Here is a 55631-nt window from a genome sequence, read left to right on the forward strand (position 1 = left end):
GAAACAGGCGAGCAAAATGGTGGCGCAATCGGTGCGGATCTATAACCAGGAACGGCCGCATACGGCGCTGAAATACAAAACGCCCGATGCGGTGCATCGGGCGTTTTTACAGCAATAAATACTGTCAACCTATTTTAGGACTGGACACCCGATTTTACTTGGCGCTTAGTCCAGGTAGTCCGAGTATTCGCGCTGCGCGTAATTCTGCAAGTTCGCCCACGGCTGCGCCTTGCTGACGGTCGGCTGCGGCTTGACGTCGACCCGGCGATAGAAGGTATTCGCGCGGTCGCCGCTTTCGATGATCAGGGGAATCTGCTTTTGTTCATCCCACAGGATGCGCTGGAACACGCCATTTTTTTCCACTTCGCGCCAGCGCGCGCCCGTCACGCTCGATGCCTGTTTCGACAGCGGCATGGCGGCCACCAGTTTCGGGTCCAGCAGGTAAAAACTGTTTTCCCAGGAACCGTCGAAATTGACGTTGTCGTATTCGGCTTTGGGAATCGAGACGACGATCTTGTCATGCGCATCGATGTATTCCACGCGCACCGTGTTCTTTTCCAGCATCACGTGGCGCGGGATCAGCACGGGATTGAAGTGCTTGTGTTCATGCTGCGTGGCTTTCAGGGCCACCTTGGTGTTTTCGCCATGCTTGTGACCGGCATGCGCGTCCGTCGATGGCGCCAGCACGCGCTCGACCCACACGTGGCCGGGGCGGCGCAGCATCTTTTCTTCGTAGCGGCTTTCGCGCGTCACGCCTTCCGGCGTCAGGACGCGGCTGTAATAGGTGATGCCCAGGTCCAGGTCGGCAGGGGCGGAATGCGTGGCGGGAGCGGCTTGGGCGCTGGCGGCAAAGCCGGCGGCCAGCAGGACGGCGATCAGGGACGATTTCATGGTGTTGCCTTTACGTGCAGAGGGGCGGAGGGCCTACGCCATCCGCCCCGGTGGGGTTACCGTGTTGATGTGGATCAGAAGCCGAAGGCCGCCTTCAGCAAGTCGAACACCTTGGTGTTGTCCAGGGTGCCCTTGAAGGACTTCGCGCCGGCGCCCGTGGCCAGCAGCTTGACGTCGCCGCCGCCGTGGGTTTCGCTGGCCAGGCGCACGCCTGTTTCTTGCAGGTAGTTGTCTTTCAGGGCCGTGGCGCTGTCGACGTTGCTGCGCAGGTCAGGGCGGTTCGGGCCATTGCCGAACACCAGGGTGGTGTAGGTATTGCCGTCCGCATCCTTGCTTGGCTGGTTATCCTTGTAGCCGCGGTTGATGTCGAGGATATGGTTGCCGCGCTTGCCATAGCCGTTGAACGCCAGGGTGTGGTCATGGTCGGCCGTGACGACGATCAGGGTATTTTCCAGCTTCGGATCGGTTTCCTTGATCTTGGCGATGGCCACTTTGATGGCGTCGTCGAAGGCGATGGTGTCCGTCAGCGCGCGCTTGGCGTTGATGCCGTGCAAGGCGTGGTCGATGCGGCCGCCTTCGACCATCAGGAAGTAGCCGTTCGCGTTTTTCGACAGCAAGTCGATGGCTTTCAGCGTCATTTCCGACAGGCTAGGCTGGGTCGCGCCTTCGCCCAGCGGCGGTGTGGCGGTGCGGTCCAGTTCATATTCCAGGTGGCTGCGGGTGCTGTACAGGCCGATGAATTTCTTGCCGCTCTGCGCCGCGGCCATTTCCGCTTTCGTCGCGGCCACGGTATAGCCCTTGGCGGCAAATTCCGTCAACAGGTTGCGGCCATCGGCGCGGCCATACTTGTTGCTGGCCGACCAAGGCGTAAAGTGGTTGCGGCCGCCGCCCATCAGCACGTCGACGCCGTCGCCCAGGGCCGCGTTGTAGCCCGTGCCGCCCGGCACCGTTTGTGCAGCGATCGCGTATTGCGCATTGCGGTTGCAGATGTGCGAGAACGTCGTCGCCGGCGTGGCGTGCGTCAGTTCCGTGGTGGTGATGGCGCCCACGGCCTTGCCCTTGGCTTTCGCCAGTTCCAGGATGGTCGGCACGCTCTTGCCGCCGGCCGGGCAATTGTCCACGCCCAGGTTGCCGTTGGCGTCGCGGCTCGGTTCCTTGGCAATGGTGTCCTGCGCCATCGAGATGACTTCATTGTTCATCTTGACGCCGGTCATGTAGGCGGCCATCGAGGGCGCGCTGTCGGTCGTTTGCGCATCGTTCGAGAACGTCTTGATGCGCGCCGTGCGCTCCAGCGTGTCCATCGTCAGGCTGCCGTCTTCCTTGTACTGGTAGATGCGCGCCGCCGTCACGACGGACGGGCCCATGCCGTCGCCGAGGAAGAAGATGACGTTCTTGGCGTCGGCGGCGTAGGCGCCGTTGGCGACGCTGGCGGCCACGAGCGTGGTCAGCAAGGAGAGTTTCAGGGCGGGTTTCAATGCGAGTTTCATGTGCTTGTCCAATTCTTGTCTCTTGGGGATTACAGACCGCCGGCGGTCTTGACCAGGCCGAATACTTTGGTGTTTTCGATGGTGCCAAGGAAGGTTTCCGAACCCTTGCCGATGGCGCCCAGGAAGACGTCGGTGCCGCCGTGGGTTTCATTGCCGGCCGTGGTGCGGATCACCGCTTCCTGGTGGTAATTATTGGCGCTGGTGACGGTTTCATCGAGGCTGGCCATGGCGGCGCGGCTCGATTGAGTGCGGTTTTCGCCATTGCCGAAGCCGATGATCGAATACGGTGCGCCATCGAGGTCTTTCTCGACCGCGCCGGTCACGTAGTTCTTCACCACGCCCAGCACGCCAGGGTTGCCTGCAGCCGTCTTGCCCGTGCGCTTGGCGTAGCCGTTCAGCACCAGCGTGTGGTCATGGTCGGCCGTGACGACGATCAGGGTATTGGCCAGGCTCGGATCGGTCAGCTTGGCTTTTTCGATGGCGGCCTTGATGGCGTTGTCGAAGGCGACCGTGTCTTGCAGCGCTTTCTTGGCCGTCGTTTCGTGCAGCGCATGGTCGATGCGGCCGCCTTCGACCATCAGGAAATAACCCTTCTTGTTCTTGGCCAGCACGTCCATGGCCTTGGTGGTCATTTCCGCCAGGCTAGGTTCCTTCGCTGCGTCGCGGTCCAGGTCGTAGCTCATGTGGCTGGACGTGAACACGCCGAACAAACGGTCCGTCTTGGCCGCATCGACGGCCTTGAAGTCGGTGGCGTTGTTGGCGACCGTGTAGCTTTTGGCTTTCAATTCGGCGATCAGGTCGCGGCCGTCGGAACGCTTGCCGCCATCCTTGAATTGCGTGAAGAATTGCGCGCCGCCGCCGAGGACCACTTCCAGGCCCGTGGTACCCAGGGCGCTGTTGTAGCCCGTGCCGCCTGGCACCAGGGCCGCGGCGATATCGTTTTCCAGGTCGCGGTGGCAGATGTGCGAGTAGGTTGCGGCCGGCGTGGCGTGCGTCACGCGCGCCGTGCTGACGACGCCGGCGGCAAAGCCCTTGGCCTTGGCCAATTCCAGCAGGGTGGTGGCGGGCGTGCCGTTGCCGGTGCCGCATTTGTTGACCAGCTTGTTGCCGTTCGCATCCGTGCCCGGATCGATGGCGACCGTGTTGGCCGACATCGAGATGACTTCATTGTTCATCTTGACGCCGGTCATGTAGGCGGCCATCGATGGCGCGCTGTCCGTCACTTGCGCGTCGTTCGAGTACGTTTTCACGAAGGCCGTTTCCGGCAGGGTGTCCATGGTCAGCGAGCCGTCTTCGCCCACCGAATAGATGCGCGCGGCCGTCATGGTGGTCAGGCCCATGCCATCGCCGAGGAAGAAAATGACGTTTTTCGGTGGCGCTTCAGCCACTACCTCTTCTTTTTTTGCATCGCTGCCGCAGGCGGCCAGCATCAGGGTGATGGCGACGCTGCAGCCAGCGACGGAAATTTTTCTGCGTGTCATGTGGTTCATCCGGCTAGGTTTGAAAGAGCTGGCAAGATAGCAATTCAATGTGACACCCTCATGACGCTGTGGCCCATTTGGTCTTCGACGGTCGGAGATTGAATCGAAATATGCAACAAACAATTGCGTTTTAACGGGTTTTTCTACCGAATAAAGCAACGTAAGATGCCGTCATCCCAATCATCTTGTGAAGGCAGATCATGTTCTCCAAATCCATCAGCAGCGTTCTTGTTTCCACCCTGTTTGCCGCCGGCGCCGCCTCGGCCGCCGCTCCGGCCCCCCTGACCCTGGACGTGTTCAATCCGGGCGAAGCGGCGATTTTCCCCGTCGCTTCCGTGCTGGTGGCGGGCAAGCATGACGCCGTGCTGATCGATGCGCAGTTTTCGCGCGCCGAAGCGCAAAAGCTGGTGGAAAAGATCCGCGCCAGCGGCAAGAAACTGACGACCGTGTACATCAGCCATAGCGACCCTGATTTTTACTTTGGCCTCGATGTGATCAAGGCCGCCTTCCCGCAGGCAAAGATCGTCGCCACGCCGGAAACGGTGGCCGAGATCCGCCGCAAGGCCGATGCCAAGGTCGCCTACTGGGGCCCGATCCTGAAGGACAATGCGCCGCACGGCATCGTCATTCCCGAAGCATTGAAAGGCAAGCGCATCAGCCTGGAAGGCCAGTCGCTCGATATCGCCGGCCCGACGCCAGCGCGCACCTATGTGTGGATTCCATCGATCAAGGCGGTGGTCGGCGGCGTGGTGCTGTTTGGCAACTTGCACGTGTGGACGGCCGATACGCAAAGCGCACAATCGCGCCAGGACTGGCTCAAGACGCTCGATGGCATCGCGGCGCTGAAACCCGTCACCGTCGTGCCCGGCCACTTCAAGGTCGGTTCGTCCATGACGCCCGACAGCATCGCTTTTACGCGCGACTACCTGGTGACGTTTGAAGGGGAAACGGCCAAGGCCGCCAATTCCGCCGCCCTGATCGCCGCCATGAAACAGCACTATCCGCAACTTGGCCTTGATGGCGCGCTGGAAACGAGCGCCAAAGTGGCCAAAGGCGAAATGAAATGGTAAAAACCTACTGCGCGACGCGATTTCCGGCCTGCGATGCTCACTGTGCTCTAGCACAGTTGCGCTTCTCTGCCAGAACTAGCGCCGCTCGCTACGGTTTTTGCAAGTCATCTGTTTCAGTTTTATAAAGGATAGAGTCATGCCCACCCTGCATTACATTTTCGACCCGCTGTGCGGCTGGTGCTACGGCGCCGCGCCGCTGGTCGAGGCGGCGCGCGCCGTGCCCGGCCTGACGGTGGCCTTCCACGGCGGCGGCATGATGACGGGCAGCAATCGCCGCCAGATCACGCCCGCATGGCGCGGCTATGTGCTGCCGCATGACCGGCGCATCGAGCAAATGTCGGGCCAGCCCTTCGGCGACGCTTATATCAACGGTTTGCTGAACGATACGACGGCCATGATGGATTCCGAACCGCCGATCACGGCCATCCTGGCGGCCGAAGCGCTGGCCGGCAAGGGCCTGGACATGCTGCAGCGCGTGCAGCGCGCCCATTACGTGGACGGCTTGCGCATCGCCGATGTGACCGTGTTGGTGTCCTTGGCGCAAGAGCTGGGCATGGATGGGACAGCATTCCAGACCGCGTATGCACGGCAAGCGGGCGCCGTCACGCAAGGGCACATCGACGCCAGCCGTGCCTTGCTGGCGCAGGTGGGCGGGCAGGGCTTTCCCACGTTCGTGCTCGACGATGGCAGTGGCAAGCTGTCCGTGATCGATATCGGAGCGTTCCTGGGCCAGCCGGCGAAGCTGCAGGCGCAACTGGGCGGCGTGTGTGATGCCCACGGCTGTGCATTGTAAATAGCTATCGGTTCGATAAAATCAATTAGCTTTTCCTTTATTGTTGACCTCGTTACACTGGTTCCATTAGTCAACAACGAAGGAAAAGCAGTCATGAGCCAACAGCCGCCATTCAGTACCGCCTCGGGCATCCCCGTCGCCGACAACCAGAATTCCCTCAGCGCGGGTCCCCGCGGCCCCCTGCTGCTGCAAGACTTCCACCTGATCGAAAAACTCCAGCATTTCAACCGCGAGCGCATCCCCGAGCGCGTGGTGCACGCCAAAGGCTCGGGCGCCTACGGCACCTTTACCGTCACGCACGACATCTCGCGCTACACCAAGGCCAGGCTGTTCAGCGAAGTGGGCAAGCAGACGGCCACCTTCGCCCGCTTTTCCACCGTCGGCGGCGAACGCGGCAGTGCAGACACGGAACGCGACCCGCGCGGCTTTGCCGTGCGTTTTTATACGGAAGAGGGCAACTGGGATTTGGTCGGCAACAACACGCCGATGTTCTTCATCAAGGACCCGATCAAGTTTCCCGACTTTGTCCATACGCAAAAGCGCGATCCGCAAAGCAATCTGAAATTGGCCGAGATGATGTTCGATTTCTGGAGCCATGCGCCGGAAAGCCTGCACCAGGTCACCATGCTGTTCTCGGACCGCGGCACTCCGGACGGCTACCGCCACATGGATGGCTTCGGCAGCCACACGTATAGCCTGATCAATGCCGACGGCCAGCGCGTGTACGTGAAATGGCACTTCAAGACGCGCCAGGGCATCAAGAATTTGCCTGCGGCGGAGGCGGGCCGCCTGGCGGGTAGCGACCCGGACTACGCCCAGCGCGACCTGTTCGGCGCCATCGCGCGCGGCGACTTTCCCCAGTGGGAAGTCAAGCTGCAGGTGGCGACGCAGGAGCAGCTCGATGCATGGGAGCAGCGTACGGGCTGGAACCCGTTCGACCTGACGAAAGTGTGGCCGCACGCGGACTTCCCGCTGTTGCCCGTCGGTATTTTCGAGCTGAACCGCAATCCGGACAATTACCACGCGGAAGTCGAGCAAGCGGCCTTTTCGCCGGCCAACGCCGTGCCCGGCATGGGCTACTCGCCGGACAAGATGCTGCAAGGCCGCTTGTTCGCCTACCACGACGCCCAGCTGTACCGGGTCGGCACGAACCACCAGCATCTGCCCGTGAATGCGGCCCGCTGCCCCTTCCATAACCAGCAGCGCGATGGCGGCATGGCGATCCACAATGGCAGCGCGGCGCAGAATTACGCGAACGTGACGGCGGCAGGCACGCAGCCGCAAGGGCTGGGCCATGGCGAACCGCCGCTGGCGCTGGCTGGCGGTGCGGCCCGCTACGATGGACGCGGCGTGGAAGACGATTACACGCAGGCCGGCAATCTGTTCCGCCTGATGTCGGCCCAGGCCAGGCAAAACCTGTTCGACAACCTGGCAGGACCGTTGAGTCAGGTGCGGCCGGAAACCTTGCAGCGCCAGCTCGCTCACTTCGACCAGGCCGATCCCGCCTATGGCGCCGGCGTGCGGGCCGCCTTGCAGGCACGCGGCGCGGTACTGTAAGCGTGTGTGGCAGGCGGAATAAGCTCGTTCCGCCTGTTTGATGCAGCACAAATGAGAGCTTATTAGAGCTTGATGCAAAATATTGCCGTATGGACATATTTGCCTTCCATGCGTAGACTTGTCGGTCTGATGATCGCGCCGCCTTCCTGGCGGCGTCCTGACTAGAAAGTCTTGCAATATGAATATGGCAAAGCTGTGCGTGCATGGGGATGACCCCACGCTCAAATCCATCCTCGAAGTCTTGCCTACCGATCCGGAGCGGCAATGGCGCAAGGGCGAGGCGAAGGGCGCGAATCGCGTGCATCTCGATTCCGGCTTCGACGTGCTCATCGCGCAAGCGCCGAAATCGCAAGTGTTGCCCTCGCGCATACGCAGCTACCTGGCCGAATGCCGTTCGCGCGGCGTGACGTTCACCATGCCGCGCATCGTGGCCGAGCTGCAACTGGAGCTGAATGGCGACGATACGGTCGACGCGCCGCTCGACTTGAGCCTGGCCGACATGCAGCACCTGACGGAAATGGGCATCAGCCTGAGCCTGGTGACGCGCTGCGTCGCAGCCTGATTCCCATGTGACACGCAAAAAAATGGCCGCCCATCATTGAAACGGGTGGCCATTTTTCGTCACGGTTCGTCGAGCTCGACGGTGACCATATTGTCATCGGGCTTGCGGTCGATCAGCTTGTTGTCCGGATCGATGCCCGCCTTGCCGGGCCGGCTGCCGACGATGACGGTGTAGCGCGCCTCGCGGGCTGTCATGCGCAGGCGTTCGCGCAGCAGCGGATGGCCATTCGCGTCATCGACGCCGATCTCGATCCAGTCATGCAGCGGTGCGTCGTGTTCCTCGCCCTGTTCGCCGGCCGTCAATTTGCTGGCCTGCACCTTGATGGTGACGGCGTATTTGCCATCGCTGCGTTTCGTGGCCGTGGCCGACAGGGCGCGGTTGTCGAACAGCACGATTTTCTCGAACAGGTCGTCGATCAGGTAAGCCTGCTCGGGCGGCGTGACCTGGCGCAAACCCTGGACCAGCGCCGTCACGCTCGCATACGGCGGGCCTTTCTGGCCGTAGGTCTTGAGCAGCTCGCGCAGCACGCCGTTGACCTTGTCTTCGCCGATGATGTCCTGCAGCAAGTACATGGCCAGGCTGCCCTTGTGATAGTGGATGTAGGCCTGGTTTTCATTCTCGGCCAGCGGCAATTCCTTCTTGCGTTCCTCGCTGCGCCCCATCAGGTATTGATTCAGGTCATAGCGCAGGAACCTGCGCATCTTCGCCGGTCCTGCGGTTTTCTTCATGACCATCAGGGCCGAATATTCAGCCAGGGTTTCGCTGAGCACGGTGGCGCCCCGCGTATTGCCGCCCACCAGTTGATGCGCCCACCACTGGTGCGCCACTTCATGCGCCGTGATGTAGAAAGGATAGTCGATGTCCTTCGGGTTCTTGTCGTCCACCTTGGCAATAAAACCCAGGCCTTCCGAGTACGGTATCGTGTTCGGGAACGATTGCGCAAACGTGGCGTAGCGGGGGAATTCGACGATGCGCAGGATCTTGTGCTGGTAGGGGCCGAAGTTCTTCGTGTAGTACTCCAGCGCTTCCTTGCTGCCGCGCACGAAACGCTCGAGGTTGTATTCATGGCCAGGATGGTAGTACACGTCGATGGCCACGTCTTGCCAGCGCTCGTGCCTGACGGCGTAGCGGGCCGACTGGAACGCGTAGAAATTCAAAATCGGCTGGTCCATCGTGTAATGGAAGTAATGGCGGCCCTTGGCGATCCAGTCGTTGTCCAGCATGCCCGGCGCGATGGCCGTCTGGCCGTCGACGGTGCTGACGGTGGCGTCGAAGTTGATGCGGTCGGCGTCGTTGCTGACATAGTTGTCGGCCAATCCCTTTGCATCGTCGCGCGGCAAGGCCCGTTCGCGCGCGGGCAAGCCGTGTTTCTTGCGGTCGCGCGGGTCCGTCAATTCCAGCTGCGGCTGGTAACCGATGTGCGGCAGCACGGCATTCGTGAAGAAAGTGCCGTTGGCCACCACGGGCGTATCCTGGCCCAGGCCGAAGATGCCGCGCGGCGCGTAGCGGATGTCGAAATCGAGGCCCAGGGTGGCGCCCGGCGCCAGCGGCGCGGCCAGGCGGTAGCTGTAAAAGCCCAGCTTGCCGTCATCGAGGCCGGGATGCACGCGCGTATCAAAACGCAGGCGCATGGTGGCGGTCGGGTCTTGCTGCACAAAAATGTGGCTGATCGGCTGGCTGGTCTTGTTTTGCAGCAGATAGCGGCCCGTGACGGCCAGGGTGCGCTGCGCCGGGTAGATGGCCACGTCGAGTTTCACGTCGGTGATTCTCGGCTGTGGCGTGGCGGCAAACTTGCGGTACTGGCGCTCGATGCTGGCGCGGTCCGCATCGCGCGAAAATTCGGACTGATAATCGTTGGCCACGTGGAAAACGTAGAACAGCACGCCGCCGGCGCCGACGAAGATCAGGGCGCCGCCGGCAAAGCTGGCCAGCACGCCATGCGTGAGGCCGTGGCGCGCCAGGCGCAGGCGGATGCGCCAGCTGTCCTGCGCGCCGCGGGGCCAGAACAGCAGCGACAGCACCGTCAGCATGACGGCCGCGCCGCTCCAGTACAGCAAGTACCAGCGCTCGCGCAACACAAAGTGGCCGGCGCCGTTCATGGCCGAATACACGACCTCCGGCGTGCTGCCATACAGCAGCAGCGGGTCGCCCAGGCCCAGCGAGGAAAAGCTGATGCTGGCGATGTGGTACAGAATCATGGCGAAATACGCCAGGTATTTCTGATTGATCAGCACCTGCACGAAGATGGCCAGCACGGCGACCAGCGCATAGTAGGGCAGGTGCGACAGGAACAGCGATTCCACGTACAGGCCGGGGTCGAGGCGGTAATAGCCCTTGAAGACCTGAATCGACATGCCGCACAGCATGATGACCAGGCTCAGCAAGGCTTGCAGGCCGACCAGCGCACACAGTTTCGACAGCAGGGGCAGCCAGTTCGGCACGGGCAGGGCGTCAAGCATCAGATGCGTGCCCGCTTCCCGTTCGCGCCATACCAGCTCGCCCGCGTAGAAGGTGGTAATGATCAGCATGAACAGGGCGAACGAGGCGCTGACCATGTCCAGCACCTTTTCCGTCACGGGATAGGTATTCGTGCCGTACATGGAACCCATGTCCAGCGCGCCTGCATACATGGTCAGTACGCCGGCCAGCACGATGACGACGAAATAGATGTTCTTGATGGTTTCGCGCAGGTTCAGCCAGCTCATCTTGAGGAGCAGGACGGCCAGGTTGCGTTGCGCGAAGTCCGGTGTTTCCTGCGTGGATAGGGAGGCGTTCGACAGGCGCTGCGGCGCCTCGCCCTCGCTGCGGCGCCGGGTGGCGCCCGCGTCCGTCGTCGCGTGGAAGTGGAAGCGCCAGTAGCCGAGCAGCAAGGCCACAAGGGCGAAGCCGGACCAGATGGCGCGGTTCAGCAGGTACACGCCCTCCAGGCTCACCAGGCGCGTGTTGCGTTCCGCGTTCGGCCAGTATTCCGTCAGGCGTATCAGCGCCGTGGTGCCGAAGGGATCGATCAGGGCGGCCAGGGTCTTGTAGTCGAGATCGCGCGCCAGCGACGGCGCCACCAGGTAGCCGATCAGCATGACTACCGAGCTGATGTACACGGGCAGCATGCGCCGCGTCAGGGCCGCGATGACGAAGAAGATGGCGCCGAAGATGAACAGATTGGGCAGCAGGGTAAACACATACGGCATCAGGTAGGCCAGCGCCCGTTGCGGCCCCAGCCGTTCCGGGTCGATGCCGGGCAGCCAGGCGCCCAGCCAGGCGCCGATCACGATACTGGAAAACACCACGGCCAGCACCAGGTAGGCGCCAAGGAAGCGGCCGAAGACGTACTGGTACTTTTTGATCGGCGCGCTGAAGAAGAAATGCTGCATGCCGTATTCGAAGTCCTGCTGCACCGAACGGCCCATCATGGCGGCCACCACCACGGCACCGAAGCAGCCCAGCACGCTGCACGTGAACGCCAGCGAACGGGGGGCGTTGATCAGGAACTTGCCGCCGAAACTGATGCTCGCTTCCTTGAAGACGCCGCCGGCGGCCGCCATCCACAGCATGGCCAGCGCCAGGAACATGGCGAAATACACCCAGGTCGACAGCAGCTTGAGCCGCTGTCGCGCTTCAAAGCGGGCGATGGCAAACATGGCCGTCCCCTCAGTCGCACTGCGGGGCGACGCGGTGGCGCCCGGCAATGGTGGCGAAATACAGGTCTTCCAGGTCGCCGATGGCTTCCTCGAAGCCATCGCCCGGGTCGTCGTCGCTGTAGACGTGGATCAGGGTGCGGCCCGACAGCAGGCGCGTGGAAATGACGGCGTGGCGCTGCTGGAAGCTGGCCAGTTCTTTCTTGTCGACGAAGCGCGCCCAGATCTTGCAGCTGACTTCGTCGATCAGTTCCTGGGTCTTGCCGCACAGCAGTAAATGGCCCTTGTTGATGATGGCCATGTTGGCGCACAGGTCGGCCACGTCGGATACGATATGCGTCGACAGGATCACCGTCTTGTCTTCGCCGATGTCGGACAGCAGATTATGGAAGCGGACTCTCTCCTGCGGGTCGAGGCCGGCCGTCGGCTCGTCGACGATGATCAGTTTCGGGTCGCCCAGCAGGGCTTGCGCGATGCCGAAGCGCTGGCGCATGCCGCCCGAAAAGCCGCCCAGACGCTGGTGGCGCACGTCGAACAGATTGGTTTGCTGCAAGAGTCCATCGACGACTTCGCGCCGGCGCGCCCGCTGCGACAGCCCTTTTAACATGGCGAAGTGGTCGAGCAGTTCGTAAGCCGTCACTTTCGGGTACAGGCCGAAGTCTTGCGGCAGGTAGCCCAGCATGCGGCGGATTTCGTCCTTGTCGTCGAGTACGTCGTAGTCGCCGAAGAAGATGGAGCCGGAATCGCATTCCTGCAAGGTGGCCAGGGTGCGCATCAGGGTCGACTTGCCGGCGCCATTCGGGCCCAGCAAGCCAAACATCCCGGGCGGTATCGTCAGCGAAACATTGTCCAGCGCCACCACGCCATTCGCGTAGGTCTTCGACAATTTGCGGATCTGCAATTCCATACAACTCCTAACTCATGCGTTGCTGCCCGATGCGACAGGGCTACTCTATGCTGGCATTGTATTGAATTTAAGACGCACTGGGCAGTTGCATGCGATACACGGCATTTTCGCGTGCCCAGAGTGCAGTTGGCGAGGGCGGATGGCGGGCCGGTCCTGGTCTTTTCGGCCGTACCATGAGAGTGTCAGTTACGGAATAAAACCGATTCCCGGTTAAACCACCAGCGGCACAGCATCAGCAGCGCGCCGGCGATCACCGTCGTCGAGGCCAGGATCACGCCGAACATGCGGTAATCCATGGTGCCTTTCACCAGTTCCTTCATGGCCAGCGACACGTTCGTCAGCGGCACCATGGCCCACATCCAGTTCAGCTCGACGCCGGGCAACATGGCCGTCACCGTGGGCAGGATGACAAACAGCATCAGCGGCGTGATCATGCCGGCCGCCTCCTTGTAGCTCTTCGCGTAGATCGAGATCGACAGCAGCAGCGAGGCGAAGATGGCGGCCGTCGGCACCAGCATCAGGGTCACCATGGCCAGGTCGGGCAAGCCGATGCTGTGCACGAGGATGGCCATGTGGCCTTCCAGCGAGCTGCCGAAGATGGCCAGCAGGACGCCCATGCTGCCGACCATCAGCACGGCGGAGGTCATGCCCACCGTAAACAGCACGAGGAACTTGGCCAGCACGATGGCGCTGCGCGGCACGGGCGCCAGCAGCAGGGTTTCCAGCGTGCCCCGTTCCTTTTCGCCGGCGCCCAGGTCGATGGCCGGATACATGGCTGCCGTCAGGCACACCATCAGCAGCAGATACGGCACCATGCCGCCGATGATTGCACCCATCTGTTCGCGCTCGTTGGCCGTCGATTGTTTGTCTAGCACGATGGGATTGAGCGCATAGGCCAGCTGGGCAGGGCTCAGCTTCAGGGCGGACAAGGCTCCTTCGCGCAGGCTGGCGTTGTAGGCGTCGACGATCTCGTGCACGCGCTGGTGCGTCACGTCCACCGAGCTGGCGCTGTTGTAGTGCAGGGTCACCTTGGCTTGCGCCTGCTGCTTCAGCGATTGCTCAAAATGCGGCGGGATGACGACGGCAAACTTGATGGTGTCGTCGCCGATGGCGCGGCGGATGTCCGCCTCGCTGGCCAGCGGCACTTCGCGCAGGTTGTGCTGCTGCGCAAACCGCGCGCTCAGGCCCGGCGAATGGTCCTTGCCGAACAGCGCGTAGCGCAGTTCCGCCGTTTTCGCGTTCTTGAACATATTGCTTGAAACATAAGCGAAGCCGCCAAAGATCAGCGGCATGGCAAAGATGGGGATGAGGATGGTGAAAATCAGCGTCTTGCGGTCGCGCGTGAGTTCCAGCAACTCTTTCAGATAAATGGTCCACATGGCTCAGGCTCCCTGGTTGATGACGCTGACAAAGGCGTCGTACAGATCGGTACTGCCGCCCAGGTGGCGCAGTTCGTCGACCGTGCCATTGAAGGCGGTGGTGCCGCGGTTGATGATGCAGACGCGGTCGCACAGCTTTTCCACCTCGTGCAGGTGGTGCGTGGAAAAGATCAGCGGCACGCGCAGCGCCTTGTAGCTGGCGATGAAGTCGAGCAGGATCTTGGCCGACATCACGTCCAGGCCCGTGGTCGGCTCGTCGAGGATGACCACTTGCGGCTCGTGCACGACGGTGCGGGCGATCGCGCACTTCTGTTTCATGCCCGTCGACAACTGATCGGCCCGCTTGCCGCCGTATTCCTCCATGTGCAGCAGGGCAAACAGTTCATCGCAGCGGCGTTTCAGCTTGTCGGCCGACATGCCATGCAGGCGGCCAAAGTATTCCACGTTCTCGCGCGCCGTCAGGCGGCCGTACAAGCCCGTCGAACCGGACAGGAAACCGATGCTCTGGCGCGCCACCAGCGGCTGGCGCAGCACATCGACGCCATTGACGAGGGCGCTGCCCGCATCGGCCTGCAAGGCCGTCGACAGCAGGCGCAGGGTGGTCGTTTTGCCGGCGCCATTCGGGCCCAGCAAGCCCAGCACTTCGCCGGGGGCGCAGCTGAAACTGACGTCGCGCACGGCGTGGAACCAGCCCTCATGTTCGCGCGGATCGCTGACGTGCACGCCCTTGCCCTTGTGGGGTGGCATGCGGAAACGTTTTGCCAGGTGCTTGACCTCTATCATGTGTTTCATCCATTCAACGGTGAACAACGAGAGTAGCATGCAAAAAATGTAACTTGCAAGGTGGAAATATCGTTTGGTCTATTGAAAAAAACAGCATCTTCATGCAAGCTGGCCCGGTGGGCGCCGGCGGACGGCGCGGGAGAGCGCAATGCAAACGATCGATCAGGCGATGCAGGACAAGGTATTGGCCGTGGCGCGTGCCGGCATGACCAGTGCCGAAGCCATCGGTTTCTTCCGCGTCAGCCTGGGACTGTACTACCTGGCCGGTCTGATGACGGAGGAAACCCTCGATTTCAAGCAGATCGACGCGAAGTACAACCGTTTTATCTACCACTCGATAGGTGGCGGGCACAGCATCGCCAGCGTGCTGCAATTCATGAGCGGCGAGAAAGTCTTGCGCGTGCTGCAATCGCCGCGTTTTCTGGCCGCGTTTGCCGAACACTGCCCGGACATCCCTGTCGACAGCATTTCTTTTCTTGTTTCACTGAACCTGGGCGTGGCGAAAAGCCTGTCCGGACTCGATGCCGTCGGCCCCGTGGTGGACTGGATCGAGCAGGAAAAAGCGCGCACAGGTCAATAAAGCCCCGTTCGCCCCGCGCACGGCGTGGGGACGGCTGGCCGCTATCATCCTATAATTCATGTTTTCCCTTACATGAATAGCCCACGATGACCGCGAACCGCCATTTTGACCCCCTGGATCGTTTGATTGTTGGCGCCGACAAGGCCTTGCGCGTCATCGCGGGCGTGGCTTCGGCCTCGCGCCCCACGCCGGCCGCGCATGCGCCCGATGCGGAGCTGAGCCCGGCCGAGCAGCGTCACAGCGCCGGCTTAATGCGCGTCAACCATGTGGGCGAAGTGTGCGCGCAAGCTCTGTACAACTCGCAGGCGCGCTATGCGCACAGCCCGGCCATCCGCGCCCAGTTCGACGAGGCGGGACGCGAAGAGGAAGACCATCTTGCCTGGACGGCGCAGCGCCTGACGGAGCTGGGCTCGCGTCTGAGCCTGCTCAATCCCCTGTGGTATGCGGGTTCGTTTGCGCTGGGCACCATCGCCGCGCGCATGGGCGACGGCCGCAGCCTGGGTTTTGTGGTGGAAACGGAACGCCAGGTGGAAGCGCACCTGGCCAGCCATCTGCAGGCATTGCCGCCGCAGGATGCCAAGTCGCGCGCCATCGTCAAGCAGATGGCCATCGACGAAGTGGAACACGGCGCCGCCGCCCAGCGACTGGGCGCCATCGACACCCCGGCGCCCGTGAAGGCGCTGATGGGCATCATGGGTAAAGTGATGACAAAAACCGCGTATTACATCTAGCGGATCAGGAGTAGGTCGACGTAGGTCGGCTTAGCGCGTGGCGCGTAAGCCGACAACATTGTTGGCGCCTGCGGTGTTGTCGGATTACGCGGGGCCTTGCCCCGCTAATCCGACCTACTTCACTCCTCGATGATGTCGAACGAGTGGGTGATTTCGGCGGTTTTCGCCAGCATGATCGACGCCGAGCAATATTTGTCATGCGACAATGAAACGGCCCGTTCCACGGCCGTCGGTTTCAGGGCCTTGCCCCGCACGGTAAAGTGGAAGTGGATCTTGGTAAACACCTTCGGGTCGGTGTCGGCGCGCTCGGCCTTCAGGGTCACTTCGCAGCCTTTGATGTCTTCGCGCCCGCGTTTGAGGATCAGCACCACGTCATAGGCGGTGCAGCCGCCCGTGCCCAGCAAGACCATTTCCATGGGGCGCGGCGCCAGGTTGTGGCCGCCGCCATCGGGTGCGCCATCCATGGTCACCAGGTGGCCGGAACCCGTTTCTGCCCGAAAACTCATGCCCGACGGGCCATTCCAGCTGACTTTGCATTCCATCGTACTCTCCGAATTTGTAAGCGTTTTGTATTGTAATAGAGGAATGCCCATCCATGTGCGGGCCGCCAGCCCGTAGCCGGTCTGCATCGCGGCTTGACGCGGCAGGGCAAAGCCGCTTATACTTGTCGGCTTTCCGTTCGCTCAGGAAAAGTAAATAAGGCAGAGTCCGTACAGCAACATAGTCGGAACCACCATTTGAGCGTGTAATCTATTAGGAAGTCAACATGAAAACATTTTCCGCTAAAGGACATGAAGTCCAGCGCGATTGGTTCGTGGTTGACGCGACGGACAAAGTCCTCGGACGTGTTGCCAGCGAAGTGGCACTCCGACTGCGCGGCAAACACAAACCAGAATTTACTCCTCACGTCGATACCGGCGACTTCATCGTCGTCATCAACGCAGGCAAACTGCGTGTGACCGGTACCAAAGCTACTGAGAAAATTTACTACCGTCACTCTGGCTATCCAGGCGGCATCTACGAAACCAACTTCCAGAAAATGCAACAGCGTTTTCCAGGTCGCGCGCTTGAGAAAGCGGTCAAAGGCATGCTGCCTAAAGGCCCACTCGGCTACGCAATGATCAAGAAGCTGAAAGTGTACGCGGAAGGTTCCCATCCGCACGCTGCTCAGCAACCTAAAGCACTTGTTCTCTAAGGAACTGACATGATCGGTAATTACAATTATGGAACCGGCCGTCGCAAAAGTGCAGTGGCTCGGGTTTTTATCAAAGTTGGCACAGGCTTGATCGTTGTTAACGGCAAACCAGCAAACGAATACTTTTCGCGCGAAACGGGTCTGATGGTCATCCGTCAACCTCTGGAACTGACCGGCAATGTCGAGCGTTTCGACATCAAAGTCAACGTCCATGGCGGCGGTGAGTCGGGCCAGGCTGGTGCAGTTCGTCACGGCATCACCCGCGCTCTGATCGACTACGATGCAGCGCTGAAACCGGAACTGGCGAAAGCTGGCTTCGTGACCCGCGATGCACGTGAAGTCGAGCGTAAAAAAGTTGGTCTGCGCAAAGCACGTCGCGCAAAGCAATTCTCGAAGCGTTAATTCTTACGCTACAGCACCTTTTTGGTGCTGGTCGAAAAGCCGCTGGACTTCGGTCCCGCGGCTTTTTTGCATTTCAGCGGGATGCGCCGTTGCGCTGTAAAATACGCGGAAAACCCGTAGGGGTAGCGTTTCCCTTTATCTTTATGCAATCTATACACAAGGAAAGAACATGATCAAAGTTGGCATCGTCGGCGGCACTGGATACACGGGCGTGGAATTGCTGCGCTTGCTCGCTACCCATCCAGATGTCGAGTTGACGGCGATTACCTCGCGCAAGGAAGATGGCTTGCCCGTTGCTGACATGTATCCTTCCCTGCGTGGCCACGTGAACCTGGCTTTTTCCTCGCCGGACAAGGCGAATCTGGAACAGTGCGACGTGGTGTTTTTCGCCACGCCGCATGGTGTTGCCATGGCGCAAGCTCCCGCCCTGCTGGCCGCCGGCGTGAAAGTCATCGACCTGGCCGCCGACTTCCGCCTGAAAGACCAGGCCAAGTTCGAGCAGTGGTACAAGATTCCCCACACGGCCCCCGAGCTGATCGAACAAGCCGTGTATGGTTTGCCTGAACTGAACCGCGAAGACATCAAGCAGGCCAGGCTGATCGCCAACCCCGGTTGCTACCCGACCACCATGCAGCTGGGCTTTTACCCGCTGCTCAAGGCGGGCCTCGTCAATGCGGGCGGCTTGATCGCCGACTGCAAGTCGGGCGTGTCCGGCGCCGGCCGCAAGGCGGAAATCGGCATCCTGTTCTCGGAAAGCAGCGACAGCTTCAAGGCCTATGGCGTGGCCGGCCACCGCCACCTGCCGGAAACGACGGCGCAATTGCAGCGTTTCACGGATGAGAAAGTGGCGCTGACCTTCACGCCGCACCTGGTGCCAATGATCCGCGGCATGCATTCGACCCTGTACGCGCAGCTGAACAAGGATATCAGCAATGAAGAGCTGCAAGCCTTGTTCGAAACGCAATACAAGGACGAGCCTTTCGTCGACGTGATGCCATTCGGCTCGCATCCGGAAACCCGTTCCACGCGCGGCTCGAACATGCTGCGCCTGGCCTTGCACCGTCCCGAAGGCGGCAATACCGTCATCGTGCTGGTGGTGCAGGATAACCTGGTCAAGGGCGCTTCTGGCCAGGCCGTGCAGTGCATGAACTTGATGTTTGGTTTGAAAGAAACGGCCGGTTTGCAACACATCGCCGTGATGCCTTAAATATAGGCACAGGCGTTTGCGCGGGGCCGGCGCCTTTTTGCCGGACCTGTGCTAAATTGGACTGCCACGTAGATCAACAGGATGACGTTCATGTTCGAGCGCAACGCGAAAAACCCCATCGACACCCTGATCGGCGCTTCCACGCGGATCGAGGGCGACTTGCTGTTTTGCGGAGGCTTGCGCATCGATGGCCATGTGCGCGGCAATGTCACGGGCGAGCCTGGCGAGCCCACGCATGTTGTGCTGGGCGAGGCGGGCCGCATCGATGGCGAAGTGCGCTGCTCGAGCCTGGTTGTCAGCGGCGAGATCAATGGCCCCGTGTATGTGTCCGAAATGCTTGAAATCCAGCCAAAAGCCCGCATTGTAGGAGAGGTCTACTACAAAGTGCTGGAAATGCACAGTGGCGCATTGGTGCAAGGCAAGCTCAGTCGCCACGACAGCGCCGACCCCGTGCTGCACCTGGCCGTGTCGGAAATGTGAGCAGGAACAACACCGGCCAGCCGCCTCTGCGGCCGCCGCAGCGCGAGTTGTGCCAACAGTCTATAATGAGGCTATGTTTTCTGAGGAGTCTGAAATGAATGCAGTCGCTGAAATGCAAGATGTGATCCCTTCGCCTATCATCTTTACCGATAGCGCCGCCGAAAAAGTCGCGCAGCTGATCGAGGAAGAAGGCAATCCCGACCTGAAATTGCGCGTCTTCGTGCAGGGCGGCGGCTGTTCCGGCTTCCAGTACGGTTTCACTTTCGACGAAATCGTCAACGAAGATGACACCACCATGGTCAAGAACGGCGTCCAGCTGTTGATCGACTCCATGAGCTACCAGTACCTGGTCGGCGCGGAAATCGACTACAAGGATGACCTGGAAGGCGCGCAGTTCGTGATCAAGAATCCGACCGCGACGTCGACCTGCGGTTGCGGTTCCTCGTTCTCCGTCTAAGCTGGCACACCTGAGAAAACGTCCTTGGCGGCGTTGCATTGCCTCGCCGTACTATTCGTACTGTCTTCGGCAATGCGCCTTGCCCTGAACGTTTTTCAGGCGCAGCGGTTTACAGGCGCAGCATAAAAATAGCGGATCATCGATCCGCTATTTGTGTTTCTGGGCAATTGTTCCATCTCAACGTGGATACAGCGCGCCCAGTACTCGTAAGCCCTGCGCACCCGTCACGGCCGGCAAGTTGCCCGGCTTGCGCTGCGTAAAGCGCCAGGCCAGCCAGGCAAACGCCAGCGCCTCGACCTGGCTGGGCGCCACGCCCAGGGCTTCCGTCGATTCCACCGCCATGCCCGGCAATTCCCGGACCAGCGCCGTCATCAGGCTGGCGTTCCGCGCGCCGCCGCCGCACACATATACCGATTCCGCCTGCGCCCCGTCGCGCGCGATGGCGTGCGCCAGGCTGGCGGCTGTCAGCTGGGTCAGGGTTGCCTGCACGTCGGCGGCTTGGGCGTCACGGTGATTCGCCAGCTTGCCTTGCAGCCAGTTGGCATGAAAGAGGTCGCGGCCCGTGCTTTTCGGCGCCGGCAAGTCAAAATAGGGATCGTCGAGCAAATCCGCCAGCAGGGCAGGCAAGACTTTGCCCGTGGCGGCCCAGGCGCCATTGGCGTCGTAGGGCTGGCCCAGGTGCCGCAAGACCCAGCCATCCATCAGCGCATTGCCGGGACCCGTATCGTAGCCCGTCACCGTGCCGTCCGCATGCAGCACGCTGATATTGCTGATGCCGCCGATATTGGCCAGCACGCGCGTATGGCCGGGCACATTGAAAATGGCCTGGTGGAAGGCCGGCACCAGCGGTGCGCCCTGGCCGCCGGCCGCCACGTCGCGGCTGCGCAAGTCGGCGATGACGTCGATGCCCGTCAGTTCCGCCAGCAGGGCCGGGTTGTTCAACTGGCGCGTAAAGCCCAGCTCGGGGCGGTGGCGGATGGTCTGGCCATGCGCGCCGATGGCGGCGATGGCGTCCGCGCCGATACCCGCGTCGCTCAACAGCAGGGCGACGCAGTCGGCGTAGTGGCGCACGAGTTGATTGGCCGCCAGCGCTTCGCGTTCGATTTCATTCTCGCCGGCACTTTGCAGCGCCATCAGGTCGTCGCGCAGGCTGGCGGGAAAGGGGATGTAGGCATCGCCCAGGCTGCGCGTGCCGCCATCGTCGGCAAAGTCGACCAGCGCGCCGTCGACGCCATCGAGGCTGGTGCCCGACATTAAACCGATATACAGCATGGGAGTTTCCTCGCGTAGGTAAGTGATGGATGCATTGTGCCGCATTTTCTCGCGCACATAAAACAAAGGCACCGGCCATCTGCATGGGCGGTGCCTGTGTTGTATTGCCCGTAGGCAGTTTTGCTTAGCGTGCAGCCAGTGCCGTGTCGTTCGGACGCAGCAGGGTGAAGCGGTGCATCATGTCGGCGGAAACCATGCGGAAGCGGCTCAGCTCGGCGGCCGTCAATGGCGCCTGGGCTTGTACGTTCAGCTTGCTTGGATCCTGTGCCACGCCGCCGACGCGGAATTCATAGTGCAAGTGGGCGCCCGTGGACCAGCCGGTGGTGCCGACGTAGCCGATCACATCGCCCTGGCTGACTTTTTGACCTTTTTTCAAGCCCGAAGCGAAGCGGCTCATGTGCGCGTAGGCGGTGCTGTAGTTGGCCCAGTGTTTCAGCACAACAACATTACCGTAGCCGTTTTGGGTGCCGACGGAATCGACCACGCCGTCGCCGGAAGCGCGGATAGGCGTGCCCGTTGCTGCTGCGAAATCGATGCCCTTATGCGCTTTCCAGTTGCCGGAAATCGGGTGCACACGCATGGAGAAGCCGGACGAGATGCGGGAGAATTCGAGGGGGGATTTCAGGAAGGCTTTTTTGAGGGACTTGCCGTCGAAACTGTAGTAACCGCCGCCTTGCTTGCTGGCTGGGTCTTCGAACCAAACGGACTGGTAGGTCGTGCCGCGGTTGGTGAATTCACCGGCCAGGATGCGGCCCGCTCGGACAAATTCGCCATCTTGCCAGAATGTTTCGTAGACAACGTTGAACGAGTCGCCGCGCTTCAGGTCGGAGCGGAAGTCGATATTGGTGGAGAACATTTCCACGATTTGCGCGGAAATCGAGTCTGGCAGGCGGGTACCGTCCAGGCTGGAGTCGGTGGCGGCGAACAGGGTGGAAGTAATCTTGCGCGCGTGCATTTCAACGCGGCGTTCCAGCTGGGCTGCCACTTCCGTGGCCACGAACTTGTCGCCCTTGCGGGTGATCAGGATGTTCTTGACCGATTTGTCCGTGCCGTCGACGAGGGTGGCGCGCATCCAGTTGAGGTCGCCGTTTTCGGTCGTTTGCGCTTGCACGCGCTTGCCCGATTTCAGCAACATCACGCCGCGCGCGATCTTGTCGGTTTTAATGAAATTGGCGGCCGCCGGATCATCCACGCCGAGACGGGTCAGCAGGGTGGCGAGGGTATCGCCGGCGCGGACTTTTTCTTCGTGGGTGAAATTCTGGTCTACCTGTTCCATCGCGGAAATTTGCGAGGCGAGATCAGGCATTTCCAGGTTCTGGGCGATGGACGTGACCGGCAAGTCCGATGCGTCGGGCGCCATGGGCGACACAGCGACCGCGCCGAAGGCGGCCACGGCGAGCAGCACTGCGGACGCGCCAATAATGCGCGCCTTGCGTGTCGTCGTCAGCTGTGTGTACAAGCGTGAGCCTGTGATTTTATGTATAGGGTTCATGCAATCAGTTAAAATTTGCCCTTGAACGATTCGTGAACTAGTGCTCTTTGTTATTGTTATTTTAGTTCGCTCATACGGCAAGATTGATGGGATCGAGCATTATAACAAACTCCGCAAACCTACTACCATTTTGAGATTTATAGTCAAATTTTATGGAAATCAACACCACCGCATCGCCTACAAAGGCTAACGCCGCTCAGACCGCGCTTCCGCTGTCGGACAGAGTACAAGAAGCCCTCGCGATTACCAAGCGTGGCGTCGACGAACTCTTGATCGAAAGCGAATTTGCGCAAAAATTAGCGCGCTCCGAGAAAACCGGTGTTCCGCTGCGCATCAAACTGGGCCTGGACCCGACCGCACCCGACTTGCATCTGGGCCACACTGTCGTGCTGAACAAGATGCGCCAGTTGCAAAACCTCGGCCATCAAGTCATTTTCCTCATTGGCGATTTTACTTCCATGATCGGCGACCCTTCGGGCCGCAACGTCACGCGCCCGCCGCTGACCCGCGAACAGATCGAGATTAACGCGATGACGTATTTCGCGCAAGCATCTTTAGTGTTGGACGCCAGCAAGACGGAAATCCGCTATAACTCCGAGTGGTGCGATCCGCTGGGCGCGCGCGGCATCATCCAGCTCGCTTCCCACTACACGGTGGCGCGCATGATCGAGCGCGACGACTTTACCAAGCGCTTCCAGGGCGGCATTCCTATTTCCGTGCATGAATTCCTGTACCCGCTGATGCAAGGCTACGACTCCGTGGCCCTGAAATCGGACCTGGAACTGGGCGGCACGGACCAGAAGTTCAACCTGCTGGTGGGCCGCGAACTGCAAAAGCAGTACGGACAGGAGCAGCAGTGTATTTTGACCATGCCGCTGCTGGAAGGTTTGGACGGCGTGGAAAAAATGTCCAAGTCGAAGAACAACTACATCGGCATCACGGAGCCGGGCAACACCATGTTCGCCAAGCTGATGAGCATTTCCGACGTCATGATGTGGCGCTACTACGAGCTGCTGTCGTGGCGCTCGATCGACGAGCTGGCGCAGCTGAAGCGCGAGGTCGAGGAAGGCCGCAATCCGCGCGATGCCAAGGTTGCGCTGGCGCAAGAGATCGTCGCCCGCTTCCACTCGCAGCAGGCGGCGGAAGATGCGCTGGCCGATTTCGTCAACCGCTCGAAGGGCGGCATTCCCGACGATATCCCGGCAGTGAGCCTGGCCGGCGCACCGCTGGGCATTCCGCAATTGCTGAAACAGGCTGGCCTGTGCCCGTCGACGTCGGAAGCCATGCGCAAGATCGACCAGGGCGGCGTGCGCATCGACGGCACCGTCATCAGCGACAAGGCGCTGCAAGTGGCCGCCGGCCAGTTCGTGTTGCAAGTTGGCAAGCGCAGTTTCGCGCGCGTCACCTTGACGGCATGATCGCGCTGCTGCAAAGAGTCACGCAGGCGAAGGTCGATGTCGGCGGCGCCACCGTCGGCGCCATCGATGCCGGCCTGATGGTGCTCGTGTGCGCGGAGCGCGGCGATACGGAAAAGGAAGCCGATGCCCTGCTGACCAAACTGCTCGGCTATCGCGTGTTTGCCGACGAAGCGGGCAAGATGAACCGCAGCGTGACGGACGTGGCCGGCGGCTTGCTGCTGGTGCCCCAGTTCACGCTGGCGGCCGACACCAAGTCCGGCACGCGCCCGTCGTTCACGCCGGCCGCCGCACCGCAGGACGGCTTGCGCCTGTTCACGCATTTCGTGGAGCAGGCGCGCGGCCGCCATGCGACCGTGCAAACGGGGCAGTTCGGCGCCGATATGCAGGTGTCGCTGACGAATGACGGGCCCGTCACGTTCTGGTTGCAAGTGAATGCAAAGCAATAAATAAGAACGATATAAATAAGAACGATAAAAGAGGAGCAAGCGATGAAATTGTGGAGCGAGACGTTTCGTGATGGCGGCCTGATGCCGGCCGAGTATGCCTTTGCCGAGATCGATCCGGCCAGCCGCGTGCGCCTCGCGGGCAACCGCAATCCCCATCTGGCCTGGGACGATGTGCCGAATGGTACGGAGTCGCTGGCCCTGCTCTGCTTCGATCCCGACGCGCCGCAAGACGCCAGCCTGGCCAACCGCGACGACCAGGCGCTGCCTTTGAGCGCGCCGCGCGGCGACTTTTATCACTGGAGCTTGCTGGACTTGCCGCCTGCCATGCGGGTGATCGCCGCCGGGGAATTTTCCAACGGCATCACGCCACGCGGCAAGGCTGCGGGTACCGGGCTGCGCCAGGGCATCAACGACTACACGGGCTGGTTTGCCGGCGATGCCGCCATGGCCGGCGACTACTACGGCTATGACGGCCCGTGCCCACCGTGGAATGACGAGCGCATCCACCACTATATTTTCCGCCTGTATGCGCTCGACGTGCCGCAGCTGGCCTTGCCCGAGCGTTTCACGGGGCAGCAAGCGCATGCCGCCCTGTACGGCCACATCCTCGACGAAGCCCAGCTCGTCGTTGCCTATTCGCTCAACCCCGAGTTGGCACTTACCTTGAAGAAATAAAGCATGAGCACCACGATTTTATTGATACGCCATGGCGAGACGGCCTGGAATGCGGGCCGCCGCCTGCAGGGCCATATCGACATCGCCCTGAACGAGGCGGGCCTGGCGCAAGCGGCCGCGCTGGGGCAGGCGTTGGCGGACGAAGCACTGGCCGCCATCATCGCCAGCGATCTGCAGCGCGCGCAGCAGACGGCGCAAGCCGTGGCCGGTGTGAAAGCGTTGCCCGTGCAGACGGACTCCTTGCTGCGCGAGCGTTGCTATGGCGCCTTCGAGGGCTTGCTGTACGCGGACATCGCCGCGCGTTATCCGCACGAGTATGCGCAGTGGCAATCGCGCCAGATCGATGCCGTGATGCCGTCGGGCGAGCGCCAGGCCGAGAGTTTTCGCCAGTTCTATGCGCGCGCGAACGGCGCCATCGCCCGCTGGGCCGAACGTTATGACGGCCAGACGATCGCCATCGTGGCCCATGGCGGCGTGCTCGAGTGCGCCTACCGCGAGGCGGTCGGCATGACGCTCGACAGCCCGCGCGACTTCCAAGTCAAAAATGCCAGCGTCAACCGTTTTTCGTATGCGGACGGCAAGCTGCATTTGGTGCACTGGGGAAATATCGAGCACCTGAGCGCGCCCGCGATGGACGAGCTGGGTTAAGCGCTCCCATCTTCACTCTGACGCACTGAGCCAAAAAAATAGTGCTTATTAAATAGGCAGGGAATCGGTTAAAATAGCAGGTTCCTCCGTCCATTCCAGGTTCTTCAGTGCAAATCGGCCCTCACATTCTGCGCAACAATGTTTTCGTCGCTCCCATGGCGGGCGTGACGGATCGGCCTTTCCGCCAGTTGTGCAAGCAGTTGGGTGCCGGCTACGCCGTGTCGGAGATGGCGGCGTCGAATCCGCGCCTGTGGGCAACGGAAAAAAGCGCGCGCCGCACGGACCACGACGGTGAAATGGAGCCGAAAGCCGTGCAGATCGCTGGCGCCGATCCGCAAGACCTGGCCGACTGCGCCAGGTTCAATGTGGACCGGGGCGCCCAGATCATCGACATCAACATGGGTTGCCCCGTCAAAAAGGTGTGCAACAGCTGGTGTGGTTCGGCCTTGCTGCAAAACGAAAGCCTGGTCGAGAAGATCCTGCACGCCGTCGTCAACGCCGTCGACGTGCCCGTCACCCTGAAGTTTCGCACGGGCTGGAACCGCGAAAACAAGAATGCCCTGAAAATCGCCCGCATCGCCGAGCAGGCCGGCATCCAGATGCTGACCCTGCACGGACGCACGCGCGCCGATGGTTACAAGGGCGATGCCGAATATGAAACCATTGCCGCCGTGAAAGCATCGGTGAGCATACCCGTGGTGGCCAACGGCGACATTACCAGTCCTGAGAAGGCCCGTTTTGTGCTCGATCAAACGGGCGCCGATGCCGTCATGATCGGCCGCGCGGCGCAGGGCCGGCCGTGGATTTGCCGCGAGATCGACCATTTCTTGCGCACCGGCACTTTGTTGCCGGCGCCGTACGTGGATGAAGTTCGTACCTTGATGGATGAGCATTTGCGCGCCCATTACGCGTTTTATGGCGAATTTCTCGGTGTGCGCACGGCGCGCAAGCACATCGGCTGGTACGTAAAAGACCTGGAAGGCGGCGAAGCGTTCCGCCAGCAAATGAACTTGCTGGAATCGACGGATGCGCAATTGCTGGCCGTCGATCAATTTTTTGAGTCGCAATGGAAATTTGGCGAACGGTTACAATACCGCCTCGCCGAATCCAGTGAAAGTGGCCTGGCCGATGAGATCAAAACAGTGGCCACGGCAGCATGAGCAGATAGCAACAAGTAGGGTAAATCAGTTGGCAGCAGTACAAGGGCGAGCGCCTATACAGAGCGTCATGCAATATTAATTACAACACCGAGGCAAGAGGGCAGCACGCGGACCGCATGAGCGGCGCGGCACCGGATGGCCAGGTGTTCAGCCGGTTGAAGCATAAAATGAGCAAAGAAAGCATTCAGGAAGTCGTACAGAAAAGTCTAGAAGATTACTTCAATGACCTGGGCGAACAGCAAGCATCGAATATCTATGACATGGTCGTGCTGACCGTGGAAAAGCCCATCCTGGAAGTCGTGATGACACGCGCCGATGGCAACCAGTCGCACGCCGCGCAGATGCTGGGCATCAACCGCAATACCCTGCGCAAGAAATTGCAGGAGCACGGTTTGCTGTAATGCCGGCATGCAAGTGACGCCAAGATTTGAATCCGCCGCAGCGGGCCCGGCCTGATAGCTGACCGCTGCGCCATTCGCCAAGAACACTTAACCACCTAGCCACAGCCATGATCAAACAAGCTCTCCTCTCCGTTTCCGACAAGACCGGCGTTCTCGACTTCGCCCGCGCCCTGTCCGCCCTCGGTGTCAACCTCCTGTCCACCGGCGGCACCGCCAAATTGCTGGCAGACAACGGTGTTCCTGTCACGGAAGTGGCCGATTACACGGGTTTTCCGGAGATGCTTGATGGCCGTGTGAAGACCCTGCACCCGAAAGTGCACGGCGGTATCCTGGCGCGCCGCGATTTCCCTGAGCACATGTCGAAACTGGTCGAGCACGACATGCCGACCATCGACATGGTGGTGGTCAACCTGTACCCGTTCCAGGGCACGGTCGCCAAGGCCGATTGCACCCTGGAAGACGCGATCGAAAACATCGATATCGGCGGCCCGACCATGCTGCGTTCGGCGGCCAAGAACCACAAGGACGTGGTCGTCATCTGCGACCCGAGCGACTACGACGCCGTGCTGGCGGAGCTGCGCTCGGCCGACGGCAAGGCTGGCGACGTCAGCTATGACACCAAGTTCATGCTGGCGAAAAAAGTCTTTGCGCACACGGCGCAATACGATGGCGCCATCACCAACTACCTGACCAGCCTGGGCCCGACGAAGGTGCACGCCGAGCGCGGCGCGTATCCGCAGATCCTGAACGTTGCCTTTGAAAAAGTGCAAGACATGCGCTACGGTGAAAACCCGCACCAGAGCGCCGCCTTCTACCGCGACCTGATCGTCACCGACGGCGCGCTGGCGAATTACCGCCAGCTGCAAGGCAAGGAATTGTCGTACAACAACATCGCCGATGCCGATGCGGCCTGGGAATGCGTGAAGAGCATGGGAGGCTTCGAGCAAAGCGCCGCCTGCGTCATCGTCAAGCATGCGAACCCGTGCGGCGTGGCACTGGGCAAGAACGCGGCGGAAGCGTACGCGCGCGCCCTGCAGACGGACCCGACCTCGGCATTCGGCGGCATCATCGCGTTTAATACCGAACTCGATGGCGCCACCGCCGGCGAAATCGCCAAGCTGTTCGTGGAAGTGCTGATCGCCCCGTCGTTCTCCGCCGAAGCGAAACAGATTCTGTCGAGCAAGCAAAACGTGCGCATGCTGGAAATCCCGCTGGGTGGCGGCGTACACGCGATGGACTTCAAGCGCGTCGGTGGCGGCTTGCTGGTGCAATCGCCGGACGCGAAAAACGTCGGCATCGGCGACTTGCGCGTGGTCAGCAAACTGCAGCCGACACCGCAGCAACTGGCCGATCTGATGTTCGCCTGGAAAGTGGCGAAATTCGTCAAGTCGAACGCCATCGTCTTCTGCGGCAATAACATGACCCTGGGCGTGGGCGCTGGCCAGATGAGCCGCATCGACTCGGCCCGCATCGCGTCGATCAAGGCGCAAAACGCCGGCCTGTCGCTGACCGGTTCCGTGGTGGCGTCGGATGCCTTCTTCCCGTTCCGCGACGGCCTCGACGTCGTCGTGGACGCGGGCGCGACCTGCGTGATCCACCCGGGCGGCTCCATGCGCGACCAGGAAGTGATTGATGCGGCCAACGAGCGCGGCGTCGTCATGCTGTACACGGGCACGCGTCACTTCCGTCATTGATATAGTGAAGAGAGTAGGTCGGATTAGCGGGGCCGAAGGCCGCGCGTAATCCGACAAGCGCAGTTGGCAACGCATGTCGGATTACGCGTACCGCTCATCCGACCTACGGCTTCTCGATAAGGTACTCAGCGGCAGGCACCGGTTATTCACCGGTGCCTGCCGTATTCATTATAGAATCTGGCGATGATTATTCTTGGCATCGATCCTGGCCTGCGCACGACCGGCTTTGGGGTCATTGAAAAACACGGCAACAAGCTGCGCTATATTGCGTCGGGGACCGTCAAGACGGGTTCCGAAGGGGAATTGCCGCCGCGCCTGAAGATCATCCTGCAGGGCGTGAGCGAAATCGTCGGCACCTACCGGCCCGATTGCGCGGCCATCGAGAAAGTGTTTGTCAACGTCAATCCCCAATCGACCTTGCTGCTGGGCCAGGCGCGCGGCGCTGCCATTTGCGCGCTGGTCCATGCCGACCTGTCGGTGGCCGAATACACGGCGCTGCAAGTGAAGCAGGCCGTCACGGGCCACGGCAAGGCGGCCAAGGAGCAGGTGCAGGACATGGTTTCCCGGCTGCTGTCGCTGCCCGGCTTGCCCGGCACGGATGCGGCCGATGCCCTGGGCGTGGCCATTTGCCACGCCAACAGCATCGATGCGCTGGCGATGCTCGGCGCGCTGGCGCCCCAGCTGCGGGGTCTGCGCATGAAGCGCGGCCGTTTGGTGGGCTAGGCGCGCCATATGCCCCTCATATATATACACAACATTAGGAACACGCGATGATAGGCCGTCTCTCCGGTATTTTGCTTGAAAAGAATCCGCCACAATTGCTGGTCGATTGCCAGGGCGTCGGCTATGAAGTCGACGTGCCGATGAGCACCTTTTACAACCTGCCCCACGTGGGCGAAAAAGTCGTGCTGTTTACGCACCAGGCCATCCGCGAAGATGCGCACCTGCTGTTTGGCTTCGGCAATGCGGCCGAGCGCGCCGTGTTCCGCCAGTTGATCAAGATCACGGGCGTGGGCGCGCGCATGGCGCTGTCTATCCTCTCCGGCATGACGATTGCCGACCTGGCGCAGGCGATCACGCTGCAGGATTCGGGCCGCCTGGTGAAAGTACCGGGCATCGGCAAGAAGACGGCCGAGCGCCTGCTGCTGGAATTGAAGGGCAAGATCGGTGCGGATCTCGGTCCGCTGGGCGCGCACGCGGCGCCGGACGCGCAATCGGATATCTTGAACGCGCTGGTCGCGCTCGGTTATTCGGACAAGGAAGCGCTGGCCGCCGTGAAAAACGTGCCGGCCGGCAGCGGTGTCTCGGACGGCATCAAACTGGCGCTGAAAGCGCTGTCGAAAGGCTGATAAGGCATGAGCATCCAGACCGACATCTTCACGGAACAGCGCATCATCGACGCGGCGCCCATCTCGCACAACGAAGAGGCCATCGAACGGGCCTTGCGCCCCAAGCAGCTCGATGAGTACGTGGGGCAGGAAAAGATCCGCGACCAGCTGGAAATTTTTATTACGGCCGCGCGCCAGCGCAAGGAAGCGCTCGACCATACCTTGCTGTTCGGCCCGCCGGGCCTGGGCAAGACGACCCTGGCGCACATCATCGCGCGCGAAATGGGCGTCAACCTGCGCCAGACCTCCGGCCCCGTGCTGGAGCGCCCGGGCGACCTGGCGGCGATTTTGACGAACCTGGAAGCGAACGACGTCCTGTTCATCGATGAAATCCACCGCCTGTCGCCCGTGGTCGAGGAAATCCTGTATCCGGCATTGGAAGATTATCAGATCGACATCATGATCGGCGAGGGCCCGGCCGCCCGCTCCGTGAAACTCGATCTGCAGCCGTTTACATTAGTGGGTGCCACCACGCGCGCCGGCATGCTGACCAACCCGCTGCGTGACCGCTTCGGCATCGTCGCCCGCCTCGAGTTTTATAACACGGGCGAGCTGACGAAGATCGTCACGCGCAGCGCCGCCTTGCTGAAAGCCCCGATCGACCCGGATGGCGCGCATGAAATCGCCCAGCGCGCGCGCGGCACGCCCCGCATCGCCAACCGCCTGCTGCGCCGCGTGCGCGATTTCGCGGAAGTCAAAAGCAATGGCGAGATCACCAAGGTGGTGGCCGACCGCGCGCTGGCCATGCTCGACGTCGATTCCGTCGGTTTCGACGTGATGGACCGTAAATTGCTGGAGGCAGTGCTGTTCAAGTTCGGCGGCGGCCCCGTCGGCATAGGGAATTTGGCGGCGGCCATCGGCGAAGCGGCCGATACCATCGAAGACGTGCTGGAACCATATCTGATCCAGCAAGGTTTCTTGCAGCGCACGCCGCGCGGCAGGGTCGCCACGCCGGCCGCGTATCTGCACTTCGGCGTCAGCGCGCCGCGCATGGGGCCGAACGGCGAAGCGTGGGAACTGTGATGGCGGATGCTGGTATGCCGGGCATGCAGATCTGGATCGACGCCGATGCCTGCCCCGTGGTCATCAAGGAAATTTTGTACCGCGTGGCCGAGCGGCTGGAACTGCCCGTCACCCTGGTGGCGAACCAGGGCTTGCGCGTGCCGCCCTCGCGCTTCATCCGCACCGTGCAAGTGCCGTCGGGCGCGGACGTGGCCGACCAGGAAATCGTGCGCTTGCTCAATCCCGGCGACCTCGTCATCACGGGCGACATCCCGCTGGCGTCCGACGTGCTGGCCAAGGGCGGCTACGCGCTGAACCCGCGAGGCGAGTTTTATACGAAAGATAATATCGCCCAGCAACTGACGATGCGCGCCTTCATGGAAGAGTTGCGCAGCGGCGGCGTCGATACGGGCGGCCCGGCCGCCTTCAGCCAGTCGGACCGGCAGCAGTTCGCCAACAGCCTGGACCGGCATCTGAGCAAGCATCACCGCAAGCCGGCAGCGGCGCAGTAATTCGCGGACGAAAAAAAACCGGCGCAAGCCGGTTTTTTTTATGGCGAACAGCTTATTCTTCGCGCAGCCACGTCTGTGTGCGGCCTATCATCGGGATGCCGACATAGGCGCGTACTTTCAGCTTGGTGCCGCCTTCGATCAGTTCCGCCTTGGTCTTGTAGACCTTGCCGTCCGCCGGGTCGAGGATTTGACCGCCGCTCCATTCGTTGCCGTCCTGCTTCAGGCCGGTCAACATGACGAGGCCGATGATCGGCTGATCCTTGTTGGCATCCTTGCACTGTACACATTTCGGATTCTGATCTTCTTCCGGCCCACGCAACAGCTTTTCGATCTTGCCTTGCAAGACACCGTTGTTTTCCGTGATGCGCACGATGGCCTTCGGTTTGCCGGTGGTGTCGTCGATGGTTTTCCACGTGCCTACGGGGGTGTAGTTGCCATCGCGCGCGCTGGCGCTGCCGGCGATGGCCAGGGCGGCCATCATGACGCTTGCTACGACGGTGGTCTTGAATACGGTACGCATGGCGAGTCTCCTATGGTTTTTTTTGATCGGGTCACGAACAGTTTATATACCAAGGCAAGACCAGCCATCCTGCGCGGCGTCACGGAGGACGCCGCGCAATCGTTCCAAGCCTGCCTTATGCGCTGGCTAGTTTAGCAAACTGTTCGCGCAGTTTTTCAATTGTCGCCGAAAAACTGAGCAAGCGCTCGTTTTCTTGTGCAACGATGGCGGCAGGGGCACGCGCGACAAAGCTTTCATTGCCTAATTTGCTATTTACTTTGGCAATTTCCGCTTCGATACGGGCGATTTCCTTGCCCAGGCGCTCGCGTTCGGCGGCCACGTCGATCTCCACTTTCAGCATCAGCTTGGTGGTGCCGACGATGGCGACGGCCGCTGGCGAGTCCGGCAGCGCATCGACGATCTGCACTTCGGCCAGTTTGCCCAGCGACTGGATGTACGGTGCGTACGATGCCAGCGCAGCCTTTTCCACCGCATTGCCCGCTTCGACGATCAGCGGCACGCGCACGGATGGCGAAATCTGCATTTCGCCGCGCAGGTTGCGCGTCGCGTCCGTCAAGGCTTTCAGCTGCTGCATCCACGCTTCGGCGGACTCATCGATCTTGTCGGTGTTGGCGATCGGATACGGCTGCATCATGATCGACACGCCCTTGGGCTCGCCTTCTGGCTTCGGCAGCTTGCCGGCCAGCGGCGCAACGCTTTGCCACAGCGCTTCCGTCACAAACGGAATGACCGGATGGGCCAGGCGCAGCACCACTTCCAGCACGCGCAGCAGGGTGTGGCGGGTGGCGCGCTGCTGGCCTTCCGTGCCTTGCTGCACTTGCACTTTGGCCACTTCCAGGTACCAGTCGCAATACTCGTCCCACACGAATTTGTAGATGGTGGCGGCGATATTGTCGAAACGGAAGTCTTCAAAGCCCTTGGCCACGTCCAGCTCCGCCTTTTGCAGCAGCGAGATGATCCATTTATCGGCTTGCGACAGGTCGGCGTCGTTCGGGGTGCAATCCTTGCCTTCCGTATTCATCATGACGAAACGGGTGGCGTTCCACATCTTGTTGCAGAAGTTGCGGTAGCCTTCGCAGCGGCCCAGGTCGAAATTGATGTTGCGGCCCAGCGAGGCATAGCTGGCCATGGTGAAGCGCACCGCGTCCGTGCCGTAGGCCGAAATGCCTTCCGGGAATTCCTTGCGCGTCGCCTTGGTGATCTTTTCCGCGTCGCGCGGGTTCATCAGGCCCGTGGTGCGCTTGACGATCAAGCCTTCCAGGTCGATGCCGTCGATCAGGTCGATCGGGTCGAGCGTGTTGCCTTTCGACTTGGACATCTTCTGCCCCGTCGAATCGCGCACCAGGCCGTGCACGTAGACGGTTTCAAACGGCACCTTGCCCGTGAAGTGCGCCGTCATCATGACCATGCGCGCGACCCAGAAGAAGATGATGTCGAAACCCGTGACCAGCACGGACGAGGGCAGGAAGGCCTTCATGTCCGGCGTTTCTTCCGGCCAACCCATGGTCGAGAACGGCACCAGGGCCGACGAGAACCACGTGTCGAGCACGTCGTCGTCGCGCTTCAAGGGACCCGTGCTGCCGGCCGCCTGCGCCTTGGCGATGGCTTCCGCTTCCGTCTTGGCAACGAAGATATTGCCCTTGTCGTCGTACCAGGCCGGGATTTGATGGCCCCACCACAGCTGGCGCGAGATGCACCAGTCCTGGATGTTGTTGAGCCACTGGTTGTAGGTGGTGCTCCAGTTTTCCGGCACGAACTTGATTTCGCCATTGGCGACCTTGTCCAGCGCCGTCTCGGCGATCGACTTGCCCGGGAAGAAGGTGCCTTCCGGTGCCGGTTTGCTCATGGCGACGAACCACTGGTCCGTCAGCATCGGCTCGATGACGACGCCCGTGCGGTCGCCGCGCGGCACCATCAATTTATGCGGCTTGACCTGTTCCAGCAAACCTTGCGCATCGAGGTCGGCAACGATCTGCTTGCGCGCGGCGAAGCGGTCCATGCCGCGGTAGGCGGCCGGCGCGTCGTCGGTGATCTTCGCGTCCAGGGTCAAAATGACGATCTGCGCCAGTTTGTGGCGCTGGCCCACGGCGTAGTCGTTCATGTCGTGCGCGGGGGTAATCTTCACGCAACCGGTGCCGAATTCCTTGTCGACGTATTCGTCGGCGATGATGGGGATTTCGCGGTCCGTCAGGGGGAGCTTGAGCATCTTGCCCACCAGCGCCGTGTAGCGCTCGTCCGTCGGATCGACGGCCACGGCCACGTCGCCCAGCATGGTTTCAGGACGCGTGGTGGCCACCGTCAGGAAACCGCTGCCATCAAGCAGCGGATATTTGATGTACCACATCGAGCCGTCTTCTTCCTCGGACACCACTTCCAGGTCGGACACGGCCGTGCCCAGCACGGGGTCCCAGTTGACCAGGCGCTTGCCGCGGTAGATCAAACCTTGCTCGAACAGGCGCACGAAGACGTCGGTGACGACTTTCGAGCGCGGTTCATCCATCGTGAAGTATTCGCGCTGCCAGTCGGCCGAGGCGCCCAGGCGGCGCATTTGCCCGGTGATGATGGAGCCGGATTTTTCTTTCCATTCCCACACTTTTTCCACGAATTTCTCGCGGCCCAGGTCATGGCGCGAAATCTTTTGCGCGTCCAGTTGGCGTTGCACGACGATCTGCGTGGCGATGCCCGCGTGGTCGGTGCCGGGGATCCAGGCCGTGTTGTGGCCCAGCATGCGGTGGTAGCGGGTCAGGCCATCCATGATGGTCTGGTTGAACGCATGGCCCATGTGCAGGGTGCCGGTGACGTTCGGCGGCGGCAACTGGATGCTGAAGGAAGGTTTTCCGGCATCGAGGGTGGCGCTAAAGTAACCGCGCTGCTCCCACTCGGTGCGCCAGAATTGTTCAATGTCGGCGGGCTCGAAAGACTTGGCTAATTCCATGATTTGGCGTGTGATTGGCAAAAGGAACCATTATAGATGACGCGGCATCGCCTGCAGCGTGGCAACAGGCCTTTTTCAGTGTTTTGGCGGCCTGGCGGGCCGCGAACTAACAACAGAAGGCGCAATAAAACGGGGCTGAAAGGGTGGCCGATGCTATAATGCCGGCCTCGGCGCCTCCTGCCCCATCCTTGCTGACGGCGCCAGCAGACGCGGTTGTATTCCAGTTTCATATCCAGCACTCGTCCGCGTCTCACGGCCAGCGCATCTGCGATGCCAGCCACTTTCAGCGCGTCCCCTCCGGGCCGGGCGCCTGAGCCACGCGCACCGCCAGCGGTGCACCATTCACGGCGGAATCAAAGCGGCACGTCCATTGCACGCCGCTGCCGCCACAGCTTAGCCAGGATCTGTTGTCCGGCGCGTCGTCTTTTGATACGGCACCCCCCGTTTGGCGCCTTGCCGCCTGTGGCCTTGCCGTGGCCGCCGCTTTCCTGGTTTCGCTTTTACAAGGAAATCATCATGAAAAAAATCGCCATCGTTGCCGGTCTTGCCACCACCCTCGGCGCCATGCCCGCCGCCCACGCCCAGTCGTCCGTTGACGTGTATGGGCTGATGGACGCGGGCCTGGTGCAGGAAGGCGGCATCAGCAAGCTCACCAGCGGCATCTCGGCCGGCTCGCGCCTTGGGTTGCGCGGCACGGAGGCGCTGGGCGACGGCTGGCAAGCCGTGTTCACCCTGGAAGCGGGCGTCCTGAGCGACACGGGCCGGTCGGACCAGGCGGGGCAATTGTTCGGCCGCCAGGCCTTTGTCGGCCTCAACAGCCCGCTGGGCATGCTGACCGTGGGCCGCCAGTACAACCTGCAAAGCCAGGCGCTGACCGACGTGGCCGACCCCTTCGAGGGCGGCTTTGCCGGCGCGGCGACCAACCTGGCCGGCTATTCGGCCACGCGCATCGACAATACCGTACGCTACACCTCGCCGGAATGGCGCGGCGTGACGGGCACCGTCATGTATGGCGCCGGCGAACACACGGGTGTGGCGGCGGACCAGCGTTCGCTGGGCCTGGCCCTGGGCTATGTCAACGGGCCGTTGACCCTGCGCCTGGCGCGCCAGAGCCGTGCCGGCGAGCCGGGCAAGGCCGACGCGAACAACACGATTCTGGCCGGTAACTACAACTTCGGCGTGGCCACGGCGTTTGCCGGCTATGGCCGCAACACGGGCGAGGGCAGCTCGATGTTCTTCGCGGAAAATCCCTATGGCGCGGCGCAGGCGCCCACCGCTTCGAACGACAGCCGCGACGCCATCGTCGGCGTGTCTGTGCCGCTGGGTGCGACGACTTTGCTGGCCTCGTATGTGCGCAAGGATGACCGCGATAGCGCCAACCGCGATGCGCAGCAGCTGGCCATCGGCGCCACGTATGCCTTGTCCAAGCGCAGCAAGGTATATGTTGCCTACGCGCATATCCGCAACCGCAACGACGCCGCCTACATGGTGGGCAATGCCACGGAAGTGGGCACGGGCAACCGCGCCTTCAACATCGGTTTGCGCCACGCGTTTTAACGCATCGTCAACCGATCGCCAGGGCAGGCAATATGCTGCCTTGGCGTAATAATTCTTCGAAGGCGGGCGCGGCCAGGGGGCGGCTGAACAGATAGCCCTGCATCTGGTCGCAGCCATGCTGGCACAGGAAGGCCAGCTGCTGCGGCGTTTCCACGCCTTCGGCGATCACTTTCAGGCGCAGGCTGTGTGCCAGCGCGATGATCGCTTGCACGATGGCCGCGTCGTCGTCGCTGTGCGTGAGGTCGCTGACGAAGGACTTGTCGATTTTTAACACATCGATGGGGAAGCGGCGCAAATGCGCCAGGCTGGAATAGCCGGTGCCGAAGTCGTCGATCGACAGCTGCAAGCCCAGTGCCTTGAGCTTGCCCATGGTGGCGATCGCCTGTTCCACATCCTGCATCATCATGCTTTCCGTCAATTCCAGCTCGAGGAAACGCGCCTCCAGGCCCGTTACGGCCAATATTTCCCGCACCGATTGCAGCAAGCCGCTTTGCCGGAATTGCCGCGCAGACAAATTGACGGCCAGGCGCAAACCGCCCAGTCCCTCCCGTTGCCAGGCCCTCGCTTGCGCGCACGCCGTCTGCAATACCCAGGCGCCGATGGGCACGATCAAGCCCATCTCCTCGGCCAGGTGGATGAAGTCGCCGGGCGCGACGGCGCCCAGGGTGGGATGCTGCCAGCGCAGCAGCGCTTCCATGCCGACGATCTTGCCGCTGCCGAGCTCCACCTGCGGCTGGTACATGAGGTGGAACTGGCCACGCTCGAGCGCATGGCGCAATTCGCTTTCCAGGTTCAGCCGCGCCAGCATGCTGGCGTTCATGGCCGGCGCGTAGCTTTGCCAGTGGTTGCGGCCCTGTTCCTTGGCGCGGTACATGGCGATGTCGGCATGCTTGATCAGGGTTTCAGCGCTGTCGCCATCGGCGGGATAGCTGGCCACGCCCATGCTGCACGTGAGAAAGAATTCATGGCCGCCCACCAGCAGCGGCTGCGCCACGGCGTCCAGCACGCGCTGCAGGATCAGCTGACCCGGGTCGCTGTTGGCGTGTTGCGGCAGCAGCAGGACGAATTCGTCGCCGCCCAGGCGCGCCACCGTATCGACTTCGCGCGTGGCGGCGCGCAGGCGGTCGGCGATCAGTTTCAGCAGGATGTCGCCCGCGTCGTGGCCCAGAGTGTCGTTGACAAATTTAAACCGGTCGAGGTCGATGAACACCACCCACAGGGGCAGGGTGCTGCGGCGCGCCACGGCCATCGCCTGTTCCAGCCGCTCGCGCAGTAATAAACGGTTGGCCAGGCCCGTGAGGATATCGTGGCGCGACTGGAATTCCAGTTCCTGCTCGAAGCGCATGACGGTGCTGATGTCGTATTGCGCCACCACGAAGTGGCTGACGCGACCATCGCCATCGTCGCGCACGGGCGCGACGAACAGCTCGCTCCAATAGGTGCTGCCATCCTTGCGGCAATTGCGCACGATGGCCTTGCCTTCGCGCTGTTCGCGCAGCGCGGCCGTAATCTCATGCATGTCCTGGCGCCCCTGCTCCGGCCCCTGCAAGTCTGCCAGGCGCTGACCGATGACGTCGCCGACGGCATAGCCGGTGATGCGCTCGAACGCGGGATTGACGTATTCGATCAGGTAACCGGGTGCGTCGGCGCTGCACAGGATGATGGCATTGGCCGACACTTCGATGATGCGTTCGCGCAGCCGCAGCGACTGTTCATTGCGCATGCGCGCCGCGATATCCTCGGACAGGCGCAAATTGGCAAACTGCAGCGCCGCCGTGCGTTCGCCCGTGATGCGGGCAATCACGCAATTGCGCGACACCAGCTGGTACACATAGGCGGCAGCCAGCAGGCTCGACAGCAATCCACCGAGCAGCACATAGAGGGAACCGCGATGGCTGGCATCCAGGCTCATGCCTTTGGCCGGCAACAGGGCAGCGCCCAGCGTGTGCCCGCTGGCGTGGTACTGCAGCAGCAGCCGGGTGCTTTCCCCTTCGATCTGGCGTGCCGAGGCGTAGCACAGGGCCGTCAGGCCCAGGCCGACCGCCAGGGTGAGCAGGGCCGAGGTGGAGACGGAGATGGAAATGCGCTTGAAGAATGATTGCATGATGAGTCCCGTGGCAGCGCCGGTGCCGATCCATGATCAGGCAGGCCGGGCAGTGACTGACTGTAGGGCGGCAGGCGCCGCAGGGTCCGTTCGCTACCGAACGGACAAGGATGCCCGCAAGAAATATAGTCGGGCACTGTTGCGGCACTGTGTTACGCTGCAGCACATGGCGGCCCTCGTTCGGACGCCTTTCATCCCCCCCCCTAGCTGACGACTGGAAAACAGGAAAACTGCCCATGTCGAGTCCGCATGCCCAGCTGCACAACCCGAATCAGAACCATTTGCTCGCTGCCTTGCTCGACGCCGATTTCGCGCGCCTGGCTCCCCATCTGGAGCAAGTTTCCATGCTGCTGGGCGACGTGATCTACGACTCGGGCGACAAGCTGCAGCATGTGTACTTCCCTACCACGGCCATCGTTTCCATCCATTACCTGCTGGAAAACGGTGGCTCGTCCGAGATCGCCGGCGTCGGCAACGAGGGCGTCGTCGGCGTGTCGCTGTTCATGGGCGGCAACTCGACGCCGAGCCGCGCCGTCGTGCAGACGGGTGGCGTCGGCTACCGCCTGAAGGCCCACCTGCTGATGGAAGAATTCGACCGCGCCGGCCCCGTCATGCGATTGCTGCTGCGCTATACGCAAGCGCTGATCACGCAAATGTCGCAGACGGCCGTGTGCAACCGCCACCATACGGTGGAGCAACAATTGTGCCGCTGGCTGCTGCTGACCATGGACCGCCTGCCGAACCGCGAACTGACCATGACGCAGGAACTCATCGCCAACATGCTGGGCGTGCGCCGCGAAGGCGTGACGGAAGCGGCGGGGCGCCTGCAAGCGCGCGGCCTCATCAGCTACCGGCGCGGCCATATCACCGTGCAGGACCGTGCCGGCCTCGAAGGCCAGGCGTGCGAATGCTATGGCGTGGTCAAAAAGGAATTCGCGCGCCTGCTGTCGGATGTGCGCCAGCGCCAAGGTTCCTGAATACCGCATTTCCCTCTTACCGTTGTCACAGTCCGGGCTACCCATGCATGCAGTTGAAAATAATCCTGGCCGCGCACCGTCGCGCTGGCCCTTGGCGCTGGCGTTTGCGTTCAGCGCCATCGTGCTTTTGACCATCGGCCTGCTGGCCTGGCGCCCGCCGCTTGAAACGGCCATATTGATCGATGCGCTGGTATTGCTCCTGCTCTTGCTGCTCGTGGCGCTGTACCGGCGCATGGTGGCGGCCAGCCTGCCGCGCCAGCTGCTCAAGGCGGGCGCCTTGCAGGATGCGATTTTCAACAGCGCCAATTTTTCGTGCATCGCCACCGATGCGCAGGGCGTGATCCAGATTTTCAATGTGGGCGCCGAACGCATGCTCGGCTATGCAGCGGGCGACGTGGTCGACAAGCTGACGCCGGCGAGTATTTCCGACGCACAGGAAATCATCGCGCGCGCGGCTGCCCTCAGCGCCGAGCTCGATACCGTCATCACGCCGGGCGTGGAAGCGCTCGTGTTCAAGGCCACGCGCGGCATCGAAGACATCTATGAGCTGACCCACATTCGCAAGGATGGCAGCCGCTTCCCCGCCATCGTCTCGGTGACGGCCTTGCGCGATGCGCAGAGCAAGGTCATCGGTTACTTGCTGATTGGCACGGACAACACGGCGCGCAAGCAGGTCGAGGCGGAACAGGCACTGCTGGACCAGCGCCTGCGGGAACAGCAGGCGTACACGCGCTCGCTGGTCGAGAGCAATAATGCGGAGCTGACGAAGGCGCGCCAGGTAGCGGAAAAGGCCAACCGCGCCAAGTCCGAATTCCTGTCGAGCATGAGCCATGAATTGCGCACGCCGCTGAATGCCGTGCTGGGTTTCGCCCAGCTGATGGCGTCGGACGTGCCGCCGCCGAGCCCGCCGCAGCAGCGCTCGATCGAGCAAATCCTCAAGGGCGGCTGGTATCTGTTACGCCTGATTAACGAGATTCTCGACCTGGCCATGATCGAATCGGGCAAGGTCACCCTGTCGCAGGAAGCGATGTCGCTGCTCGACGTGCTGCAGGATTGCCAGGCCATGATCGCCCCGCAGGCGGAAAAGCGCGGCATCCGCATGCATTTCCCCCGCTGCGGCCAGGCTTTCTATGTGCATGCGGACCGCACGCGCGTGAAACAGGTGATGATCAACCTGCTGTCGAACGCCATCAAGTACAACCAAGGCGGCGGCGCCGTCACCGTCGAATGCAGCCGGCATGGCGAGCGCGTGCGCGTGAGCGTGCGCGACAGCGGCGCCGGCCTCGACGCGGCCCAGGTGGCGCAGCTGTTCCAGCCCTTCAACCGCCTGGGACAGGAAAACAGCACGGAAGAGGGCACGGGCATCGGCCTGGTCGTCACCAAGCAGCTGGTCGAATTGATGGGCGGCACCATCGGCGTCGACAGCGCCGTCGGCGTGGGCACCACGTTCTGGTTCGAGCTGGCCGCCAGCAGCGCGCCGGAACTGGTGCTGGGCGACGGCGACGCGCTGCCGCAGGTGCAGGAGCCGCAGGAAAGCCTGCGCACCTTGCTGTACGTGGAAGACAATCCCGCCAACCTGGCGCTGGTCGAACAATTGATCGCCCGCCGCAGCGACTTGAAACTGCTGACGGCCATCGATGCGCATCTGGGCATCGACCTGGCGCGCACCTATCAGCCCGACGTGATCCTGATGGATATCAACCTGCCCGGCATCAGCGGCTATGGCGCGCTGCATATCCTGCATGATGATCCCCTCACCAGCCACATTCCGGTCATGGCCCTGTCGGCCAACGCCGTGCCGCGCGACATCGAAAAAGGCTTGCAAGCGGGCTTCTTCCGCTATCTGACCAAGCCGATCAAGGTCGTCGAATTCATGGATGCGCTCGACGTGGCCCTGCACCATGCGGCCGCGCACGGCCTGGCCGACGACATTCACGCAATACGCTAATTCAGCACTCAATTTTAGGAATACCGCCATGCTTCAAGCCACCGAGATCCTGAACGCCAGCATCCTCATCGTCGATGACCAGGAGGCCAACGTCATGCTGCTGGAACAGGTGCTGCGCAATGCCGGCTATACGCGCATCACGTCCACCATGAACCCGCTGGCCGTGCACGGGCTGCACCGGCAGCACCGCTACGACCTGATCCTGCTCGACTTGCAGATGCCGGAAATGGATGGCTTCGAGGTGATGCAAGGCTTGCGCGACCTCGAAGCGGGCAGCTATCTGCCCGTGCTGGTGATCACGGCCCAGCCCGGCCACAAGCTGCGCGCCCTGCAAGCGGGCGCCAAGGATTTCGTCAGCAAGCCCTTCGACCTAGTGGAAGTGAAAACGCGCATCCACAACATGCTGGAAGTGCGCCTGCTGTACCAGAAGCTGGCCGAATACAACCGGTCGCTGGAACAGATGGTGGAAGAGCGCACGGCGCAGCTGCGCGAAAGCGAAGCGCGCTTCCAGCGCTTCACGGAACTGTCGTCCGATTGGTACTGGGAACAGGATGCGCAGGGGAATTTGACGCGCTTTTCCGGCCCCGTGGCCGAGATGCTGGGCATCGGCAGCGAGGAAGAGCCGCAGCGCTGGAACGCCACCGAGCGCGCCTTGCTCGATGCAAAAATCGCCGCGCGCGAACCGTTCCTCGATTTCATCTACAGCCGCGCCAACCTCGACGGTAGCACACAGTATCTGCAGGTCAGCGGCGAACCGATGTTCGACCATGGCAGCCGCTTCATCGGCTACCGCGGCATCGGCCTCGATGTCACGCAGCGCCATCGGAGTACCTGATTTATACTTGGCGCTATCCACCTCCACAAGGAAAGCATCATGGCTGACAAATCTCCCTCCTACTGGTTTCCCGCCAAGACCTATGGCTGGGGCTGGGGCTTGCCCATCACCTGGCAGGGCTGGCTGGTGTTCCTGGCCGCGCTGGCGCTGTTCGCCTGCGGCGCCTTCCTGTTCCCGCCGCAAACCATGCTGGTCGGCTACATCGTCTATGAAGTGGCCATCGTTGCCGTGCTCATTTTTATCTGCAAGCTGAAGGGTGAACCGACCAGCTGGCGCTGGGGCAACAAAAAATAGGACAGAGGCGCAAACGCGACACCTGCAAGAAATCATCTGGCCACGCGGCGCGAACCGCGTATAATTGGCTCGCTGCCGCAAGGCGGCAAACGCTAGGGGTCCTGCCTTTCGCTGTGGAAACACAGTGCGAGCGCGGGTGAGAAATACCCTCCGAACCTGATCTGGATAATGCCAGCGAAGGGAAGCTTTAGGATGAACGCACCCCGCCTTTCCGCGTGCGTAATTCCGAACCTCCTTAGCTGGCTCCAGGCTTAAAAATAGTCTAGCCAAGGAGCCAAAATGAACGCCAACCCGAAATTCCTCTCCGCCACCGCCACGGTCGACGAAGCCGCCATCGCGCCGCTGCCCAATTCGCGCAAGATTTACGTGCAGGGCAGCCGCCCCGATATCCGCGTACCGATGCGCGAGATCAGCCAGTCCGACACGGAAGCGTCGTTCGGTGGCGAAAAGAATCCGCCGATCTACGTCTACGATACCTCCGGCCCGTACACGGACCCGGACGTGCAGATCGACATCCGCTCGGGCCTCGATACGCCGCGCCTGCCGTGGATCATGGAGCGTGCCGATACGGAAGAATTGCCCGGCCCCACCTCCGACTACGGCATCGCACGCCTGGCGGACCCCAAGCTGGCCGAGCTGCGTTTCAATCTGCACCGCAAGCCGCGCCGCGCCATCGCCGGCAAGAACGTCACGCAAATGCATTACGCGAGGCGCGGCATCATCACGCCGGAAATGGAATTCGTCGCCATCCGCGAAAACATGCGCCGCCAGGAATATCTGCGTGAATTGAAAGCTTCCGGCCCCATGGGCGAGCGCCTGGCCGACCTGATGGGCCGCCAGCACCCGGGCCAGTCCTTCGGCGCCAGCATCCCGGCGGAAATCACGCCGGAATTCGTGCGCGAGGAAATCGCCCGCGGCCGCGCCATCATTCCCGCCAACATCAACCACCCGGAAGTCGAGCCGATGATTATCGGCCGCAATTTCCTGGTGAAAATCAATGCGAATATCGGCAATTCGGCCGTCACCTCGTCGATCGGCGAGGAAGTGGAAAAGATGACCTGGGCCATCCGCTGGGGCGGCGATAACGTGATGGACTTGTCTACCGGCAAGCACATCCACGAAACGCGCGAATGGATCGTGCGCAACAGCCCCGTGCCCATCGGCACCGTGCCGATTTACCAGGCGCTGGAAAAGGTCAACGGCAAGGCCGAAGATCTGACTTGGGAAATCTTTCGCGACACCCTGATCGAGCAGGCCGAGCAGGGCGTCGACTACTTCACCATCCACGCGGGCGTCTTGCTGCGCTACGTGCCGATGACGGCCAAGCGCCTGACGGGCATCGTCTCGCGCGGCGGCTCCATCATGGCCAAATGGTGTCTGGCGCACCACCAGGAATCGTTCCTGTACACGCATTTCGAAGAGATTTGCGAAATCATGAAGGCGTATGACGTGTCGTTCTCGCTGGGCGACGGCTTGCGCCCCGGCTCCATCTACGACGCCAACGACGAGGCGCAGCTGGGCGAACTGAAAACCCTGGGCGAGCTGACGCAGATCGCCTGGAAGCACGACGTGCAAGTGATGATCGAAGGCCCCGGCCACGTGCCGATGCAGCTGATCAAGGAAAACATGGACTTGCAGCTGGAGCAGTGCGGCGAGGCGCCGTTCTACACCCTGGGACCGTTGACCACCGACATTGCGCCCGGCTACGACCACATCACGTCCGGCATCGGCGCGGCCATGATCGGCTGGTACGGCACGGCCATGCTGTGCTACGTGACGCCGAAGGAACACCTGGGCTTGCCCAACAAGGACGATGTGAAGGACGGCATCATCACCTACAAGATTGCGGCGCATGCGGCCGACCTGGCGAAAGGCCATCCGGGCGCGCAGATCCGCGACAACGCCCTGTCGAAAGCGCGCTTCGAATTCCGCTGGGACGACCAGTTCAACATCGGCCTGGACCCGGATAAGGCGCGCGAATTCCACGATGAAACCTTGCCCAAGGATTCGGCCAAGGTGGCGCATTTCTGTTCCATGTGCGGCCCGCATTTCTGTTCGATGAAGATCACGCAGGAAGTGCGCGAATACGCGGCCGGCATGGGCATCGCGGAAGACAAGGCGCTCCAGCAGGGCATGGAAATCAAGGCCATCGAATTCATCAAGAATGGCGCCGAACTGTACCGCAAGGTCTGAAGGAGAGCGTGATGCCTGCATGGATATCGATCACGCTCAACGGCGCGCCGCACCAGGTGCCGCCGGGGCAAACCCTCGATCAACTGATCGCCGCGCTGTCGCTGGAAAACCAGGCGCTGGCGCTGGCCGTCAACCGCAACGTCGTGCCGCGCAAGGCGTGGCCAGGGCAGGTCTTGCAGGTGCAAGACCAGGTTGAAATAGTCCGCGCCATCGGCGGCGGCTGAAAACGTCCAAGCAAACCTACTGCGCGTCGCGCTTTGCGGCCTGCGATGCTCACCGTGCTCAAGCACGGTTGCGCGTCTCGGCCACAAATCATCGCCGCTCGTTACGGTTTTCTTCGGATGTTTAAATACTTAAGGAAAAGCACATGAATACCGCAACAAATAACGACCTGCTGACCATTGCAGGAAAACAGTATCAATCGCGCTTGCTGGTGGGCAGCGGCAAGTACAAGGATTTGCCGCAGACGCGCGAAGCGACGGATGCGGCCGAGGCGCAGATCATCACGGTGGCCATCCGCAGAGTGAACATTGGCCAGGATCCGAACGCGCCCAGCCTGCTCGACGTCGTGCCGCCGGACCAGTACACGATACTCCCGAACACGGCCGGCTGCTACAACGCGAAAGACGCCGTCTACACCCTGCAGCTGGCGCGCGAGCTGCTGGGCGGGCGCAATCTGGTGAAGCTGGAAGTGCTGGGCGATGAGAAGACCCTGTTTCCACACATGCCGGAAACCCTGATCGCGGCCGAAGCGCTGGTCAAGGATGGTTTTGACGTGATGGTCTACTGCAGCGACGACCCCATCCAGGCGAAGATTTTGGAAGACATCGGCTGCGTGGCCGTCATGCCGCTGGCCTCGCTGATCGGCTCGGGCATGGGTATCTTGAATCCGTGGAATTTGTCCTTGATCATCGACCAGGCGAAAGTCCCTGTGCTCGTCGATGCGGGCGTGGGCACGGCGTCGGATGCGGCCATCGCCATGGAACTGGGCTGCGATGGCGTGCTGATGAACACGGCCATTGCCGGCGCGCGCGACCCCGTGCGCATGGCGCGTGCGATGAAGCTGGCCGTGCGGGCCGGGCGCGAAGCGTTTTTGGCGGGACGCATGCCGCGTAAATTTGCCGCTTCCCCATCGTCGCCGATGGCGGGTCGGCTGGCGTGATGGCGCCAACGTTGCCGACGGTGCTGGTGTTTGCCGGCGTCGATCCGTCGGGCGGCGCCGGCATCGCCGCCGATATTGTCGCGATTGCGGCGCAGGGCGCGCATGCCTTGCCCGTGATCACGGCGCTGACGGTGCAGGACAATGACAGGGTGTTTGGCGTGCAGGCGGTGGCGCCGGAGCTGCTGCGCCGGCAGGCGCTGGCGCTGATCGACAAGATGGCGATTCACGCCGTGAAAATCGGCATCCCGGGCAGCGCCGCGAATGCGGCCGTCATCGCGCAACTGATCGCGCAAATGCGGCTGGCCGCCCCAAGCTTGCCGGTGGTGCTCGATCCCGTGCTGGCCAGCGGCCATGGCGACGTGCTCAGCCGGGATGATGCCGTGCTGGCGCTGGCTCCCTTGCTGCCGCTGACTACCGTGATCGTACCGAACGGGCCGGAAGCGCTGGCCCTCGGTGGCGAAGCAGCCTTGCGCGCGCAAGGCTGTGGCCACGTGCTGGTGACGGGCGGCCATGGCGAGGGCGAGACGGTCATCAACCGCTGGTTTGACGCCGGTGGCGGGCAGCGCGAGTGGCGCTGGCCGCGCTTGCCCGGAGAATTTCACGGCAGCGGCTGCACCCTGGCCTCCGCCATCGCGGCGCGCCTGGCGCAAGGCGTGCCGATGCAAGACGCGCTCGATGGCGCGCAAAGCTATTGCCATGCGGCCCTGGCCGGCGCGTATGCGATTGCGCCAGGTCAATTCATGCCGCAACGATTCATTCAATAAGGACAATATCATGCGTGGACTGTATCTGATTACCCCGAACTGGGACGACACCGACCGCCTGCTCGACGTGAGCGAGCAAGCCTTGCAGGAAGGCGTGGCCCTGCTGCAATACCGTCACAAGAGCGCCGAGGCGCAGCAGCGGCGCGAGCAGGCGGGCGCCTTGCTGTCCCTGGCCCGCAAGTATGGCGTGCCCTTCATCATCAACGATTTTATCGAGCTGTGCGAAGAGCTCGACGCCGATGGCGTGCACGTGGGCGGCACCGATGCGTCCGTGGCGCAGGTGCGCGCGCGCCTGGGCAAGGACAAGATCGTCGGCGCCTCCTGCTACGGCGACATGGCCCTGGCACGAACGGCCGAGGCCGGCGGCGCCAGCTATGTGGCCTTCGGCGGCTTTTATCCGTCGCTGGTGAAGAAGTATCCGGTCACGACGCCCCTCGATATCGTGCTGCAGGCGAAACGCGAGATCGCTTTGCCCTGCGTGGTGATCGGCGGCATGACGCCGGAGAACGCCGCGCCGCTGGCCGCGCGCGGCGCCGACATGGTGGCGGCCATTACTAGCGTCTACCAGGCGGACGATGTGGATATTGCGGTGCAGCAATTCAATCAATTATTCGCGGCGTGAGCGTGGACATGCGGGGCTGATTTGGGGCAATAATCGGCATATAATAAGAACATCATTCATTACCGAGGTTCCCCACCCATGAGTCAGCCAGCTGCCGCGAAACGCCTTATCCTGATCGTTGACGATGACCAGCTCCTGTTGGAATTCCTCGGCGAAGTCCTGCGCCATGCCGGCTACGAGACGGCCCTGGCCCATTCGGCCGAAGTGGCGCTGCAGCTGATCGCCCAGCGCGAACCGGATCTGGCCTTGCTCGACATCCACATGCCGGGTATGTCCGGCCTGGAACTGGCCAAGCGCCTGCATGGCGAGACGGGCGTGCCGTTCATGTTCCTGTCCGGCAGCGGCGACAGCGAATCGGGCAAGCAGGCGGCCGCCTACGGCGCCGTCGGCTACGTGGTGAAACCCGTCGACGAAGGCCGTTTGATGCCTGCGTTCGAAGCGGGCCTGGCCCGTGCCGATGAAATCCGCCAGCTGCGTCGTACTGAGCTGAACCTGAACGCGGCGCTGGCCGCCGGCCGTGAAACGAGCCTGGCCGTGGGTTTGCTGATGGGCAAGTTCCAGACGGACCGCAACACGGCCTTCGAAGTGCTGCGCGATCACGCCCGTTCCAGCCGCCGCAAGATCAATGAAATCGCCAGCCAGCTGCTGCTGGCCGAAGAAACCCTGAACGGCTTGCACGGCGCTTTCCTCAACAGGGCAAAGACCAAGTAAGTCCCTTGCGCCGGTGTGGCACGCCGGTGCGTGCCTTGCTATGATGTGGCGATACGGCGCGCTGGCGCGCCAGGTTCAACCATAGACAGGACACACATGAAAACCAAAGCAGCGATTGCATGGAAGGCGGGCGCGCCGTTGACCATCGAGGAAGTCGACCTGGCCGGCCCGCGTGAGGGCGAGGTCTTGGTCGAGATCAAGGCGACCGGCATTTGCCATACCGATTACTACACCCTGTCCGGCGCCGATCCGGAAGGCATCTTCCCGTCCATCCTCGGCCATGAAGGTGCCGGCGTCGTCGTCGACGTGGGCCCGGGCGTGAAAAGCCTGAAAAAGGATGACCACGTCATCCCGCTGTACACGCCGGAATGCCGCCAGTGCAAATTCTGCCTGTCGCAAAAAACGAACCTTTGCCAGTCGATCCGCTCGACGCAGGGCCGCGGCCTGATGCCGGACGCCACCTCGCGCTTTTCCATCGACGGCAAGCCCATCTTCCACTACATGGGCACGTCCACCTTCTCGAACTACATCGTCGTGCCGGAAATCGCCCTGGCGAAGATCCGCGAAGACGCGCCCTTCGATAAAGTCTGCTACATCGGCTGCGGCGTGACGACGGGCGTGGGCGCCGTGCTGTTCACGGCCAAGGTCGAGGCGGGCGCAAATGTCGTGGTATTCGGCCTGGGCGGCATCGGCCTGAACGTGATCCAGGCGGCGAAGATGGTCGGCGCCGATAAAATCATCGGCGTCGACATCAACCCGGCGCGCCAGGCCATCGCGCGCAAGTTCGGCATGACGCATTTTGTCAACGCCAACGAAGTGGAAAACGTTGTTGACACCATCGTGCAGCTGACGGACGGCGGCGCCGACTACAGTTTTGAATGCATCGGCAACACCACCACCATGCGCCAGTCGCTCGAGTGCTGCCACAAGGGGTGGGGCCAGTCCATCATCATCGGCGTAGCGGCGGCCGGCCAGGAAATTTCCACGCGTCCATTCCAGCTGGTGACGGGGCGCGTATGGAAGGGTTCCGCCTTTGGCGGCGCGCGCGGTCGCACGGATGTGCCGAAGATCGTCGACTGGTACATGGAAGGCAAGCTCAATATCGACGATTTGATCACGCACCGCTTGAAACTGGAAGATATCAACCAGGGTTTCGACTTGATGAAGAGCGGCGAATCGATCCGCTCCGTCGTGCTGTACTGATTAACATACGCCGTACCACGGCGTTTTTGCGGAGGCTGCGGCCTCCGTTTTTTTTTGCCCGCTTGCCATCCATCGCGCAAGCTTGCCGTCCAGGCAAGCATTTGTGCCGCCTGTCGCAGCGCCCTGGAGGCCAGGTCCGGTTGCCGCTACAGTCAACGCTCCACTACTTTTGCGATGAGGCAGCCATGTCCACTTCCCACCGTTTGATCCTCAGCCTGGCCGGTATCCTGCTCAGCGGCAGCGCGCTGGCCGTGCAGCCGCCGCAGCCGCCCGCGCCACCGGCCCCGCCCGCGCCGCCCAGCAAGCAAATCAATATTTCCATGGGCAGCGGCGATGGCTATGCCCTCGTCGACAGTAGCGAGGATAGCGTCACCATGGCCGGCACCGATGTCGACGGCCAGCAGATCAAGCAGCTGCAGCGCTCGCTCAAGGGACAGTTCCTGTGGTTCCGCGACCAGGGCAAGGGCTATGTGACGCAGGATGCCGCGCTGCTGGCCCGCGTGCGCGACGCCTGGAAGCCTTCGCAACAGCTGGGTTTGCAGATGAGCGGCCTGGGCAAGCAGATGAGCGAGCATGGCAAGGCGATGGGCGAGCTGGGCAGCAAGATGGGCGCCCATGGCGCGGCGCAGGCGAACGTCAGCGCGCGCGAGTCGGAACAACTGCGCGTACTGGGCCGCCAGCAGCAGGAACTGGGCCGCAAGATGGACGAGGTGGCGCGCCGCCAGACACAGGCGACCACGGAGACGGCGCGCCGCGCGGCCGGGCGCGAGATGGAACGCCTGCAGCAGCAGATGGAAGATGCGCAGGATGCGATGGAAGAGGTCAACGATCGCATTGCCGCCGCGCAAGAGCGCGAGGCGGACAAGGTGGATGCGCTGTCGCGCCAGATGGATCAGCGCGGCAAGCCGATGGAAACCCTGGGCAAGCAGATGGAAGCGCTGGGACGCCAGCAGGAAAAGGCCTCGAAAGCAGCCGACAAGACCACGCGCCAGGTGATCGCCCAGGCGCTCAGTGAAGGCAAGGCCAAGCCGGTGCGCTAGGACTGATGCCAGGTGGCGGCCACGGCCCGGTATTGCGCCGGCAGCTGCTGCCTGGCTTCATCCGCGCTGGCATACACCTCATCCTGCACGCCTTCCCACTGGGCATCGCAGCTGAAACGGTAGACGCGCGCCTCGTCGCCGTAGCGGCACACGGCCAGGCCGTGGATGGCGACGGGGGCGGTGCCGCCCTCACTGGCGACATGGCCGAAGGGCAGGTCGGACCAGGCCCAGGCCAGTACGCGGGCGCCGTCGAGGTGGGTGGGTGGTGTCATGGGGATACGGGCCGTTGTGTCGGGACGCCGATTGTAGCGCGCGCGCGGAAAACTGGCGCGACCGCTGGACAAATGCACAGTATTTTTAGCCATGCCGGTATAATCACGGGATGCAAAATCTTCTTCACAACCTCAATCCCGAACAATTGGCTGCCGTCACCCTGCCGGCCCAGCATGCGCTGATCCTGGCAGGCGCCGGTTCGGGCAAGACCCGCGTGCTGACCACCCGCATCGCGTGGCTGATCCAGACCCAGCAGGTATCGCCACCGGGCATCCTGGCCGTGACCTTTACGAATAAGGCTGCCAAGGAAATGCTCACGCGCCTGTCGGCCATGCTGCCGATCAATACGCGCGGCATGTGGATCGGCACCTTCCACGGCCTGTGCAACCGCTTGCTGCGCACGCACTACCGCGACGCGGCCTTGCCGCAGACGTTCCAGATTCTCGATTCGCAGGATCAGTTGTCGGTGATCAAGCGCTTGTTGAAGGCAAATAACATTGATGATGAAAAATTCCCGCCGAAGACGGTGATGTATTTCATCAACAATGCCAAGGACCAGGGCTTGCGCGCCACGGACGTGGAAGCGTACGACGCGCACGAGCGCAAAATGGTCGAGCTGTACCAGCTGTACGACGACCAGTGCCAGCGCGAAGGCGTCGTCGATTTTGCGGAATTGCTGCTGCGCACGTACGAATTGCTCAGCCGCAACCAGCCCTTGCGCGAGCATTACCAGGCGCGCTTCCGCCACATTTTGGTGGATGAGTTCCAGGATACGAACAATCTGCAATACAACTGGTTGAAATTGCTGGCCGGCCATGGCAGCCGCGATGGCGGCGCCCTGTTTGCCGTGGGCGACGATGACCAGAGCATCTATGCTTTCCGCGGCGCCAACGTGGGCAACATGAGCGCCTTCGAGCACGAGTTCCAGGTGAAGAACTTGATCAAGCTGGAGCAGAACTACCGCTCGCACGGCCACATCCTCGACAGCGCCAACGTGCTGATCGCGAACAATAGCAAGCGCCTGGGCAAGAATTTGCGCACGGACGCGGGCCATGGCGAGCAGGTGCGCGTGTACGAGGCCAGTTCCGACTTGCAGGAAGCGCAGTGGATCATCGAAGAGGCGAAAAGCCTGATCGCCGACGGCGCCTCGCGCAGCGAAATCGCCATTCTGTACCGCTCGAACGCGCAGTCGCGCGTGATCGAGCACGCGCTGTTTTCGGCCGCGATTCCCTACCACGTGTATGGCGGCCAGCGCTACTTCCAGCGCGCCGAGGTCAAGCACGCGATTGCTTATTTGCAATTGATGGACAACCCGCACAATGACTCCGCTTTCTTGCGTGTGGTCAATTTCCCCACGCGCGGCATCGGCATGCGCTCGATCGAGCAATTGCAGGGCGCGTCCGAGCAGTACGGTATTTCGCTGTACGCGGCCGTGCCGTATGTGGCAGGCAAGGCGGGCAGCGTGCTGGCCGGTTTCGTCAAGCTGATCGAAGGCGTGCGCTTTGAAACGCAGCAATTGTCCTTGCCGGAAATGGTCAGAGTGGTGCTGGAAGCGAGTACCTTGCTGCAGCATTATCAGAATGAAAAAGAAGGCGCCGACCGCATCGAGAATCTGGAGCAGATGGTCAGCGCGGCTTCCCAGTTCATTTCCGAGGAAGGTTTTGGACAGGGTGCACCGGCCCACTTGGGCCCAGCGGCCCAGGCGCAGTCGGGCGCGCCCGTCGTCAACCAGGATGGCATCGAGATACTCGACGCGGACGCGCCGCTGCCGGCCGTGATGTCGCCGCTCTCCGCATTTTTATCGCACGCGTCGCTGGAAGCGGGGGACAACCAGGCGCAGGCGGGCCAGGATGCGCTGCAGATGATGACGGTGCACTCGGCCAAGGGCCTGGAATTCGACAACGTCTTTATTACCGGCCTGGAAGAGGGCCTGTTCCCGCACGAAAGCAGCTCGAAGGAAGACAACGGCGTGGAAGAGGAACGTCGGCTGATGTACGTGGCGATCACGCGCGCGCGCAAGCGGCTCTACATGAGCTTTTCGCAGACGCGCATGCTGCACGGCCAGACGCGCTACAACATGAAGTCGCGCTTCTTCGACGAGTTGCCGGAAGAGTCCTTGAAATGGCTATCGCCGAAGGTGCAGGCTAACTGGTTCGGCAACCGCAAGTCGGCCTGGGACGAGGCACCCAAGGTGGCCAGCCTGGGATCGGACAATGCGATTGCCCAAAAGATCGCGCAAAAAGCCACGGGCGGCGGCTGGCGCATCGGCGAATCGGTGGCGCACGCCAAGTTCGGCGAAGGCGTGATCGTCAATATCGAAGGCGGCGGCGGCAATGCGCGCGCGCAGATCAACTTCGGCCAGCACGGCATGAAGGTGCTGGACCTGGGGATCGCCAAGCTGGAACGGCTGGGGCGGTGATCTGGTATGGCGCGTAGGTCGGATTAGCGGGGCAACGCCCAGCGTAATCCGACATCACCGCCAGCGCGAATTAGGGCTTATCCAGCGACACCGTCTTGCTCTCATCGGCGGGCAGGCCGAAGATCTGGCGGTAGGCGGCGTAGAACGAGCAATGCATGATGATGGTCAAGATCATCGACAGGGGCATCATCAGCTGCATCATCAGCGGCGTGCGGCCAAAGATGATGGCCAGCAACTGGCTGGTAACGACGCTGATGGCGAACCAGGTGGCGGCGAAGACGATGAAGGCCGACAGCGAACGCCAGACGGCGAAAAAGCTGAAGAACAGCGCCTTGCCCAGGCTGACTTGTTTCCAGTAGATCAGCGGCGCGGCAAAGCAGAAGGCCATGGCGGCAGGCACGTACATCGCGATGGCCAGCAGGATGCCCAGGCCCAGGCGCGATTCCGGAATGGCGGCGCGTGCCGCTTCTTCCGTCAGTTGCCCGGTGACGAGGCGCCACAGCAAGCCGTCGTCCACCAGGGTCGAGGCGCCGATGGCAACGATCGCCATCAGGATATACAGCACGCCCAGACCGAACAGGGAAGGAAACGCGGGTCTGCGGAAGCCCGAAATCAAGAGGCTGGGCAGGACGCGCTTGCCCTGGTCGATATTCAGGCAGCCTCGCACGAAGGCGACGGAAAACACGGGCACCAGGATGACGGGCAGCATTTGGCCGAGCACGGGCACGATGCTGACGGCCAGCATGCAAAACATATAGCCGAGAAACAGCATCGACATGCCGCCAGGCTGCTTGCGAAACAGGGCAAATCCCTGTTTCACCCATTGCCAGCCTGTACTTGCAGGTAATTTTTCCATGTTTAAAACAGTTCCGGAGCAGGTGTGGCGATACGTTCGCGCAGAATGCGTTCGAAATGCGTGGGATCGTGCGGGGTCAGCATTTCCGCTTCGCGCGGCTGGTAATAATCGTACAGGCGCGACAGCCAGAAACGCAGCGCCGCGGCGCGCAGCATCGGCTGCCACGCCGTTTGTTCTTCGTGCGTAAACGGGCGCACGGCCTGGTAGGCGTCGAGCAGGGCGCGCACGCGCACCGTGTCGAGCACGCCCGTGGCCAGGTCCACGCACCAGTCGTTGACGGTAACGGCCACGTCGAACAGCCAGGTGTCGCAGCCGGCAAAGTAAAAGTCGAAAAAGCCCGTCAGGCGCTCGCCGTCGAACATGACGTTGTTGCGGAACAAGTCGGCATGTACGGGACCGCGCGGGATGGCTTTGTAGGTATCGCAGGCCGCAAAGGCGTCCTGGAAATGGATTTCCGCGCGCAGCAGGTGGGCCCTGGCATCGTCGAGGTGGTGCAAGACCAGTGGCGTGGTGGCGTTCCACCAGTCCAGGCCGCGCAGATTCGGCTGCTGCAGGGGGAAGTCCTGCGCCGCCAGGTGCATCTTCGCCAGCATGGCGCCGACCGCGGCGCAATGCACGGCCTGCGGCGCCATCTGCGAGCTGCCGTCGAGTTTGCTGACAATGGCGGCCGGCTTGCCTTGCAGGGCCGTCACCAGTTCGCCATCGGCACTGGCGATCGGCGCGGGCACCAGCACGCCCCGGTCCGCCAGGTGGCGCATCAGTTGCAGATAGAACGGCAATTGCTCGAAGCTGAGGTTTTCAAAGATCGTCAGCACATACTCGCCGCGCTCCGTGCTCAGGAAGAAATTGCTGTTTTCGATGCCGGACGCGATGCCCTTGAGCGCCAGAGGTTTGCCGAGTGGAAATTGCGTGATCCACTGGCCGATATCGTCCAGGTGTAGCGCGGTAAAAACTGCCATGGGAAAGAGAGGAATGGTCTAAAAGGTCAAAAAAAGCCGGCTGCCCCCGCGCATGGCCGGGGCAGGGCAGAAGAGAGTGGCTGCTTACTTCGCTGCTGCGGGCGGTGCCGGCGCGTCCGCGGCCTCTTCATCGCGTTGTTTCTGTTTCTTCTTGCCCAAGTCGAATTCCAGCACTTTCCATTGCGGGCCGCGCAGGGCGTTGCCGTTGGCCTGGTCGGCGCCGGCGGCCGGCTTCATGTAATAAGTGCTGCCGCCCGTGGTGACCTTCACTTCGGAGGTCACGCCCGCTTCGCGTTTCTCGGTAATCTGCTGCTTGGCCGCGGCCGGCGCCACGGTGATGGGGGCTTCGCCCATTTCCTCGATACGTTCGAGCTGTGGCGGCGCGTCGCTCGGTTTGGCCGGCGTCTGGGCGCTGGCAATGGCCGAACATGCCAGCAGGGGCAGGGCGAGGAATGTCCAGAGTGTCGATGTACGCATCATGATGGGTTCGCTTCCATGTGTGGGACTGCAGCGCGTGCAGTGGGGTAATGCCGTCAATTTATCTATAAGGCATT

General features: G+C 62.0%; 54 protein-coding genes and 1 riboswitch. Of the genes, 37 read left to right on the top strand and 17 right to left on the bottom strand.

The window, feature by feature from the left end; genetic code table 11:
* The coding region (locus CBW66_RS24350; protein WP_139841733.1) for an integrase core domain-containing protein at positions 1 to 118 on the top strand (118 nt) is incomplete at its 5' end.
* 47 nt (positions 119 to 165) lie between these two features.
* Here CBW66_RS24350 and CBW66_RS24355 read toward each other — a convergent pair.
* From CBW66_RS24355 to CBW66_RS24365, 3 genes are all read right to left on the bottom strand, one after another.
* Complete coding sequence (locus tag CBW66_RS24355) at positions 166 to 891, bottom strand: hypothetical protein (protein ID WP_086139765.1); 726 nt, start codon at positions 889 to 891, stop codon at positions 166 to 168.
* A 74-nt stretch (positions 892 to 965) separates the two neighbouring features.
* Positions 966 to 2378, bottom strand: a complete 1413-nt coding sequence (locus tag CBW66_RS24360) for an alkaline phosphatase (protein WP_139841734.1) — start codon at positions 2376 to 2378, stop codon at positions 966 to 968.
* A 29-nt stretch (positions 2379 to 2407) separates the two neighbouring features.
* Positions 2408 to 3808 carry an alkaline phosphatase gene (locus tag CBW66_RS24365; RefSeq protein WP_086139813.1) on the bottom strand — a complete coding sequence of 467 codons (1401 nt, stop codon included), beginning with the start codon at positions 3806 to 3808 and terminating at the stop codon, positions 2408 to 2410.
* A 251-nt stretch (positions 3809 to 4059) separates the two neighbouring features.
* Between CBW66_RS24365 and CBW66_RS24370 the strand changes: the two genes are divergently transcribed.
* The 4 genes from CBW66_RS24370 (at position 4060) to CBW66_RS24385 (ending at position 7841) form a co-directional block, all read left to right on the top strand.
* A complete protein-coding gene (locus CBW66_RS24370; RefSeq protein WP_170932930.1) occupies positions 4060 to 4929 on the top strand; it encodes an MBL fold metallo-hydrolase in 870 nt (289 codons plus the stop codon).
* A 136-nt stretch (positions 4930 to 5065) separates the two neighbouring features.
* The gene (locus CBW66_RS24375) at positions 5066 to 5722 is read left to right on the top strand and encodes a DsbA family protein (protein ID WP_086139766.1); all 657 of its coding nucleotides are present in this window, start codon (positions 5066 to 5068) and stop codon (positions 5720 to 5722) included.
* 93 nt (positions 5723 to 5815) lie between these two features.
* Positions 5816 to 7279 (top strand): catalase, encoded by a 1464-nt coding sequence (locus CBW66_RS24380; protein WP_086139767.1) that lies wholly within the window; start codon positions 5816 to 5818, stop codon positions 7277 to 7279.
* A 178-nt stretch (positions 7280 to 7457) separates the two neighbouring features.
* Positions 7458 to 7841, top strand: coding sequence for a hypothetical protein (locus CBW66_RS24385; protein ID WP_086139768.1), 384 nt, complete (start codon positions 7458 to 7460; stop codon positions 7839 to 7841).
* 59 nt (positions 7842 to 7900) lie between these two features.
* Here the strand turns inward: CBW66_RS24385 and CBW66_RS24390 are convergent, their stop codons facing one another.
* From CBW66_RS24390 to CBW66_RS24405, 4 genes are all read right to left on the bottom strand, one after another.
* A complete protein-coding gene (locus CBW66_RS24390) occupies positions 7901 to 11479 on the bottom strand; it encodes a M1 family aminopeptidase (protein ID WP_086139815.1) in 3579 nt (1192 codons plus the stop codon).
* A gap of 10 nt (positions 11480 to 11489) precedes the next feature.
* Complete coding sequence (locus CBW66_RS24395) at positions 11490 to 12383, bottom strand: ABC transporter ATP-binding protein (protein WP_046683456.1); 894 nt, start codon at positions 12381 to 12383, stop codon at positions 11490 to 11492.
* Positions 12384 to 12565: 182 nt separating this feature from the next.
* A complete protein-coding gene (locus CBW66_RS24400; RefSeq protein WP_086139769.1) occupies positions 12566 to 13762 on the bottom strand; it encodes an ABC transporter permease in 1197 nt (398 codons plus the stop codon).
* A gap of 3 nt (positions 13763 to 13765) precedes the next feature.
* The gene (locus CBW66_RS24405; RefSeq protein ID WP_086139770.1) at positions 13766 to 14545 is read right to left on the bottom strand and encodes an ATP-binding cassette domain-containing protein; all 780 of its coding nucleotides are present in this window, start codon (positions 14543 to 14545) and stop codon (positions 13766 to 13768) included.
* 148 nt (positions 14546 to 14693) lie between these two features.
* On the opposite strand from CBW66_RS24405, the gene CBW66_RS24410 reads away from it, so the two are divergent.
* Together CBW66_RS24410 and coq7 are read left to right on the top strand one after the other, a co-directional pair.
* Positions 14694 to 15125 carry a hypothetical protein gene (locus CBW66_RS24410; protein WP_086139771.1) on the top strand — a complete coding sequence of 144 codons (432 nt, stop codon included), beginning with the start codon at positions 14694 to 14696 and terminating at the stop codon, positions 15123 to 15125.
* 86 nt (positions 15126 to 15211) lie between these two features.
* On the top strand, positions 15212 to 15856 hold the full coding sequence (gene coq7 / locus CBW66_RS24415; protein ID WP_086139772.1) for a 2-polyprenyl-3-methyl-6-methoxy-1,4-benzoquinone monooxygenase: 645 nt from the start codon (positions 15212 to 15214) through the stop codon (positions 15854 to 15856).
* Positions 15857 to 15975: 119 nt separating this feature from the next.
* Here coq7 and CBW66_RS24420 read toward each other — a convergent pair whose 3' ends face one another.
* Positions 15976 to 16398, bottom strand: a complete 423-nt coding sequence (locus CBW66_RS24420) for an OsmC family protein (protein WP_086139773.1) — start codon at positions 16396 to 16398, stop codon at positions 15976 to 15978.
* Between the two features lie 224 nt (positions 16399 to 16622).
* Between CBW66_RS24420 and rplM the strand changes: the two genes are divergently transcribed.
* The 5 genes from rplM to erpA all read left to right on the top strand — a co-directional run bounded on the left by rplM (position 16623) and on the right by erpA (position 19597).
* Entirely contained in the window at positions 16623 to 17051 is a 429-nt protein-coding gene (gene rplM, locus CBW66_RS24425) for a 50S ribosomal protein L13 (protein ID WP_010393282.1), read from the top strand.
* Between the two features lie 9 nt (positions 17052 to 17060).
* Positions 17061 to 17453, top strand: coding sequence for a 30S ribosomal protein S9 (gene rpsI / locus CBW66_RS24430; protein WP_010393285.1), 393 nt, complete (start codon positions 17061 to 17063; stop codon positions 17451 to 17453).
* 169 nt (positions 17454 to 17622) lie between these two features.
* Positions 17623 to 18660: an N-acetyl-gamma-glutamyl-phosphate reductase gene (gene argC / locus CBW66_RS24435; RefSeq protein ID WP_086139774.1), complete on the top strand. Its 1038-nt coding sequence runs from the start codon at positions 17623 to 17625 to the stop codon at positions 18658 to 18660.
* 90 nt (positions 18661 to 18750) lie between these two features.
* Positions 18751 to 19140: a polymer-forming cytoskeletal protein gene (locus CBW66_RS24440; protein ID WP_071079490.1), complete on the top strand. Its 390-nt coding sequence runs from the start codon at positions 18751 to 18753 to the stop codon at positions 19138 to 19140.
* 94 nt (positions 19141 to 19234) lie between these two features.
* Positions 19235 to 19597: an iron-sulfur cluster insertion protein ErpA gene (erpA, locus tag CBW66_RS24445; RefSeq protein ID WP_029496047.1), complete on the top strand. Its 363-nt coding sequence runs from the start codon at positions 19235 to 19237 to the stop codon at positions 19595 to 19597.
* 177 nt (positions 19598 to 19774) lie between these two features.
* Here the strand turns inward: erpA and CBW66_RS24450 are convergent, their stop codons facing one another.
* Both CBW66_RS24450 and CBW66_RS24455 read right to left on the bottom strand, forming a co-directional pair.
* Complete coding sequence (locus tag CBW66_RS24450) at positions 19775 to 20869, bottom strand: anhydro-N-acetylmuramic acid kinase (protein ID WP_086139775.1); 1095 nt, start codon at positions 20867 to 20869, stop codon at positions 19775 to 19777.
* A 124-nt stretch (positions 20870 to 20993) separates the two neighbouring features.
* Entirely contained in the window at positions 20994 to 22361 is a 1368-nt protein-coding gene (locus CBW66_RS24455; protein WP_086139776.1) for a M23 family metallopeptidase, read from the bottom strand.
* A gap of 152 nt (positions 22362 to 22513) precedes the next feature.
* Here CBW66_RS24455 and tyrS point away from each other — a divergent pair, with 152 nt between their 5' ends.
* The 11 genes from tyrS to CBW66_RS24510 all read left to right on the top strand — a co-directional run bounded on the left by tyrS (position 22514) and on the right by CBW66_RS24510 (position 31705).
* On the top strand, positions 22514 to 23779 hold the full coding sequence (gene tyrS / locus CBW66_RS24460; RefSeq protein ID WP_086139777.1) for a tyrosine--tRNA ligase: 1266 nt from the start codon (positions 22514 to 22516) through the stop codon (positions 23777 to 23779).
* Positions 23776 to 24225 carry a D-aminoacyl-tRNA deacylase gene (dtd, locus tag CBW66_RS24465; protein WP_086139778.1) on the top strand — a complete coding sequence of 150 codons (450 nt, stop codon included), beginning with the start codon at positions 23776 to 23778 and terminating at the stop codon, positions 24223 to 24225. The genes tyrS and dtd overlap by 4 nt, the downstream gene beginning before the upstream one ends.
* Before the next feature lie 42 nt (positions 24226 to 24267).
* Positions 24268 to 24900 carry a YbhB/YbcL family Raf kinase inhibitor-like protein gene (locus CBW66_RS24470; RefSeq protein WP_086139779.1) on the top strand — a complete coding sequence of 211 codons (633 nt, stop codon included), beginning with the start codon at positions 24268 to 24270 and terminating at the stop codon, positions 24898 to 24900.
* A gap of 3 nt (positions 24901 to 24903) precedes the next feature.
* Positions 24904 to 25548, top strand: coding sequence for a histidine phosphatase family protein (locus CBW66_RS24475; protein ID WP_086139780.1), 645 nt, complete (start codon positions 24904 to 24906; stop codon positions 25546 to 25548).
* 107 nt (positions 25549 to 25655) lie between these two features.
* Complete coding sequence (gene dusB / locus CBW66_RS24480) at positions 25656 to 26708, top strand: tRNA dihydrouridine synthase DusB (RefSeq protein WP_086139781.1); 1053 nt, start codon at positions 25656 to 25658, stop codon at positions 26706 to 26708.
* Between the two features lie 167 nt (positions 26709 to 26875).
* On the top strand, positions 26876 to 27109 hold the full coding sequence (locus tag CBW66_RS24485; RefSeq protein ID WP_008445162.1) for a helix-turn-helix domain-containing protein: 234 nt from the start codon (positions 26876 to 26878) through the stop codon (positions 27107 to 27109).
* Between the two features lie 107 nt (positions 27110 to 27216).
* Positions 27217 to 28803, top strand: a complete 1587-nt coding sequence (gene purH, locus CBW66_RS24490) for a bifunctional phosphoribosylaminoimidazolecarboxamide formyltransferase/IMP cyclohydrolase (RefSeq protein ID WP_086139782.1) — start codon at positions 27217 to 27219, stop codon at positions 28801 to 28803.
* Between the two features lie 183 nt (positions 28804 to 28986).
* Positions 28987 to 29526 carry a crossover junction endodeoxyribonuclease RuvC gene (gene ruvC, locus CBW66_RS24495; RefSeq protein WP_086139783.1) on the top strand — a complete coding sequence of 180 codons (540 nt, stop codon included), beginning with the start codon at positions 28987 to 28989 and terminating at the stop codon, positions 29524 to 29526.
* A gap of 47 nt (positions 29527 to 29573) precedes the next feature.
* Positions 29574 to 30152, top strand: coding sequence for a Holliday junction branch migration protein RuvA (gene ruvA / locus CBW66_RS24500; RefSeq protein WP_034784779.1), 579 nt, complete (start codon positions 29574 to 29576; stop codon positions 30150 to 30152).
* Between the two features lie 6 nt (positions 30153 to 30158).
* The gene (gene ruvB, locus CBW66_RS24505; protein ID WP_086139784.1) at positions 30159 to 31214 is read left to right on the top strand and encodes a Holliday junction branch migration DNA helicase RuvB; all 1056 of its coding nucleotides are present in this window, start codon (positions 30159 to 30161) and stop codon (positions 31212 to 31214) included.
* Between the two features lie 23 nt (positions 31215 to 31237).
* Positions 31238 to 31705, top strand: coding sequence for a YaiI/YqxD family protein (locus tag CBW66_RS24510; RefSeq protein WP_086139816.1), 468 nt, complete (start codon positions 31238 to 31240; stop codon positions 31703 to 31705).
* A 52-nt stretch (positions 31706 to 31757) separates the two neighbouring features.
* Here CBW66_RS24510 and CBW66_RS24515 read toward each other — a convergent pair whose 3' ends face one another.
* Both CBW66_RS24515 and CBW66_RS24520 read right to left on the bottom strand, forming a co-directional pair.
* Positions 31758 to 32225, bottom strand: coding sequence for a DUF2147 domain-containing protein (locus CBW66_RS24515; RefSeq protein WP_086139785.1), 468 nt, complete (start codon positions 32223 to 32225; stop codon positions 31758 to 31760).
* Between the two features lie 115 nt (positions 32226 to 32340).
* The gene (locus CBW66_RS24520; RefSeq protein WP_086139786.1) at positions 32341 to 35160 is read right to left on the bottom strand and encodes a valine--tRNA ligase; all 2820 of its coding nucleotides are present in this window, start codon (positions 35158 to 35160) and stop codon (positions 32341 to 32343) included.
* Between the two features lie 516 nt (positions 35161 to 35676).
* Between CBW66_RS24520 and CBW66_RS24525 the strand changes: the two genes are divergently transcribed.
* A complete protein-coding gene (locus CBW66_RS24525; RefSeq protein ID WP_086139817.1) occupies positions 35677 to 36717 on the top strand; it encodes a porin in 1041 nt (346 codons plus the stop codon).
* A 7-nt stretch (positions 36718 to 36724) separates the two neighbouring features.
* On the opposite strand, the gene CBW66_RS24530 is transcribed toward CBW66_RS24525, so the two are convergent.
* Positions 36725 to 38821 (bottom strand): bifunctional diguanylate cyclase/phosphodiesterase, encoded by a 2097-nt coding sequence (locus CBW66_RS24530; protein ID WP_086139787.1) that lies wholly within the window; start codon positions 38819 to 38821, stop codon positions 36725 to 36727.
* A gap of 236 nt (positions 38822 to 39057) precedes the next feature.
* Here CBW66_RS24530 and CBW66_RS24535 point away from each other — a divergent pair, with 236 nt between their 5' ends.
* The 12 genes from CBW66_RS24535 to CBW66_RS24590 all read left to right on the top strand — a co-directional run bounded on the left by CBW66_RS24535 (position 39058) and on the right by CBW66_RS24590 (position 50570).
* Positions 39058 to 39798, top strand: a complete 741-nt coding sequence (locus CBW66_RS24535; protein WP_086139788.1) for a Crp/Fnr family transcriptional regulator — start codon at positions 39058 to 39060, stop codon at positions 39796 to 39798.
* 43 nt (positions 39799 to 39841) lie between these two features.
* On the top strand, positions 39842 to 41746 hold the full coding sequence (locus tag CBW66_RS24540) for an ATP-binding protein (RefSeq protein WP_086139789.1): 1905 nt from the start codon (positions 39842 to 39844) through the stop codon (positions 41744 to 41746).
* Positions 41747 to 41774: 28 nt separating this feature from the next.
* Positions 41775 to 42581 (top strand): response regulator, encoded by an 807-nt coding sequence (locus CBW66_RS24545; RefSeq protein ID WP_086139790.1) that lies wholly within the window; start codon positions 41775 to 41777, stop codon positions 42579 to 42581.
* Positions 42582 to 42620: 39 nt separating this feature from the next.
* Positions 42621 to 42875 (top strand): hypothetical protein, encoded by a 255-nt coding sequence (locus CBW66_RS24550; RefSeq protein ID WP_086139791.1) that lies wholly within the window; start codon positions 42621 to 42623, stop codon positions 42873 to 42875.
* An 84-nt stretch (positions 42876 to 42959) separates the two neighbouring features.
* Positions 42960 to 43075: riboswitch (TPP riboswitch) on the top strand.
* Between the two features lie 79 nt (positions 43076 to 43154).
* Positions 43155 to 45068: a phosphomethylpyrimidine synthase ThiC gene (thiC, locus tag CBW66_RS24555; protein ID WP_086139792.1), complete on the top strand. Its 1914-nt coding sequence runs from the start codon at positions 43155 to 43157 to the stop codon at positions 45066 to 45068.
* Positions 45069 to 45079: 11 nt separating this feature from the next.
* Positions 45080 to 45292 carry a sulfur carrier protein ThiS gene (gene thiS / locus CBW66_RS24560; protein WP_086139793.1) on the top strand — a complete coding sequence of 71 codons (213 nt, stop codon included), beginning with the start codon at positions 45080 to 45082 and terminating at the stop codon, positions 45290 to 45292.
* Positions 45293 to 45435: 143 nt separating this feature from the next.
* A complete protein-coding gene (locus CBW66_RS24565) occupies positions 45436 to 46230 on the top strand; it encodes a thiazole synthase (RefSeq protein WP_086139794.1) in 795 nt (264 codons plus the stop codon).
* Complete coding sequence (locus CBW66_RS24570) at positions 46230 to 46994, top strand: hydroxymethylpyrimidine/phosphomethylpyrimidine kinase (RefSeq protein WP_086139795.1); 765 nt, start codon at positions 46230 to 46232, stop codon at positions 46992 to 46994. Before CBW66_RS24565 ends, CBW66_RS24570 begins: the two co-directional genes overlap by 1 nt.
* A gap of 10 nt (positions 46995 to 47004) precedes the next feature.
* Positions 47005 to 47616, top strand: coding sequence for a thiamine phosphate synthase (gene thiE / locus CBW66_RS24575; protein ID WP_086139796.1), 612 nt, complete (start codon positions 47005 to 47007; stop codon positions 47614 to 47616).
* A 78-nt stretch (positions 47617 to 47694) separates the two neighbouring features.
* Positions 47695 to 48327: an ANTAR domain-containing response regulator gene (locus CBW66_RS24580; RefSeq protein ID WP_086139797.1), complete on the top strand. Its 633-nt coding sequence runs from the start codon at positions 47695 to 47697 to the stop codon at positions 48325 to 48327.
* Between the two features lie 96 nt (positions 48328 to 48423).
* Positions 48424 to 49530 carry an S-(hydroxymethyl)glutathione dehydrogenase/class III alcohol dehydrogenase gene (locus CBW66_RS24585; protein WP_086139798.1) on the top strand — a complete coding sequence of 369 codons (1107 nt, stop codon included), beginning with the start codon at positions 48424 to 48426 and terminating at the stop codon, positions 49528 to 49530.
* Between the two features lie 185 nt (positions 49531 to 49715).
* Entirely contained in the window at positions 49716 to 50570 is an 855-nt protein-coding gene (locus CBW66_RS24590) for a hypothetical protein (protein WP_139841735.1), read from the top strand.
* On the opposite strand, the gene CBW66_RS24595 is transcribed toward CBW66_RS24590, so the two are convergent.
* Positions 50567 to 50842, bottom strand: a complete 276-nt coding sequence (locus CBW66_RS24595; RefSeq protein ID WP_086139818.1) for a hypothetical protein — start codon at positions 50840 to 50842, stop codon at positions 50567 to 50569. The genes CBW66_RS24590 and CBW66_RS24595 overlap by 4 nt on opposite strands.
* Positions 50843 to 50952: 110 nt before the next feature.
* Here CBW66_RS24595 and CBW66_RS24600 point away from each other — a divergent pair, with 110 nt between their 5' ends.
* Positions 50953 to 53262 carry a UvrD-helicase domain-containing protein gene (locus CBW66_RS24600; protein ID WP_086139800.1) on the top strand — a complete coding sequence of 770 codons (2310 nt, stop codon included), beginning with the start codon at positions 50953 to 50955 and terminating at the stop codon, positions 53260 to 53262.
* 70 nt (positions 53263 to 53332) lie between these two features.
* Here the strand turns inward: CBW66_RS24600 and CBW66_RS24605 are convergent, their stop codons facing one another.
* The 3 genes from CBW66_RS24605 to CBW66_RS24615 all read right to left on the bottom strand — a co-directional run bounded on the left by CBW66_RS24605 (position 53333) and on the right by CBW66_RS24615 (position 55557).
* Positions 53333 to 54118, bottom strand: a complete 786-nt coding sequence (locus CBW66_RS24605; RefSeq protein ID WP_086139801.1) for a BPSS1780 family membrane protein — start codon at positions 54116 to 54118, stop codon at positions 53333 to 53335.
* Positions 54119 to 54120: 2 nt separating this feature from the next.
* Positions 54121 to 55077, bottom strand: a complete 957-nt coding sequence (locus tag CBW66_RS24610) for a homoserine kinase (RefSeq protein ID WP_086139802.1) — start codon at positions 55075 to 55077, stop codon at positions 54121 to 54123.
* A gap of 84 nt (positions 55078 to 55161) precedes the next feature.
* Positions 55162 to 55557, bottom strand: a complete 396-nt coding sequence (locus CBW66_RS24615; protein WP_086139803.1) for a hypothetical protein — start codon at positions 55555 to 55557, stop codon at positions 55162 to 55164.
* Between the last annotated feature and the right edge of the window lie 74 nt (positions 55558 to 55631).

This window comes from Janthinobacterium sp. GW456P (assembly GCF_002127655.1).
Lineage (GTDB): Bacteria > Pseudomonadota > Gammaproteobacteria > Burkholderiales > Burkholderiaceae_D > Janthinobacterium.

What these genes read in the sequence shown, in the direction of transcription:
- thiS (WP_086139793.1), top strand. Translation starts at nt 45,080, where the DNA reads ATGCCTGCATGGATATCGATCACGCTCAACGGCGCGCCGCACCAGGTG.
- CBW66_RS24550 (WP_086139791.1), top strand. Translation starts at nt 42,621, where the DNA reads ATGGCTGACAAATCTCCCTCCTACTGGTTTCCCGCCAAGACCTATGGC.
- CBW66_RS24520 (WP_086139786.1), bottom strand. Translation starts at nt 35,160, where the DNA reads ATGGAATTAGCCAAGTCTTTCGAGCCCGCCGACATTGAACAATTCTGG.
- ruvC (WP_086139783.1), top strand. Translation starts at nt 28,987, where the DNA reads ATGATTATTCTTGGCATCGATCCTGGCCTGCGCACGACCGGCTTTGGG.
- rplM (WP_010393282.1), top strand. Translation starts at nt 16,623, where the DNA reads ATGAAAACATTTTCCGCTAAAGGACATGAAGTCCAGCGCGATTGGTTC.
- CBW66_RS24535 (WP_086139788.1), top strand. Translation starts at nt 39,058, where the DNA reads ATGTCGAGTCCGCATGCCCAGCTGCACAACCCGAATCAGAACCATTTG.
- CBW66_RS24390 (WP_086139815.1), bottom strand. Translation starts at nt 11,479, where the DNA reads ATGTTTGCCATCGCCCGCTTTGAAGCGCGACAGCGGCTCAAGCTGCTG.
- CBW66_RS24565 (WP_086139794.1), top strand. Translation starts at nt 45,436, where the DNA reads ATGAATACCGCAACAAATAACGACCTGCTGACCATTGCAGGAAAACAG.
- CBW66_RS24570 (WP_086139795.1), top strand. Translation starts at nt 46,230, where the DNA reads ATGGCGCCAACGTTGCCGACGGTGCTGGTGTTTGCCGGCGTCGATCCG.
- coq7 (WP_086139772.1), top strand. Translation starts at nt 15,212, where the DNA reads ATGACCGCGAACCGCCATTTTGACCCCCTGGATCGTTTGATTGTTGGC.
- purH (WP_086139782.1), top strand. Translation starts at nt 27,217, where the DNA reads ATGATCAAACAAGCTCTCCTCTCCGTTTCCGACAAGACCGGCGTTCTC.
- ruvA (WP_034784779.1), top strand. Translation starts at nt 29,574, where the DNA reads ATGATAGGCCGTCTCTCCGGTATTTTGCTTGAAAAGAATCCGCCACAA.
- CBW66_RS24510 (WP_086139816.1), top strand. Translation starts at nt 31,238, where the DNA reads ATGCAGATCTGGATCGACGCCGATGCCTGCCCCGTGGTCATCAAGGAA.
- CBW66_RS24385 (WP_086139768.1), top strand. Translation starts at nt 7,458, where the DNA reads ATGAATATGGCAAAGCTGTGCGTGCATGGGGATGACCCCACGCTCAAA.
- CBW66_RS24525 (WP_086139817.1), top strand. Translation starts at nt 35,677, where the DNA reads ATGAAAAAAATCGCCATCGTTGCCGGTCTTGCCACCACCCTCGGCGCC.
- CBW66_RS24375 (WP_086139766.1), top strand. Translation starts at nt 5,066, where the DNA reads ATGCCCACCCTGCATTACATTTTCGACCCGCTGTGCGGCTGGTGCTAC.
- CBW66_RS24615 (WP_086139803.1), bottom strand. Translation starts at nt 55,557, where the DNA reads ATGATGCGTACATCGACACTCTGGACATTCCTCGCCCTGCCCCTGCTG.
- CBW66_RS24405 (WP_086139770.1), bottom strand. Translation starts at nt 14,545, where the DNA reads ATGATAGAGGTCAAGCACCTGGCAAAACGTTTCCGCATGCCACCCCAC.
- thiE (WP_086139796.1), top strand. Translation starts at nt 47,005, where the DNA reads ATGCGTGGACTGTATCTGATTACCCCGAACTGGGACGACACCGACCGC.
- CBW66_RS24455 (WP_086139776.1), bottom strand. Translation starts at nt 22,361, where the DNA reads ATGAACCCTATACATAAAATCACAGGCTCACGCTTGTACACACAGCTG.
- CBW66_RS24365 (WP_086139813.1), bottom strand. Translation starts at nt 3,808, where the DNA reads ATGCTGGCCGCCTGCGGCAGCGATGCAAAAAAAGAAGAGGTAGTGGCT.
- CBW66_RS24440 (WP_071079490.1), top strand. Translation starts at nt 18,751, where the DNA reads ATGTTCGAGCGCAACGCGAAAAACCCCATCGACACCCTGATCGGCGCT.
- CBW66_RS24450 (WP_086139775.1), bottom strand. Translation starts at nt 20,869, where the DNA reads ATGCTGTATATCGGTTTAATGTCGGGCACCAGCCTCGATGGCGTCGAC.
- CBW66_RS24605 (WP_086139801.1), bottom strand. Translation starts at nt 54,118, where the DNA reads ATGGAAAAATTACCTGCAAGTACAGGCTGGCAATGGGTGAAACAGGGA.
- CBW66_RS24515 (WP_086139785.1), bottom strand. Translation starts at nt 32,225, where the DNA reads ATGCGTACCGTATTCAAGACCACCGTCGTAGCAAGCGTCATGATGGCC.
- CBW66_RS24410 (WP_086139771.1), top strand. Translation starts at nt 14,694, where the DNA reads ATGCAAACGATCGATCAGGCGATGCAGGACAAGGTATTGGCCGTGGCG.
- CBW66_RS24395 (WP_046683456.1), bottom strand. Translation starts at nt 12,383, where the DNA reads ATGGAATTGCAGATCCGCAAATTGTCGAAGACCTACGCGAATGGCGTG.
- CBW66_RS24360 (WP_139841734.1), bottom strand. Translation starts at nt 2,378, where the DNA reads ATGAAACTCGCATTGAAACCCGCCCTGAAACTCTCCTTGCTGACCACG.
- CBW66_RS24595 (WP_086139818.1), bottom strand. Translation starts at nt 50,842, where the DNA reads ATGACACCACCCACCCACCTCGACGGCGCCCGCGTACTGGCCTGGGCC.
- CBW66_RS24580 (WP_086139797.1), top strand. Translation starts at nt 47,695, where the DNA reads ATGAGTCAGCCAGCTGCCGCGAAACGCCTTATCCTGATCGTTGACGAT.
- CBW66_RS24590 (WP_139841735.1), top strand. Translation starts at nt 49,716, where the DNA reads ATGTCCACTTCCCACCGTTTGATCCTCAGCCTGGCCGGTATCCTGCTC.
- thiC (WP_086139792.1), top strand. Translation starts at nt 43,155, where the DNA reads ATGAACGCCAACCCGAAATTCCTCTCCGCCACCGCCACGGTCGACGAA.
- CBW66_RS24540 (WP_086139789.1), top strand. Translation starts at nt 39,842, where the DNA reads ATGCATGCAGTTGAAAATAATCCTGGCCGCGCACCGTCGCGCTGGCCC.
- argC (WP_086139774.1), top strand. Translation starts at nt 17,623, where the DNA reads ATGATCAAAGTTGGCATCGTCGGCGGCACTGGATACACGGGCGTGGAA.
- CBW66_RS24355 (WP_086139765.1), bottom strand. Translation starts at nt 891, where the DNA reads ATGAAATCGTCCCTGATCGCCGTCCTGCTGGCCGCCGGCTTTGCCGCC.
- CBW66_RS24420 (WP_086139773.1), bottom strand. Translation starts at nt 16,398, where the DNA reads ATGGAATGCAAAGTCAGCTGGAATGGCCCGTCGGGCATGAGTTTTCGG.
- ruvB (WP_086139784.1), top strand. Translation starts at nt 30,159, where the DNA reads ATGAGCATCCAGACCGACATCTTCACGGAACAGCGCATCATCGACGCG.
- CBW66_RS24530 (WP_086139787.1), bottom strand. Translation starts at nt 38,821, where the DNA reads ATGCAATCATTCTTCAAGCGCATTTCCATCTCCGTCTCCACCTCGGCC.
- erpA (WP_029496047.1), top strand. Translation starts at nt 19,235, where the DNA reads ATGAATGCAGTCGCTGAAATGCAAGATGTGATCCCTTCGCCTATCATC.
- dtd (WP_086139778.1), top strand. Translation starts at nt 23,776, where the DNA reads ATGATCGCGCTGCTGCAAAGAGTCACGCAGGCGAAGGTCGATGTCGGC.
- CBW66_RS24380 (WP_086139767.1), top strand. Translation starts at nt 5,816, where the DNA reads ATGAGCCAACAGCCGCCATTCAGTACCGCCTCGGGCATCCCCGTCGCC.
- tyrS (WP_086139777.1), top strand. Translation starts at nt 22,514, where the DNA reads ATGGAAATCAACACCACCGCATCGCCTACAAAGGCTAACGCCGCTCAG.
- CBW66_RS24475 (WP_086139780.1), top strand. Translation starts at nt 24,904, where the DNA reads ATGAGCACCACGATTTTATTGATACGCCATGGCGAGACGGCCTGGAAT.
- CBW66_RS24585 (WP_086139798.1), top strand. Translation starts at nt 48,424, where the DNA reads ATGAAAACCAAAGCAGCGATTGCATGGAAGGCGGGCGCGCCGTTGACC.
- CBW66_RS24370 (WP_170932930.1), top strand. Translation starts at nt 4,060, where the DNA reads ATGTTCTCCAAATCCATCAGCAGCGTTCTTGTTTCCACCCTGTTTGCC.
- rpsI (WP_010393285.1), top strand. Translation starts at nt 17,061, where the DNA reads ATGATCGGTAATTACAATTATGGAACCGGCCGTCGCAAAAGTGCAGTG.
- CBW66_RS24470 (WP_086139779.1), top strand. Translation starts at nt 24,268, where the DNA reads ATGAAATTGTGGAGCGAGACGTTTCGTGATGGCGGCCTGATGCCGGCC.
- CBW66_RS24400 (WP_086139769.1), bottom strand. Translation starts at nt 13,762, where the DNA reads ATGTGGACCATTTATCTGAAAGAGTTGCTGGAACTCACGCGCGACCGC.
- CBW66_RS24600 (WP_086139800.1), top strand. Translation starts at nt 50,953, where the DNA reads ATGCAAAATCTTCTTCACAACCTCAATCCCGAACAATTGGCTGCCGTC.
- CBW66_RS24485 (WP_008445162.1), top strand. Translation starts at nt 26,876, where the DNA reads ATGAGCAAAGAAAGCATTCAGGAAGTCGTACAGAAAAGTCTAGAAGAT.
- CBW66_RS24545 (WP_086139790.1), top strand. Translation starts at nt 41,775, where the DNA reads ATGCTTCAAGCCACCGAGATCCTGAACGCCAGCATCCTCATCGTCGAT.
- CBW66_RS24610 (WP_086139802.1), bottom strand. Translation starts at nt 55,077, where the DNA reads ATGGCAGTTTTTACCGCGCTACACCTGGACGATATCGGCCAGTGGATC.